Genomic DNA, 57671 nt, shown 5'->3' on the forward strand with positions numbered 1-57671 from the left:
GGAGGTCGACAAGTCGCTCGTCGAACTCCATGCGGCACGGGAGATCGAGCTGATCCCCGAGTCCAACCGGGGGATGCTGACCGACGAGGACCGTGACGCCGCGATCTGGCTCGGAGGCGAGCACCGGCACCTGATAAGGATCGGGGAGCGATGAGCAGCGCCATCGACGCTTTGCGGATGGCTCCGAGCGACTTCGCGGTCACTCCGGACGACATCTGGGACGAGGACTCCCGCCCGCATGTGCAGGGGATCAACGAACCTGCGATGCGGGCGATCGCGACGCAGATCGAACTCGCCGAACGCAGTGCGAGAGCCAGCGTGTACGGACTGCCGATCATCGGCGAGGGCGGTCGCGGCAAGAGCCACCTTCTCGGCCAGGCGCGCATCATGGTCCAGCGGCGCGGCGGCTTCTTCGTGCGGTTCAACCTGCTCCATCTGGACCAGTTCTGGTCGAATCTGGCTGGCAGCTACCTGTACGCCCTGAACATGCCCCACCGGCGAGCCGAGACCGGTCTCGCCCACCTGCTCGAGACCTTGGCCGACCGTGCCGAGGTTCCGGACAAGGTCCGCCGCCAGATCCTCGGAGACCGCCAGCCCGAGAACGAGTCGATCTCGAGGTTCATCGAGTCGGTGCGCGGGCTCGACCCGACGCTCGCGGGCACCCGTAAGACACTGCGCGCGTTGATCATGCTCCACTCCCGCGATGAGATCACCGCGAACGCGGGAGAGGACTACCTGAACGGCGGCGAGGTGGATTTCGATCCGGAGATCGGGATGACCCGGTCCACTCCGAAGCCGCCCAGAGAGGTCGTGCGCGACCTCTCCCAGCTGATGTCGATCTGCGGTGCGACGGTGGTCGCCGTCGACCAGGTCGACGACATCGTGAGAGCCTCGATGAGCGGTGCGGTCGAGAAGCACCGGGAGAGCGCGGGCCAGCTCCTCGACATGCTCGGGATCAACCTCATCGACGTGCGGGACGAGACTCGAAGGACGACGGTGTTCCTCGCGTGCCTCTCGAACACCTGGCGGGAGTTCGGAAGGCACACGACCGCGACGATCGTGCAGCGGTTCGAGGCGCCCATCCATCTCGACGACTCGCTCCCGAGCGGGGAGGTCGCGGCCGCACTCCTCGCCGAAGTGCTCAAGCCGGTTTACCGGGACTCCGGGTACGAACCGCCGTATCCGAGCTACCCGTTCCCCGTGGAGCGACTCGAACAAGCGGTGAGCTTCAGCCCGCGCCACCTGCTCCGGGCGGCCAGCCTGCACCTTCGGACGTGTGTCGCCGCAGGAGTCGTGACCGAGATCGAGCGGCTCGACATCATCGACGTGCCCCTGCTCCCGCCACCGGTTGCGGCGGCGACCGAGGAGTTCGGCGAGATCGATGAGCGGTTCGCGAGGTATCGGGCGGCGGAGACGGTCGAAAGCGGCGCCGGAGTCGAGGCGGAGTACCGGGTGCTGCGCCCCTACCTCGGTGCGGGGCTGAACGCGTATCGGGTCGAGTCCGGTCGCGATGCGGAGCAGTTCGTCGTACAGCAGTCGGTGGGACCCAAGCAGGGCTACCACGTCGAAGTCCGGGACAAGAGCGGTGCCAGGGCACGGCGGTGGGTGTTCCGAGCGATCGGCACCGACCAGGGTGCGGCGGTGCTGCACCGGGTGCGCCAACTCTACAACTGGGCGAAACTCGGCGAGGACAACCCGATCGAGGAGGACCACGGTGTGCTCTGGGTGACGGCCCGACGCGACCGGTGGCGGAACTGGACCCCTGGGACCCAGGTATGGGAGTGGGTCGAACGGTTCGGCGGCGCCGGCATGGAGATCCTGACCTCCGAAGAGGACTTCAAGACCTTCGGAGCCCTGCACCGGATGGAGACCGAGCGAGTGCCGGGCTACGAGCCCTGGCTGCGCAGTCGACGCCCCGCCTCCCGGACCAACCTGATGCAGGCGGTCTTCGGTCCGCCGCCCGAGACGACGGCCGGACCCCGTGGGCCGGTGACGCCGTCCCAGACCGGTCCGGTCGTGCAGGGGAAGCACGACAGCGCCTTCAGCTCGGCGAGCGACCCCAGGTTCCTCGACATCCCACTGCCGCACGCCGTCGCGAAGGCGACCGCTCGCGGCGGGAACGTCAATGTCGGGGCCGTCGGCGACGGGGCCGTCAGCCATGTCGGCTCGATCGGGGAGTCGGCCAAAGGCCAGGTGAGCATGGCGGAGGTGATGTCCCACCACCCCGAGCCGCACGCCCCGGCGATCGGCCGGCGCGAGGACGAGCGGTCCGTCCACGCCGACCTCGCGGCGATGGCCAAGCACACCGTGGTCTTCGCAGGTTCGGGATCGGGCAAGACCGTGCTGCTGCGGCGGATCATCGAGGCCGCTGCGCTGCAAGGCGTCTCGGCTATCGTGCTCGACCCGAACAACGACCTGTCCCGGCTGGGCCAGGCATGGCCGACCCCGCCGGAGCACTGGCTCGACGGGGACGGCGCCTGGGCCGACGCGTACGCCGACGCGGTCGAGGTCGTCGTCTGGACCCCCGGCCGCAGCCGCGGCAGGCCGTTGAGCTTCCAGCCGCTGCCCGACTTCTCCGCCGTCGCGAGCGATCCCGACGAGTTCGAGATCGCCGTCGACACCGCCGTCAATTCACTGGTCCCGCGGGCGCGCATCGGGAAGGCCACCCCGAAGGACGACCATTCGAAGGCCGTCCTGAAGCAGGCGCTGGCCGCCTACGCCCGCGACGGCAGCTCCGACTTCGAGGGCTTCCTGCTGTACCTGGAGGACCTCCCCGACGAGGTCAGCTCCATCGGGAAGGCCGCCGACATCGCCGCGAAGATCGCCTCCACGCTCCGCGCGGCCGTCATCAACGACCGCGTGTTCGCCGGTGCGGGGAGTCCGCTCGACCCGAGCGTGCTGCTGACGCCCTCCTCCGGCAGGAAGGCCCGCGTGTCGGTCGTCAACTTCATCGGCCTGCCTACCGAGGAGCAGCGGCAGGGCTTCGTGAACCAGCTCGAACTGGCGCTGTTCTCCTGGGCCAAAAGGCATCCGGCGGTCGACCGGCCGCTGTCGGGGCTGCTGGTGCTCGACGAGGCGCAGACGCTGGCGCCGTCGAGCGGCCCGTCGCTGTGCCTGGACTCGACGCTCGCGCTGGCGTCGCAGGCTCGGAAGTACGGGCTGGGGATGCTGTTCGCGACCCAGGCGCCGAAGGGCGTCCACAACCGGATCGTGGGCAACTGCGCGACGCACTGGTACGGGCGCATCAACGCGCCGTCGCAGATCGCGGCGGCGAACGAGGTGGCGCAGAGCAGGGGCGGGACCTCGGTGGACCTGGCGCGGCTGTCCGCCGGCCAGTTCTACCTGGCCGCCGACGGCAGGCCGACCGAGCGGGTCGACGTGCCGATGTGCCTGACGTACCACCCGCCGACCGCGCCCACGGTGGAGGAGATCCTGGCCGCCGTGGGGTCGACCGGTGAGGAGCCGGGCGAGTGAACGAGATCATCCGCGAGCGGATCGCGGCGTTCCGGGAGAAGGCGGAGCTGCCCGAGCTGGACGACGCGAAGCTGTTCGAGGCGTTTGCCGCGCACTGCGTGCTGCACCAGTTCCACGAGGACGAGTTCAACGCCGGGCAGCACCGCACCGGCGGCGGCAACGACCTGGGTGTGGACGCGTGGGGGATCGTGGTCAACGGCGACCTCTACTCCGACCTCGACGGCGTCAAGGGCGCGGTCGAGTCGAGCCGCGAGATGAACGTGGTCGTGATCGTGGTGCAGGCCAAGCAGAGCGCGAACTACGAGGGCAAGGTCGTGGCCGACCTGGCCGACAACCTGCGCCAGATCTGCGGCCGCGCGCCGATCGCGTACACGGCGTCGCCGGAGATCCGCGAGCTGCACGAGGCGCTCGGCCTGGTCTACGACCACCACCAGAAGCTCACCGAGAACAGCCCGCGGCTGGAGGCCCGCTACGTCCACTGCGGCGAGGAGGCCAACGCCGACCTGGAGCGGAAGTGCCGGTCGGCCGAGGACGCGCTGGACGAGCTCGGGCGGTTCCACTCGATCCGGTTCGAGGCGGTCGGGTGGCGGCGGCTGAGCCAGCTCTACCAGCGGTCGCAGCGGAAGATCAACGTCGCGTTCGAGTGGCCGAGCAAGGTCGCCATCCCCGCGATCGCGGGGGTGAAGGAGGCGTGGATGGGGACGATCCCGGCGTCGGTGTTCGTCGAGCGGCTGCTGGTGGACGAGGGCGGCAGCATCCGCAAGTTCCTGTTCGAGGACAACATCAGGGACTTCCAGGGCGAGTCGAACGAGGTCAACAGCGGGATCGCGGAGACGCTCGCCGACCCCGCCAGGCGCAAGCGCTTCGTGGTGCTCAACAACGGGATCACGGTCCTGGCCCGGAGCTTCGACATCTCCGGTTCCGAGTGCCACATGAGCGACTTCCAGATCGTGAACGGCTGCCAGACCGGGCACGTGCTGTTCGCGCACCGGGAGCAGCTCGCCGACGTCCACCTGAAGCTGACGGTGATCGAGACCGAGGACGAGGTGATGTCGGACGCCATCACCGTGGCCACGAACCGCCAGACGCAGATCCCGGCCGAGGACCTGCGGTCCAACCGGCAGATCCATCGCGAGATCGAGGAGTTCTTCCAGACCGGGCACGCTCCCCGCGACCTGTACTACGAGCGCCGCAGCGGCCAGTACGACGCGCGCTCGGTGACGATGACGCGGGTGGTGAAGCAGAACCAGCTCGTCCAGGCGTACGCGTCGGTGTTCCGCGGGCAGGCGCACGAGGCGACGCGCCCCGCGAAGCTGCGGCGGGACCCGGCGGTGCGGATCTTCCACCCCGAGGGCCACGCCGTCGCGTACTACACCGCCGCTTCGATCTGGTACCAGGTGGAGTGGCTGTTCCGCAACAACCGGGTCGAGGGCCGGTGGCGCCCGGCGCGGTTCATGCTCATGGCCGCGGTGGTGGCTCGGTTCTCGGGCGGCGCGGCGCTCCCGGCGGGGCGCGCGAAGGCCGAGCGGTTCTGCGAGGGGCTGCTGGCCCAAATCTGGAACCGCGACGAGGTGGAGCGGCTGGTCAGCCTGATGGTCGGGCGCCTGGAGGCGATGGCCGAGGCGGACCCGTCGACGCAGCGGCTCAGCGACCTGGTGCGGACCAAGGGGTTCACCGAGCGGTTCCTGAAGGAGGCCGCGGGGGTCGAATAGTCCATGTTGCGGCGACGGTTCGGGTTGCTTAGGGTGGAGGTTCGCCTGAACGGGGGAGCCGCGGCACCGCGGCGACCGCTACATTGGGTCCCTGCTCCGTGACCCACCGGGAGGCGCGATGTACGCGGTCATCGACGTGGAGACGACCGGCCTGTTCAACCGGGACCGGATCGTCGAGATCGCGATCGCCCAGCTCGACGAGGACGGCCGCGTGACCGCCTCCTGGGAGACGCTCGTCAACCCCCGGCGCGACCTCGGACCCCAAGAGCTGCACGGGGTCCGCGCGGCCGACGTGCGCAAGGCGCCCACGTTCGACCGGATCGCCGGAGACGTGGTTGAACTGCTCCGCGGCCGCGTACCGGTCGCCCACAACCTCGCGTTCGACAGCCGCCTCCTCGCACACGAGTACCGCCGCATGGGATGCGAGATCCCCGACCTCGGGCACTTCGGCGTCTGCACGATGCAGTGGGCCGACCACTTCCTGCCCGAGGCCGGGCGCTCCCTCGCCGACTGCTGCCTGGCCGGCGGCATCGCCAACGACCGGCCGCACGAGGCCATGTCCGATGTGCTCGCCACCGCCGAACTGCTCGCCCTGTACCTCAACAGCATGGGGCCGGTGCCGCTGTGGCACGACCGCGGCCTGCCCCCGGCCCTGGCGGTGTGGCCCGCGATCCCGGCGTGGGCGACGCCGCCGGTGCGCCGCGGCGCGGGCGCCGCGGACGGCGGCGAGTTCCTGGCGCGGCTGGTCGCCCACCTCCCGCGCGTCCCCGACCCGCCCCAGGCCGACCTGTACCTCGCCCTCCTCGACCGGGCCCTGGTCGACCGGCACATCTCCGCCACCGAGGCCGACGAACTCGTGGCGCTCGCGGCCGGCCTCGGCATCGACCGCGCTGCGGCGCTCGCACTCCACCGCGGCTACCTGCGGTCATTGGCGGGCGCCGCGCTGGCCGACGGCGTGCTCTCCGGCGCCGAACGCGACGACCTCGCACGGGTCGCCGACCTGCTCTCGCTGCCTCCGGAGGCGGTCGCCGAAGCGCTCTCCGGCGACGCCGCGCCCGTCCCGGCCGGGGGCGGCTTCCGCCTGAAGCGCGGCGACATCGCGGTCCTCACCGGCGCCTTCGCGGAGTCGAAGTCCTTCTGGGCCGCCCGCCTCGAGTCCGCGGGCCTGGAGGTGGCGGCGACGGTCACGAAGAAGACGTCCCTCGTGGTCGCCGCCGACCCGGACTCCATGTCGGGCAAGGCGTCCAAGGCCCGCCAGTACGGCATCCCGGTCATCGGCGCCGACTCGGTCGACGCGGTCCTGGCGCGCATGGCCCCGAGATCGCGGGTCTAGATCCGGACCGGCCGCCTCACTTCACATACAGGCCCGCGAACTCCTCGTGGACCCAGCGGACCCGGTCGCGGTCGAGGACCCGGACCAATCCCGCGAAATCGGGGTCCTGCTGCTTCAGCATCGTGTGCAGGAGGTGGATCTGGCGGCGAGTCCGATGGTCGAATCCGGTCGCTTCGAAGGCCGGATCGGTACCGGTGCCGTCGGCCAGTTCGGTGGCGCTCGAGGCGAGCTCCTTGGCGCCGAGCGCGGCCAGCGCGGCCTCGTTCTCGATGCCCTGCCAAACCGTCGCCTCAAGTCCTTCCTTCGCACCGACGGGTACGAAGTCGGCTCCCAGCCGAAGCAGTCTCGCCGTGAGGTTGATCCACGGTCGGGCTCGGACCAGCCAGTCCCTGTCGATGTCGAGCGTGTAGACGCCTTTGCCCGGGTCGTCGCAGAGCCGGTGCACCGGCCGCTTCGAATGCTCGCAGTAGAGGACCACCCGGATGCGGTGCTGCACCAGACCTCTGACCCGCGGACCCGACCCGATCCGCTCCACCGTGAACAGCCGGGGACCTTCCATGCCCTCGTCGGCGAGCAGCCTGAACCCCTGCTCGAACTGCTCTTCGAGCCGGGTCGTCACCTCCGTGACCACGCGGTTCATCGCAGCGCTGACGTGCGACCGCGTCGCCGAACCCTGCTCCTGGACCCCATGCCGGAACGAGTCGACGTCGGACTCGAAGGATTCGAGCAGTGCCTGGATGCGGTCGAGCTGGGTCTGGATGCCCGCCTCGATCTCACCGTCGGACTGCGGTCGGGAGGCGGTGATCGCTCCCAGTTCGCCGATCAGCGCGTCGAGGGACACCATCCGGTTGCATCGGCTGCAGGCGGCGCCGGCATGGCCCTCGGCCTTGAACGACTGGAGCCGTTCGAGCTCGAACCACATCGATCCCGTCGCCGCGGGATCCGGAGCGGAGCAGACGGAGCCGCACGGGATCAGCGTCGTTCGCGAGAGGCCCTTCCAGGCGCTCAGGTAGTTGCAGACGTCGTCTGCGATCAGTTTGCACAGGTACGTGGGATAGGCCGCTTTGACGGTCACCTTCAGCCGCTCGTCCTCGATCCGCATCAGCGCCCTGCCGTGGTTGCCGTTGTCGAGGACCATCCCCGCGGCCCAGTGGACGCCGGGGCCGGAGTCCCCGCGGCGGAGGGCGAACCGATGGAACCAGGAGATCAATCGGAACATGAGTCCCTCGGGTATCACCGGGCGGTCGTTCGCGTCGCGGAACTCGATGACGTACGACTGCTCCGGAAGCGCCGTGCCGTATCGCTCCCAGTCCCGCAGATCGGGTTCCGCCGTGGGCACGAGCCGGGTGATGAGGCTGGACGGGCCGCTCCGGGAGTCGTTGACGGAGTACGCGATGTGGAACCTGTGCATGAGCCGGATCAACGCGGGGTGGAGATGCGCCGGATAGCGCTCGTCCTCGGGCCGCCCCGGGTCGTTCCACAGATGCGTGAGCCGGTCGTGGGAGACCAGGCCGTTCCGGTCCCGGGTCTGAGGGTCGTTCAAGGCCAGGCTGACCGCGCGGCTGAGCCAGTCCCCCTTGAGGACCACGAGGTCTTCGAGCCCTGCGACATCGGGGAAGTGGCACCAGTGCCCGAGTTGCGTGGCCACCAACGCGAGTGACCGCGCCGACGCGTCGTCGAGCCCGTGGGCGGAGGCGCGGCTGAGGTAGTCGGCGATCTCAAGGTGGGTCCTGCCTTCCGCGTTGAGCCGGTCCAGGAGCGTCCGCCAGCGCGTCGGCAGGCGCCGCTCCACATGGGGGAGGCGGGAAGCGGTGTCGGTGAGAGCCGAGCGCAGGCCCGCGACACCGCGGCCGGTTCGGCTGTCGATGCGGTGGAACCCTTCGATGCTGACACCGGAATCGCGTTCCAGGCGCGCCGTGTCGAGGTCGCCGAGGTGATCGTGCGCGTCGGCGTGCGTGGCGACGATGAGGAGGCGCGCGTCGCCGCCCACGCGCTGGCGGACCAGGTTCACCCAGTACTCGACGGCCCCCTGCGCGGCCCCGCGGCGCGGGTTCCACGCGATGACGTAGATCGCCGGCGAGGTGAAGAACAGGTGGTGGAAGGGGCGGTTGGTCGACTGGCCCCCGAAGTCCCAGGCATTGAGCGTCAGGGACCTTCCGGCACTGTCGGTGAGGCGGAGCGGCTTGACTTCGAGCCCGTGTGTGAGCGGGCGCTTCTCGACGAAGGGCTCTCCGCGCATGGCCGCGAGGAGCGAGGACTTGCCGACCTCGCCCTCGCCGAGGACGACGAGTTTCGCCTCGCGGACGGCGACGGTGTCGATCTCCCGCTCACGGAGGTAGGCCATGACCGACTCGATGCCCTGCGCGCTCGCGGCCTGTATCTCGGGCGGCAGGTCGTTGCCCTCGAGGTTGAGCGCCAGCAGCGCGGTGGCATGGGACAGGCTCGGCGGAATGTCGGTGAGGCGGTTGCCGTGGAGGTTGAGCGCGACGAGGTTCTTCAACTGGCCCAGGCTGTCGGGGAGTCGAACCAGGTGGTTGTCGCTGAGGTCGAGGTGGGCCAGGCGGTGGAACCGACGGACGTCGGCGGGAATCTCCTTGAGGAGGTTGTCATAGAGGTCGAGGCGGGTGAGGTGCTCGAGGTCGAACAGGGTCGCCCGGAGCCGCTGGATCAGATTGTGGCTGAGGTCGAGATGTGTCAGCCGCTGCAGCGCGCCGAGCGTCCGGGGGATCTCCCGGAGGAGGTTGCCGCTGGCGCTCAACCTCGTCAGCCCGGTGCATTCGCCGATGGGGTCGGGAAGGGCTGCCAGTCGGTTGCTCCCGAGGTCGAGGTCGGTCAGGCACTTCAGCCGTGCGATCCCGGCAGGGAGTTCGGCGAGTTCGTTCCCGAAGACGTCGAGGAAGCTGAGCGCGGTGAGACCGAAGAGGAACTCGGGGAGCTCCTTGATGCGGTTGCCGCCGAGAACGAGCCGTTCCAGCCTGGTGAGGCGACCGATCGGTTCGGGGAGAGCGGTGAGGTGGTTGCTGTGGAGCTGCAGTCTGACGAGGCTTCGCAACTCGCCGAGTTCGCGGGGGAGATCCGTGAGCTCGTTGCTCTGGAGATTGAGGCTTCGCAGATCGCGGAACACGCCGATGAACGCCGGGAGTTCGGCGATCCGATTGAAACTGAGATCGAGTTCGACGAGGCCCGGGAGTTCTCGAAGCCGCTCGGGAATTCCGGTGAGTTCGAGCCTGGACAGGTCGAGCCTCGTGGCACCGGTTCGCATGGCCTGATCGATCAGGAAGCGCGCTCGTTCGTCCGACACGGCAAGGCTCCTTCGACGCAGAGCGGGATGAATGTGAGTCTAAGTTCGAACCGCCACTCATCCCGCCCCGGAGTGTGCCTTCGCTCAAGCGCTCCAGCGAGGGTCGCGGCCGGTGAGGGCGATGAGGCGGTCTTGTGCGGTGGCGTCGGAGGAGGGCTCGACGGGCGGGGCGTAGATGCCTTCGCGGGCGGACTGGTCGTCGGCGTCCTGGCCGACGAAGGCGGTGAGGAGGTCGACGGTGGCGGGGTCGAGTTCGTAGGGCTGGCCGGTGGCCGTGGCGAGGTCCCAGCCGTGGACGGCGACCTCGTTGAGGGCGACGAGGCCCATGATCGCGGCGGGGAAGGTCACGCCGCCGGCGGTGGCGTCGCCCTCCCAGGCTTCGGGGGCGGTCCAGGCGTCGGCGAGGACCTGGAAGCGGGCTTCGAGGAGCGGGCGCCAGTCGTGCGGGGGCGTGGGGGAGGGGGCCGCGGGCGGGGCGTCGTTGTGCGGGCCGTGCTCGCCGCGGGCAGCGGCGGTGAAGGCCAGGGCGAGGCCGAGCATGTGGTCGAGCAGGTGGCCCACGGTGTAGTGCTCGCAGGGGGTGGGCGCGGCGAGCTGCCCGTCGTCCACCCCCGCGATCAGGCCGATCACCAGGTCGGTCACGGTCTTGAAGTCGGCTTCGGTCCCGGTCATGCGCGTTCGCTCCTCGTCTCGATGTGGCTGTGGATGTCGAGACGACGCGGGCGGTGCCGATTCATCGGTGCGACGCGAAGTGCCGGGGCCGGAACGCGAGCGTTCCGGCCCCGGCTTCTGGGGAGGAGGGTCTTCCGAGGAAGAACGAGTTCAGGGACGATTCGCAGACATTGAATTGAATCGATATAACCTGTGTCAGCATATCCGGTGCGCGGTGGCATCGCAATGCCTCGTTCGGATTCGGGGCCGGGTGGCCCGGTCAGCGCTGGAACTGCGCGCGCTCGTCCTTGAGCCACTGAGCCAGCGTGCGGGGCGGGCGGCCCAGGACCCGTTCGACGTTGTTGTTGATCGTGGCGGGGGTGGTGCCGAGGTTGGCGGCCACACCGAGGAGGGAGTCGAACATGGCCTCGGGGAACCAGTCGGGGCGGGCGGCGAGGGCCTGTTCGCGGGTGAGTTCGACGAGGTCGATCGGCGTGCCCAGCTCGGCGGACACGGCGGCGACCACTTCGCGCTGGCTCAGCGATTCGGGACCGGTGATGACGAGGCTGCGGCCCCGGAAGCGGTCGCGGGTCAGGAGGTCGGCGGCCACCTCGGCGACGTCATCGAGGTGGATCGGGTTGATCCTCCACTCGGGGAAGGCGACCGACACGGCGCCGGCGCGGATCTGTTCGCCCCAGTCGCGGAAGACGTTGCTGCCCAGCCAGGACGGGTACAGGACCGTGTGGGACAGCCCCGAGTCGCGCACCGCTCCCTCGATCGCCCGGTGCGCCTCGCCGATCGGCCCGGCGTGCTCGACCGGGTCGTACGCGGCGGGGGAGGAGAGCAGCACCGCGTGCCCGACTCCGGCCTTCACTGCGGCGTTGAGGAAGCCGCTGATGTCGCCGAAGGTCGGGTAGAGGAACACCGCGCTGACGCCGTCGAGCGCGGCCTCCGCACCGGACGGGTCGGTGAGGTCGAGTGGAACCGCTTCGGCCCCTTCGGGAACGGTGACGCCGGCGAGATCGCGGCCGGAGACGCGCACCGCGTGCCCGGCGGCGGCGAGGACCGCCGCCACGCGTGAACCGATGTTGCCGCGTGCGCCGGTGACGAGGATTCGATCACGGGGGTTGCCGGTCGGGTCGTCGAGGTCAGACATGGGTGTCGCTCCTGGTTTCGGTGAACGGTTTCGGATGAACGGTTTCGGGTGCGCGAGGGCCGGGCGCGGGGTGCGCCCTCGGGTAGCATGGCGTTGGAACCTATTTGCTTTGAAAGCAAAGAATATTTGTCTGCAAAGATAACTCGGAGGCGTGCCCGTGTCAACCCGTGACGGCGTCGACGACTCGATCCGCGAGCTCCTGCTGCTCATGCCCCGCATGGTCGGCCGCGCCAAGCGCCTCCCGGTGCCCGAGCGCGTCCGCTCGCTCGAACTGAGTCCGCGCCACCTCTCGCTCCTCGCGCTCCTGCTCTTCGACGGCCCCGCCACCGTCAACGACCTGGCCGCGCGCCTGGAGGTCGCCCCCACCACGGTCAGCCTCATGGTCGGCGACCTCAGCCGCAAGCAGGTCCTGGAACGCCGCGAGGACGACACCGACCGGCGCCGCCGCATCGTCTCCATCACCGCCGAGATGCGGCCCGAGATCGAGGAGTGGCTGGCAGGGAGCGCCTCCGCCTGGCGGACTGCCCTGGCGCCCTTGAGCAGTGCGGAGCGGCGCGTCTTCGTCGACACGCTCCTGGCCTACGAGCGCGCACTGGACGCCGAGGCCGCCGCCAACTGAGGCCGGTCCACCAGCCGGTGCGTGGTCAGGTCCGGGACTGTCGTCGGCCCCCAGAGCCCGTCAGTGCCTCGGCGGGACCGCCGAGTCGCGGACGACGAGCGTCGTCGCCAACTGCACGTGGTGGGAGTCCGGGACCTTGCCCGCCGCCAGGTCGATGACCGTGCGCGCGGCGACCCGGCCCATCTGGCGCAGCGGCTGCTTCACGGTGGTGAGCGGCGGCTCCATCCACATCGCGTTGTACGTGTCGTCGAAGCCGACCACGCTGAGGTCGCCGGGGACCTCCAGGCCGCGGCGCCGAGCGGCGCGGATGACGCCCACCGCGATGCTGTCGCTGGCGGCGAACACCGCCGTCGGCGGCTCGTCGAGGTCGAGCATCCGGTCGGTGAGCACCGCGCCCGTCTCGGCCTCGAACTTGCCCGAGCCCATGAGCGCCGAATCGAGTTCGAGCCCGGCGGATTCGAGGGCCTCGCGGTAGCCGTGCAGGCGCTCGCGCGCGGGCACCGACTGCACGGGTCCGCCCGCGAAGCCGATCCGGCGGTGGCCCAAGTCGAGCAGGTGGCGCGTGGCCTGCACACCCCCGGCCCAGTTGGTGGCGCCGAGGCTGGTCACGCGCTCGTCGAGCGGGTTGGCGGGGTCGATGACGACCAGCGGCAGGTCGGCCTGCTCGCACGCGGCCATCTCCTCGCCCGTCAGCTCGGCGGTCACCACGACCAGGCCCGCCGCGCCCTGCGCGGCGATCTCCTTGATCCGCGCCGTCCCGAGCGGCACCCCCTGGCCCGGCCCGCCCTCCTCAAGGGAGCTGGTGACCACTTCCACGCCGAGGTCCCTTGCACCGCTGATGATCCCGTCGAGGACGTACACCGCGTACATGTTCAGGATGGTGTCGAACACGACGTGGATCGACTGCGGCCCCGGCACTTCGCGCGGTCCGGTGGTCGGGACGTAGCCGAGGTCGGCGATCGCCTCGCGGACCAGCCGCCGGGTCTCCTCGGCCACCCCGGGGCGGCCGTTGAGCACCTTCGAGGCGGTGGCCTTCGAGACGCCGGCGCGCTCGGCCACCTCGGAAAGCGTCGCGCGGGGGCGGGCCGTCTCGCTCATGTGCTGCACCTCGTCGCTGTCGGGACCGTTCGGGTACCGACATTCTATCCATGCCGGAAACAGTTTCCCGCGTTCCCAGTCCCGGTTCGCCCGCACCCGGGAGATGACGTGGTGATATGAGGTCGGCGTTCGGTGCTGTCGGCCGGAGGTCGAAACCGCGCCGGAACTGCGCCGAAAACATTTTCTACGCTCCGGGCGGGCATCCACACGGTTCTATCGCCTCCTCCGGAAAGCACTGTCACACACCGTTCCTATTGCGACACAATGGACTTCGTTGCCTATAATGACGCGTCCCTCCGGTGGGGCCGTCCGAACGACGCCCCGCCGGTCCTCTCGACCACAAGGAGACCCTGTGTCCTCCAGTGAAGGCAAGACCTCCCGCGTGCTCGCCCGCGCGGCGGCCGTCGCGGCCGCCGCCGGCCTCGCCGTCGCCGGGCTCGCGGGCCCGGCCTCGGCCGACGTCACGATCCAGCAGTACGTCGCCCTCGGCGACTCGTTCGCCTCCGGTGTCGGCGCCGGCGACTACCTCGCCGACGACGGCTGCTACCGCTCCGCGAACGCCTACCCCAGCCAGGCCGCGACCGCCCTCGGCGAGCGCCTCTGGTTCGAGGCGTGCTCCGGCGCCAAGATCGAGGACGTGGTGGCGAACCAGCTCGGCCACCTCTACCGGGTCAACACCGAGCACGTCACGATCGGCGTGGGCGGCAACGACGCCGGGTTCTCCTCGGTCCTCGGCGCCTGCGCCGGGACCGACACCGCCCTGTGCCAGGCCGCGATCACCAACGCGCGCAGCATCATCACCGACTCGCTCCCGGCCGAACTCGACGACCTGTACACCATGGTCGAGAACCGGGCCTTCTCCGCCGAGATCGTCGTCGTGGGCAACCCGCGCCTGTTCGCCGAGACCGCCTGCGCCGGCGCGCTCGCGATCACGCCCGAGGAGCAGGCGCTCCTCAACGACACCGCGGACCTCCTCGCCGAGACCACCGCGGCCGTCGCCGCCGACCACGGCTTCGACTTCGCCGACCCGCGCGCGGCCTTCGACGGCCACGGCGTCTGCTCCGCCGACCCCTGGATCCTCGGCTACACCGGGAACCTGGAGTCCTTCCACCCCAACGCCGCCGGCCAGGACGCCTACACCGACGTCGTCCTGCCCCTGCTCGACTACTAGGCACGCATGAGGGCGGCCCGCGGAAGACCTCCGCGGGCCGCCCTCGCGCCTGCGGGTGTACCCGCATTCTGGACGAAGGCCCATAGAATGACGGCACCAGCGGCGGGGGACCCCACCCGACAGTGCAACTCGACAGTGCTACGTGCCAGTTGACAACCGCCGCGCGGCAACCGAAGGAGACCCATGTCCAAAGCACCCCGCAAGGGCCGCATCCTCATCCGCCTCGCCGCCGCGGTCGCGGCCGCCGGCATCGGCGCCGCGGCGCTCGCCAGTCCCGCCTCGGCCGACTGGTGGAGCCCCAGGTACGTCGCGCTCGGCGACTCGTACGTCTCCGGCGTCGGCGCCGGAGACTACGAGGACACCACCTGCTACCGCTCCGCGAACGCCTACCCGGTCCTCGCGGCCGAGGCGACCGGCGCGAAGCTCTCGTTCGACGCCTGCTCCGGCGCCCGCGTCGAGGACGTCGTGGCGAACCAGCTCGGCAACCTGACCCGGCGCACCAGCGAGGTCACGATCGGCGTGGGCGGCAACGACGCCGGGTTCTCCTCGGTCCTGGGCGCCTGCGCCGGGACCGACACCGCCCTGTGTCAGGCCGCGATCGCCAACGCGCAGACCGTCATCACCACCACGCTCCCCGCCGAGCTCGACGACCTGTACACCCAGGTCGAGGACCTCGCCCCGCGCGCCGACGTCACCGTCGTCGGCAATCCGCGCCTCTTCAGCGGCGCCACCTGCGCCGGCTCGCTCGCCATCACCCCCGACGAGCAGGCCCTGCTGAACGAGACCGCCGACCTCCTCGCCGAGACCACCGCCGAGGCCGCCGACGACCACGGCTTCGCCTTCGCCGACGTCCGCGACGCCTTCGCCGGCCACGAGATCTGCACCGCCGACCCGTGGATCCTCGGCTACACCGGCACCGTCGAGTCCTTCCACGCGAACGCCGCCGGCCAGGCCGCGTACGCCGAGGTCGTCACCCCGTACCTCGAAGGCTGCTAGCGGCCGTCCGAGCGAACGGGCCGGACGACGGCCCGATCCGCGACCCCTCGGCCCGGCCCGCGCACCCCGCGCGGGCCGGCCCGGGGGAGAATCCCCGGATGCCGCGACGTTCCCGCAAGCCCGCCCGCCCCGCCGCCTGCCCCTGCGGCTCCGGCGAGACCTACGCCGCCTGCTGCGGGCGCCTCCACTCCGGCGCCGCCAAGGCCCCGAGCGCCGAGGCCCTCATGCGCTCGCGCTACAGCGCCTTCGCCGTCGGCGACGAGGCGTACCTCCTGCGCACCTGGCACCCCGACACCCGCCCCGAACGACTCGACCTCGCCGCCGACGACCGCACCTGGACCGGCCTCGACGTCCTGGATGCCACCGGCGGCACCGCGCTCCACACCACCGGCACCGTCCGCTTCCGCGCCCACTACACCGACGCCGACGGCCCCGGCTCCCAGACCGAGCACAGCACCTTCCGGCGCCTCGGCGCCGACTGGCTCTACGTGGACGCCCTCGCCTTCGAATGACCGGCCCGCGGCCCTGCCAAATCATCGAATACTTGTCGATTCGTTAACAGGTGTCTAACCTCGTTTGGTGAGTTTCGACCCTCCGTCACCCGCCAAAGACCGCCGGGTGCGACGAACCCGCGCCGCACTCCTCGGCGCCGCCGTGGCGCTGGTGAGCGAGCGCGGCACCGCGAACGTGCCCGTCTCGGACATCGCCGACGCGGCCGGCGTCAGCCGCCAGCTCGTGTACCTCCACTACGGCGACCGCGACCGGCTGCTCCTGGAGGCGGCGCTCGACCTGGCCCGCCGCGAGCTCGCCGAGCCCTGGCAGGCCGCCCCCGAGACCGCGATCGGCCGCGGCCGGGCGCTGGCGATCTCCCGGCACTTCGCCGCGCACCGGGCGTTCTACGGCGCGATGTTCAACAGCGCCAGCGCGTTCGCGCTGAACCGCGAGGTCAGCGGCCTGCTGTCGCCCATGCGGAGCGAGTCGATGCGGGCCCGCTTCGGGGACGTGCTGCCCGCTCAGCTCGACGCCGACCTCGCCGCGTTCATCACCGGCGGGATCGGCGCCGTCATCTACCTGTGGGTGACCGAGGGCGAGGGCCCGCTGGACGCGGAGGCGATGGCCGACCGCCTGGTGGCGGTCGGCGACCTGCTCAACGCCGCGCTGGAGCACCTGCCCGGGGTCGCGCGGGCCGCCGAGTAGCTACTCCTTGGCGGTCTTGGCGAGGTCGGCGACGACCTCGCTGAGGACGACGGGATCGATCCCTTCAGGGAACGTGACCTCCTCGACGACCTGGACGGCCTCGGCGTCGAAGTAGGGGCCGCCGCCGAACCCGGGCGCCAGCGTCATGCGGACCGCGCCGCCGCCGGGGAGGCGCCGTTCGAGGGCGTTCGTCCAGTTGTCGGTGCGGACGGCGGTCCAGGACCCGCGGGTGAGCCCGTGGAGGGGCCCGGTGCGGGCCTTGCGGCCCGCGAACCGGGTGAGGCGGCCCGCCGCGGTCTCGGCGGGGGTCGCGGTGTGCGCGGGCCGCGCGAGCTGGTCGAAGGGCTGGAGCACTTCGTAGTCGGCGAGGTGCCGCACCCAGGCGGGGAGCGCGTCGCCGAGGAGGACGGGGTGCGAGAGGCGGACCGGGGCGTCGTCGGGGAGGTCGATCGCGTCGTCGGCGAGGTCGGCGAACGTGCGGTCCTCGGCGATCCGGAACGCGACGGGACCGGACTGCCAGACGAGCCGCCGCGCGATCTCGCCGAGCAGCGGGTGCGCGACGAGGCGGGTGCGGAACTCGCCCGCACGCCACGTGCGGCCGTCGACCATGGCCCGTTCGAGGCGCTTGACCTGCTCGGCGGTGAGCGAGGCCGGGCCCGTCTCGGGGACGAGGCGGTCGGCCAACTGCTCGGCGTCGAGGCCGAGTCCGGCGGCGACGAGTTCGACCTGGTGCACCGCGGCGGCCTTGACGGCCTTGGAGCCGCGGAAGCGGGTGAGGCGGTGGACGGCGCGCAGGGCCTCCTCGGACTCGATCGCGCCGAGCACTTCGAGGCCGTTGAGGGCCCGCTTGGAGTGGTTCTGGTCGGGCCAGGCGCGCACGAGCGCTTCGAGGCGCGCCACGGCCTCGTCGTCGGCGAACCGGGCGAGCTGGGTGAGCGCCCACGCGTCCTTGGCGGGCGCGTCGTTGATCTCCCAGGATTCGAGGACGGCCCACGCGAACGCGCTCAGGCTCGCGGGGTCGCAGTGCTCCTTGACGATGTCGACGCCGGCGTAGGGGATCGCGGGCGAGTCGAGGGCCATGGCGCCGACGACGTGCGCGACCGCCTCGCGTGGCAGGCGCTCGCGGCCGCCGCGCAGGAGCACGGGCATGCGCAGGACGGGCTCGGCCCACTCGGGGACCTTGGGGGCCTTGCGGCCGTCGAGGTCGAGGGGGTCGACGGCGAGGATCTCGGCGACCGACGCGACCGCGGCCTCCCCGTGCGGGGCGACGGCGGCGAGGACCGCGTCGCCGCCGAGGCGCCGGGCGACGTCGCGGAGCACGGCCTCGGCGGCCTTGCGGGGCTTGGCGGCCCTGCCGACCGCGTCGGGGGCGAGCCAGCGGGCGGCGTCGGCGCCGTGGCGGTCGAGCCAGTCGCCGACGCTGAGGCGGGTCGAGCGCAGGCGCACGAGCCAGTCGGCGGCGATCCGGGCGGCCGCGGGCCCGGCGAGCGGCGGGAGGACCCGGTGCTCTTTGGCGGACTTCGCTAGGGACGCAAGGGCTTCGGCGGGGTCGCCGGTCTCGGCGAGCTGCCGCTGCGCGCCGTCGGGGCTGTCGCGCCACCGGTCCCGCTCGCCTTCGCGCCAGCGCAGACCGTCCTCACTGAGCGGCTCGATGTCCACCACGAGCTTCTTCCGCTTGGCGGCCTTGCGCGTCCACGGCGGGCCCGCCAGGAACGCGGGGAGCGCAGCGGCCTCGGGCGGCGCGTCCGCGAGGGTCACGAGCCGGTCGATCGCGTCCGCGACGTCGGGTTCGGCGACCGCCCGCGCGGCTTCGAGCAGGGGCACCGTCGCGACGAGGTGCGCGTACCGCGACCGCATCGACGGGTCGGCGTCCGCGGCGAGTCGCGCGATCAGGCGGAGGGTGCGGCGCGGGAAGCGCTCGGCGGCGGCGCGCACGAGCGGCCCGGTGCGCTCGGTGACGAGGTTCGCGAGCAGGTACGACACGGCCGCGTCGTGCGGGAGCCCGGCGATCACCTGGTGGATCGACCGCTTCCCCTGGTACTCCCTGGTGCCGGCCTCGACCGAGGCGACGAGCATCGGCGCGCACGCGGCCCCGAACGACTCCACCATGGTCGCGACGGCCGGGGAGTGCCCGCCGATGTTGCGGTGCACCGCGAGCCCGGCCTCGTGCAGCTCCTCCATCGAGTCGACCACGCCGGCGAGCCGGTTCTGGTCGGCCCACGTCGTCGCGTCGCGCTCGCGCCAGTCGGCGCGCGCCTCCGCGGCCCAGTCGCGCTCGGTCGGCATGACGTAGGCGCGGACCAGGCGCTGGCGGTGGTTGCGGCCGTAGGGCTCCAGCAGCGGGCGGAACCCCCGGTACTCCTCCTCCGGCAGTGCCGACAGCCAGGTCCTGAGCTGGCGGCACTCGGTGCCGCGGCCCCACTCCGCGCCGACGGGCGCCGCGGGCGCCCACTGCACGGCCGGCACGTCCTGGCGCCACGCCGACCGCGAGTACGCCTTCCCGTGCTGGTTCACGATCCGCAGCTCGCACTGCCGCATGAGCGCGTGCGCCGCGAACCCGATCCCGTGCTCGTCGGTCCAGGCGTCGAGCTGGACGTACCGCCGCGACACGTCCCACAGGCTCGTGACGGCCGCCGCGGTCTCGAAGACGGCCGCCGCCCCGAGCGGGTCGGCCTCCCCGTCCAGGTACGCCCGCATCGCCGCCGCGATGCCGGTCTCGGTCTCGGCTGACGCCACCGCGTCGCCGATCGCCTCCGCCGCGAGGTCCCGCACGGTCCGCCAGTGCGCGGGCATGTCGGGGTCCGGTTCGTACGCGCGCGCGGACGGGAACCCGCGCCGGGGCGCGGGGTCGAGCGCGAACGAGCCCCGGTAGTCCAGCCAGGGCTTCGCGGGGTCGGGGTCCTCGTGCGGCAGTGCGTCGGTCATGGGGGACATTCTGGGCCGGGCGTGCTCACGCCGCGCTCACGGCCCGCGCTCACTCCTCCGCGAGGGGTTCGAGGACCCGGTCGTGGTCGCGGCCGAACACCATCGAGGTCTGGAACCGCGCGACCTCGGGCCTGGTGGCGAGGCGGTCGACCAGGAACGCGTGCAGCTGCTCGGCGTCGCGCACCGCCACGTGCAGGACCACGTCGCTGCCGCCGGAGACCACGAACAGCGTCACCACCTCGGGCCAGGACCCGACGGTCGCGCGGAACCCCTCGTAGATCGAGCGCTGGTGGCGGGAGAGCTGCACCGACACCAGCGCTTCGGCGTTGCGGCCCAGCGCCTTCAGGTCCACGTCGGCGCCGTAGCCGCGGATCACGCCGCGGCGGGTGAGCGCGCGGACCCGCTCCAGGGCCGTGGAGGGCGCGACGCCGAGGCGCCGCGCCAGCTCCCGGTTCGACAGCCGCGCATCCGACTGGAGGAGGCGCACGATCGACGCGTCGAGTTCGTCCATCCACGGATTATCGCCCCGATTCCGGCCGTGCGTTCGGCCGGACCCCGAGACCGCCGGACACTCGACTAGCTTTGGACCACATGACCGCCCGCCCCACCGGGTCCCTCGGCACCGCCCGCGGGACCGCCCTCTACCTCGGGGCCATCCTCGGCCCCGGCGTGCTCGCCCTCCCCGGCCTCGCCGCCGCCGCGGCCGGCCCCGCCGCGATCGTCGCCTGGGTCGCGCTCCTGCTCCTGTCGGTCCCCGTGGCCGCCACGTTCGCCGAACTCGCCGCCCGCCGCCCCGACGCCGGCGGGGTCGCCACCTTCACGCGGGCCGCGTTCGGCGACCGCGCCGCCGCCGTCTGCGGCTGGTGGTTCTTCAGCGTCATCCCCGTCGGCTCCAGCTCCGCGGCCCTCGTCGGCGCCGCCTACATCGCCGACGCCGCGGGGCTCGGCCCCGGCGCCGTGATCGCCATCGCCGCCGTCCTCCTCGCGACCGCGTTCGGCGCCAACCACATCGGGCTGCGCCTCTCCGGCGGCGCGCAGCTCGTCCTCATGGGCCTCCTCGCGGCGCTGCTCGCCGCCGCGTGCGCCGCGGCGCTGCCGCACTTCGACCCCGCGAACCTGACCCCGTTCGCGCCCATGGGCCTCCCCGGGATCCTCTCGGCCGCCGCGGTCCTGTTCTACGCCTTCTCCGGCTGGGAGGCCGCCAGCCACCTCTCGGGGGAGTTCCGCGATCCCGCGCGCCAGCTCCGGCGCGTCACCGCCGCCGCCCTCGCCGTGGTCGCGGCGATCTACCTCGCGCTGGCCGCCGCCACCGCCGGGGTCCTCGGCGCCGCGGCCGGCGCCACGGCCACACCGCTGACGGACCTGCTCGCGTACGCGTTCGGCCCGGCCGCCGCGCCCCTGACGGCCGTGTGCGCCGCGCTGCTCAGCCTGGGCGCCATGAACACGTTCATCGCCGGGGCCTCCCGCCTCGGCGCGGCCCTCGCCCGCGACGGCGCGCTGCCCGCGCCCCTCGCGAAGGGTCACGAGCCGGGACGCACCCCGCACCGCAGCCTCCTGCTCCTGGCCGCCCTCACCGGCACCGCGTTCGCCGGGTCCACCGCGCTCGGCCTCGGCCTGGACCAGCAGATGCGCGCCACCTCCGCCGTGCTCGCGGCCGTCACCGTCCTCGCGTGCGCCGCGGCCGTGCGGCTCCTGACCGGCCGCGCCCGCCGCCGGGCCCTGTTCGCCACCGCCTGCACGGCCCTCATCGCCACGGTCCTGGGCTGGTACCTGCTGCTGCCCCTGCTGATCGCGGGCCTCGCCCTCGGCTACCTCCGGCTGCGCCGCCGCCCCCGCGTCGCGCCGCCCGGGCCCGTGGACCCCGTCCCCGTCGAAGCCTGAGGCCGCGGACGGTCTCGTACCTCACCTCTACCAGGCGGAATGCGGTGCATCGCGTTAGCGTTAAGTCAGTTGATTGACTGATACGGAACCCAGTGAATCACCGGCCCCGGGCCCCGCCCGGGGGAATACTGCGACACGGGCCGCCGCACCGGCGGCCGGGATCCGAGGGGGAACCACATGGCTTCGCAAGACCGCTTCGCCGGCAGGACCGTCATCGTCACCGGCGCCGGATCGGGCATCGGCCGCGCCACCGCGCTGCGCCTCGCCGAGGAGGGCGCCACCGTCGTGGCCGCCGACGTCAACCAGGACAGCCTCGACAAGCTCGCCGCCGAGATCGAGATCCGCCCCGTCTCGGGCGACCTCACCTCCGGACCCGTCATCGACCAGGTCGTGGCCGCCGCCGGAGGCCGCATCGACGGCCTCGCCAACGTCGCCGGCATCATGGACGGCTTCCTGCCCGCCGCCGAGGTCGACGACGCCACCTGGGACCGCGTCTTCAGCGTCAACCTCACCGCCCCGCTGCGCCTCATCCGCGCCGCGCTCCCGGTCATGACCGCGAACGGCGGCGGCGCCATCGTCAACGTCTCCTCCGAGGCCGGCATCCGCGGCTCCGCCGCCGGCGCCGCCTACACCGCCTCGAAGCACGCCGTCGTCGGTCTCACCCGCCACGTCGCGGTCGTCTACGGCAAGGACGGCGTCCGCTCCAACGCCGTCGCGCCCGGCGGGGTCGCCACCAACATCGAGGCCAGCCCGAAGTCCCAGCTCGGCATCGAACGGCTCCAGCCGTACTTCGTCAACGCCGGCCAGCCCGCCCAGCCAGAGCAGCTCGCCGCCGCCATCACCTGGCTCCTCAGCGACGACTCCAGCAACACCAACGGGGTCGTGCTCGCCAGCGACGGCGGCTGGAACGCGGTCTGACCCGCAGGCCCGATGCGCCCGCTCCGGTCCGGAGTGGGCGCGCCGCGTCTCACCGGGCCGTCAGCAGGTGCCGCCGCGCCGTCATGAGCGCGAAGCCCAGCAGGTTCTGGCCCTGCCAGGTCCGCGGGTCCGCCGCGAGCGGGTCGTCCGCCGAGAGGCCGATGCCCCACACCGCGTCGTCCGGGCTCGCCTCCACCAACACTCGGTCCCCAGTGGACAGCAGGAAGTTCCGCAGCTCCCCGCGCTGGCCGAACTTCGCGATGCTGCCGCGCACCACGATCTGGAACCGGTGCCGCTCCCACACCGACAGGTCGAAGTCGGTCACCGTGCGCCCGATGGCCCGCGCCCGCTCGGGGTCGTCGTCGGCGAGGATCGCCGACGCGGCGAGGTCGTCCTCGAACAGCATCGCCTTCGACCACATCATGTAGTGCTCGGCCGTCGCGAAGCGCCGCCCGCCGACCCTGATCGGGGCCGGCCACCACTGGTCCAGGCAGCCCGGCGCGAGCCGCCCGCCGTGGGTCTTCACGTGGTCCCAGAAGAACAGGAACCCCGGGTCCGGCTCCGCTTCCGCCTCGGGCGCAACGGGGACCACGACCGCCGACTCGGCGTCGGGCCGCCGCTGGAACGGGCTCCACGGCACCGGCGCGGGCGGCCCTTCCTCCTCCTCAGTGGACTCCGGGGCCGGGTGCGGGGCGAACGGCAGGTCGATCTCCGGCGGCTCGTCGGGCGTGAAGGCGTCGATGAGCGCGTCGAGCTGCCCGTCGTCGTACCGCCGCTGGAGCACCCGCAGCGACTCGCACTCGTCGAGCAGCCCGCGGGTGGCGCAACTGAGCGCGTCGGCCACGTGCAGCGACTCCACGAACGCCGCGACCGCGGTGGCGCGCATGGTCTCCGCGTCCGTCGCCACCGCCTCCGCGAGGGACTCCGCGGTCCGGTACGTGCAGTACCCCGCGAGCTGCGGGAACGGCTGCGGCGCCCCGGCGGCCATGAACCCGGCCGTGACGATCCACCGCACGGTCCCCGCGACCAGGTTCGGGTTCCCGGCCACGTTCGCGGCCTCCTCGGCGGCTTTCGCGAAGTGCCCGAGGTGGCCGTGGCCGTCCATCGGCTCGGCCCCGGCCGTCAAGAGCCCCTTGAGCTCGTCGGCCAGCCGGTCGATGCCGACGACCGGCGGCTCGGGCTCGGCCGGGCCGAGATCGAGCCCTTCCAGGTCGGTCATGTAGTACAGCGTCCAGGCCCGGTCGGCCGGGCCCGGCGGGGGTTCCGCCTCGGGGAGCGGATCGGGGGCCGGCGGTGTCGCACCGCCGGATTCACTCGGGGGCATCGCTACAGCTTGTCAGGGTCGGGGCGCCGAGGCAATCGGGCCGGGGGCGCGTTCTTCCCGCGGCCGCCGCGCGTCGGTACGATGAGGACAGGTCCCAAGGAGCACTGATGTCCTCAGCCGAACTCAAAGCGATCGCGATGCTGCTCAGAGCCCGCAACGCGATCGACGAGCGCATCGCCGACGTCGTCGGGCGGCCCGTCGTCCACGGGCACCTCTCCGACTGGATCGCGGCCCAGATCTTCGACATCGAGCTCGAACCCGCGCCCAACAAGGCCATCGACGGGTTCTTCCGGTCCGGGCCCCTCGCCGGGCGCACCGTCAACATCAAGCACTACACCCGCAACCAGGGCATGCTCGACATGACCGACGCCGAGGAGCTCGATACCTACCTGGTGATGACCGGCCCGCGCAGCGCCGGTTCCAAAGGCGTGCACCGGCCCTGGGCCATCGAGCACGTGTTCCTGTTCGACGCGCAGGGCCTCTACGACGTGCTGCACGCCGAGATGCGCCGCATCGGCGACTCCACGAGCGTCCCCACCCGCTACTGGCAGCAGGCCGAGATCCACCCCGTCTCGCGCAACGCCAACTTCCCGCTCTCGGCCGAGCAGACCGCGGCCCTGGAGGAGTTCCGCTCCGGCCCCGGGGTCTGACTCGTGCCCGCTTCCTGACCGGACGTCCTGTTTCCATGCTGACCAGGGGATCGAGCCTCACCGGATGAGGGGTGCTCTTGGTCGTTGCCGCCGTTTGCCGTTAGGATTCGGGGCACTGACGGGTGATGTCAGCCCGCAGTCGTGATGATGGCAATCTGACGGAGGAGAAGCGTGCTGGAAATCAGCCCGATCACATGGGCCGTGACGATCGGACTCATCGTCGTTCTGCTGGCAGTGGACCTGCTGCTGGCGGCACTACGCCCGCACCACGTCGGATTCAAGGAGGCCACGGCCTGGTCGGTGTTCTACATCGCCGTCGCCATCCTGTTCGGCGTCTGGTTCGGCATGCAGTACGGCAACGCCGCCGGCACGGAGTACTTCGCCGGCTACATCATCGAGAAGAGCCTCTCGGTCGACAACCTGTTCGTGTTCGTCATCATCATGACGACGTTCGCGGTCCCCGACCACCACCAGCACAAGGTCCTCACGTTCGGGATCGTGCTCGCGCTCATCATGCGCGCCATCTTCATCGCGCTCGGCTCCGCGCTCATCAACTCGTGGTCGTTCATGTTCCTGCTCTTCGGCCTGCTGCTGGTCTACACCGCCATCCAGCTGTTCCGGCACCGGGACGAGGATCCGGACGTCGAGTCGAACCTCATGGTGCGCGGCGCCCGCCGGTTCCTGCCGGTCAGCGCCGACTACATCGGCGGGAAGCTCTTCGCGAAGGAGGCCGGCCGCCGGGTCGTCACCCCGCTGTTCATCGTGCTCATCGCGATCGGCTCGGTGGACCTGCTGTTCGCGCTCGACTCGATCCCCGCGGTCTTCGGCGTCACGCAGGAGGCGTACATCGTCTTCACCGCGAACGCCTTCGCGCTCCTGGGCCTGCGCGCCCTGTTCTTCCTGGTGAAGGGCCTGCTCGACCGCCTCGTCTACCTCTCGACGGGCCTGTCGCTCATCCTGCTCTTCATCGGCGTCAAGCTGGTCCTGCACTGGGCGCACGTGGACATCAACGAGGACATCCCCGAGATCGGGACCCCGCTCAGCCTCGGCGTGGTCATCGGCGTCCTCATCGTCGTGACCGTCGCGAGCCTCGTCAAGACCCGCGGCAACCCCGACGAGAAGGCGCACGCCGGATCGCTCTCGGCGACCAAGAAGAAGGAACCCGAGCAGTAGCGAGGATTCGAAGGGCCCCGGGGTTCACCCGGGGCCCTTCGGCGCGTCTCAGGCCCGGCGCCGCGCCAGGAGCAGCAGCACCAGCATGAGCGGGATCGGCAGCAGGAACGCCTCCCGCAGCCCGATCCGCCCGTCGAGCCAGCCCAGGGCCGCGGGGGCGGCCAGGATCGCCGTGCCCGAGGCGAGGGACGCGATCGACGCGGAGTGGCGCGCGGTCAGGCCCGGGACGCTCACCATGGCGCCCAGCATGATCGGGTACAGCGGCGCGATCCCCAGGCTCGCGACCGCGATGCCGGCCGTGACGGTCACCGGGTCCTGCCCGAGGTAGACGATCACCGTCCCCGCGATCGTGACGCCGACCGCGGCGCCGACGGCCCACGACCGGTCCACGAACCGCGGCCCGACCAGCCGGCCCGCGGCCATGCCGATCCCGAAGCTCGCCCCGAGCGCCGAGGCCGTCCCGAGCGCGACCCCGGTGTCCACCAGCCGCGCCACGCCCCACACCACGAAGCAGAACTCGGACGCGACGCTGAGGACGATCCGCAGCCACCCCAGCGAGGCCGGGCCGACCGGCAGCCGCACCCGCGCGACCGCCGCGTCGGCGCTGCCGTGGACCGTCCGGTGCACGACCGCCGCGAGCAGCACCGGGACCGCGGCGAGGATCGCCCACCGGCCCGCGATCCCCGCGGTCTCCAAGGCGCCGAACGCGAGCGGCGCGAGCACCCCCGCGGCGCTGGAGACCCCGACGGCGACCGCGATGCGCTTCGCCGCCCCCGGGCCGCGCAGCAGCGGCGGGGTCGCCAGCGCGATCGCCGCGCACCCGACGCCGACCAGGACCGACCCCGGCCCGGCCACGTACAGGTTCGGCGTCACCGCCATCGCGACCGCGCCCACGGTGATCCCGCCGCACGCGACCCGCATGACCAGGCCCGCGCCCGCGTGCAGCGCGGCCGGGCCGAGCGCGGCGGCGAGGACCAGGCCCGCGCCGAACATCATGGTGAGCCACACCAGCTCGCCGCGCGGGCGGTCCAGCTCGGACGCGATCCCGGCCAGGTACGGGCCGAAGGAGGAGACGAGGAAGCCGAGGCCGATCTGCGCGAACGCGACCACCCGGCCCACTTCGCGGTCGGGCGCCGCGACGAGGTCAGTCGCCATCGAGGGCCCGCGGCTCCAGCAGGTCGGCCAGCTCGCCGAGGTCGGCGATCGACACGTCGCCGTCGAGGCCGCGCAGCGCCGCGGTCATCGCGCCGGCGGCACGGCCCGCGGCCAGGCCCGGCTCGGAGTCCTCGACCACGAGGCAGTCGGCGATGTCGCGCCCGATCGCCTTCGCGGCCTTGAGGTACCCCTCGGGGTGGGGCTTGCCGTGCACGACGTCCTCGACGGTGACCAGCAGCGGCGCGACGATCCCGGCGGCGCCGAGCCGGGCCCGCGCGAGCCGGTCGTCGGCGCTGGTGACCACCGCCCACGGGGTGCTGGAGCGCTCTAGTACCTCGAGCAGGCACGCGGCCCCGGCCGCCGCCACGACTCCGTCCAGGTCCTCGTACTGGAGCGCCAACTGCCGTGCGGCCGAGGCCAGGACGCCCTCGGCGTCGAGGTCGGGGCGCAGCCGGGCCACGGTGGTCGGGGCGGGGCTGCCGTGCATGCCGTCGAGCGCGACGAGCGGGTCGACGCCGTGCTCGCCGGCCCAGGCCGTCCAGGCGCGCTCGACGGCGCCGTCGGAATCGACCAGGGTGCCGTCCATGTCGAACAGGACAGCCGCGGGGTTGCTGTAGCTTCGCATGAAGCCCTCCGGGGATCATTTAAACTCGTATCGCGAGGATAATCGCTGGAGGCGGTATGGCGCAAGCCAGGGGATCGGATGCGGACTCCGGGCCGATCAAGGTCGGCCGGGCCGAGGCCGCCCGCTGGAGCGGCGCGCTCGACCTGCTGCGGCTGGTGCGGGCGCGGCCCGGCGTCACGCGCGCCGAGGCCGCGCGGGTCCTTGGCGTCGGCAGCGGCACCGCGACCGAGATCTGCTCGCGCCTGCGCGCCCTCGACCTGCTGTCGGAGCATCCGGCGCCCCCTTCGGGGCGCGGGCGCCCCACGACCACGCTCCACGCCCACCCGGACGGCCCGCTCGTCGCCGTCGTCGACATCCGCCAGGCCGAGTGGCGCGTCGCGGTGGCCGATCTCGAAGGCGCCCTGAGCGAACCGGCCACCGGCCGGCACGGTTCCAAGCGGCCCGAGCAGGTCCTGGCCGCGGTCGGCGAGGCCGTCGCGGCCATCGGCGAGCGGCACGGCACCCGCGTCCGGGCGGTCGCGGTCTCGGCGGCGGCCACGGTGCGGCGCGAGCGCTTCGTGCAGTCGAGCGTCCTGGGCTGGCGCGACGTGGAGGTCGCGCCGCTGCTTCCCGGTGTGCCGCAAGTACTCGGGAACGACGCCACGCTCGCCGGGCTCGCGGAGGCCCGCCTCGCGCACCCGGGCCGGAGCGTCCTGTACCTGACGATCGAGGTCGGCATCGGCGGCGTGTACGTCGACGGCGACCGCGCGGTCACCGGCGCGACCGGCGCGGGCGGCGAGTTCGGGCACGTGCCGTTCGGCGAGCCGGGGCTGGCGTGCCCGTGCGGGGCGACGGGGTGCTGGGACGTGGCCGTCGACGGCCGCGCCGTCGCGCGCCGCCTCGGCGAACCCGAGCCCGACGACCCGCGTGCCTATCTCATCGAGGCCCTGGTCGACCCGCGTGCGCGCGCCGCGGTGGCGGCCTGCTCGACCTCGCTCGGCCGCGGGGCGGCCGGGCTCGCGAACGTGCTCGACCCCGAGGTGGTCTGCTTCGGCGGCCTCGCGCCCGAGGTGCGGCGCGCGGCGCCCGACGCGTTCGCGGCCGCGTTCGAGGCGGGCCTCATGGGCTTCCGCCGCGACGACCCGCCCGAGCTCATCGCCTCGGCGCTCGGGCCGGACGCGTTCCTGCTCGGCGCGGCCGAGGCCGCGTTCGACGCGGTGCTCACCGAGCAGTCCATCGGCGACTGGACCGCGGCGCGCTTCGCTTAAGGCAGGACCTGATCCCGCCGTGTGAACCACGCCCTGGTCTGCGGGTGGCACAGCAGCACGACGAGTGCGGCCGACACGACCCCGGCGGCCAGGGCGGCGGTGCGGAACCCGCCGGCCGGCCCCGCGGAGATGAGATCGCCCCCGCTGTCCTCGACCCGGGCGAGGAACGCCGCGACCCACAGCGCGACGGCGAGCACTTCGACCGCGATCGCCGCGATCCGCGCCCCCGGGCGGCCCTTGGCGACGCCGACCATGAGCGCGATGCGGGCGGCGAGCCAGGGGACGGTGTGCCAGAACGCGATCGCGAGCACCGCGGCGGTGGAGGCCGGGAAGACGAGGACCGGCTCGCCGTCCCCGTTCACCGCGTCCACGGCGGCGACGAGGTAGGCGGCGGCCAGGCCGGCGAGGACGTTCACGGCGATCACCAGCGGGTAGGCGCCGAGCGCGACCCGGACGGCCGCGGGTCTGCGGGCACGGTCGGTGGCGCTGGGAGCGGCAGTGGAAAGCATGCCCCACAACGTATTCGGTGGACGCGTGCCTTGGCTAGACCTTCGCGGGGACGGTGTCGCGCGAGCGGTCGTAGACCGGGACCCACTTCGCGAGCCAGCCGACGCCGATCCAGCTGATGAGGCCGAGCGCGACGGCCGCGACCCCCAGCGGGAACGCGAGCGAGACGAGGCTGATGAGGCCGGGGCCGGCCACGTTCCCGAGGTCGGCGCACAGGCGCCAGCCGCCGAGGAACTGGCGGCGGCCCTCCGGCGGGGCCACGTCCGAGCCGAGGGTGAGGACGATGCCCGAGGAGATGCCGTTGCCCAGGCCCATGAAGCAGGCGACGAGGCCGATGAGCACCGCGGTGTCGGTGAGCGGCAGGAGCACGAAGCCGGCGCCGAGGACGGCCATCGCGGGGAGGGCGACCCACATGCGGCCGAAGCGGTCCATGATCGCGCCGCCGGGGTAGAACAGCAGCATGTCGACGCCCGCGGAGAGGCCGACGATGACGCTCGTGGTGGTCGCGTCCAGGCCCTGGGAGGCGGCCCAGAGCGGGATGATCGCCTGGCGGGAGGCGCGGGCGATCATGATGAGGAAGACCCCGGAGCCGAGGGTCGCGAGGACCTTCCGGTGGTCGCGCAGGACCTGCCAGAGGCTCAGGCGCGCTTGGGGTTCGGCCTCGACGGGGGCCTTGCGGGCGCCGTCGCCGGGCAGCTCGGGGAGGAAGAGGCTGAGGAGGCCGCCCGCGAGGCTGGTGCAGGCGGCGAACGCGAAGGCCGCGCCCATCGAGTGCTGCTCGATGAGGAGCGCGCCGACGAACGGGCCGATGAACGAGCCGATGCGGAAGGTGCCGCCGAGGGTCGAGAGGGCGCGGGCGCGGTAGCCGATCGCGACGGCCTCGGAGAGGTAGGCGTGGCGGGCGAGGCCGAACACGGCCGAGGCGAGGCCGATCGCGAACACGCACGCGGAGAGCACCAGGAGCGAGGAGGTCTGCGAGGCGGTGACCAGCGCCGCGGCCTCCACCACGCAGGCGGCGAGGAGGACGCGCTTCTCGCCGAACCGCTGGGCGAGCGAGCCGGCGGGGAGGTCGCCGGTGAGCTGGCCGAAGCCGATGAGGCCGACGATGATGGCGGCCTGGGTGACGGAGGCGCCGAGGTCGAGGGCGTAGAGGGCGATGAGGGGTACGACGGCGCCCATGCCGACGGAGATCAGGACGGTCGGGCCGTAGATCGGCACCCAGAGCCGCCGCATGCTGATCGATCGGTCGGGGAATGCGGTTGCACGATCGGGCACGATTCGGAACGTACCAAGGGGTGGTGACCTGGGCTCGCATCGCGGGAGCGGGATGTGACGGATTCGAGCCGGTCGGCCGGTAAGTCGGGCGTCGCGAAGGGGCGTCCGCGAGAGGGCATGCGGCATCGGGAGGCGCCGCGAGGCGCCCCCGGATCAACAGTGCCCGGTGGGTGTGACAGCGGGTCGGCGGGTGCGGCGGTGGCGCGGGGTTCCGGGTCGAACGAGCGGCGGGCCCGGGCGAGCATCGCCCGGGCCCACCACCCTCCTCGTCGGTCCGGGCTAGTCAGGCGCGCAGGTCACCGTCGGGACCGCGGTCGATCCGCTGGCGACGAAGCCCCATGCCGTGGTCCTGGTCTGGCCCGCCGCGACCGAGCCGTTCCAGCCCACGTCGGTGGCCGTCACCGCAGACCCTGAACTGGTCACCGTCGCGTTCCACGAGCTCGCCATCGACTGGCCCGACGCCCATGTCCACGTCAGGCGCCAGCCGCTCAGCGCGGTGCTCCCTGCCGTCACGTGCACGTTGCCCTGCCAGCCGCCGTTCCAGGTGCTCACCACCTCGATCCGCGCCGTGCAGCCCCCGCCGCCGGGCGGCGGGGTGGTCGTGGTGCCCGGGTCGCCCGGCGTGGTGGTCTCCTCGTCCGGCGGCGGCGTGGTGGGGCCCGAGCCCAGGGTCGGGGTCGTCCAGTTGCGCCACTGGGCGAGGTTCGCCGACTTGTTCGGGTGCATGGAGATCACGCCCGGCGGGGTGCCGCTGCCCTTGAGGAACGCGTTGATGCTCTGCTGGAGCGGCGTCCGCCACTCCGAGCGCACCGCGCAGTGCGTCCCGTTCGCGGTGTTGGAGTGGTAGGAGATATTCGACCCCGCCCCGAGCGCCTTGTACACCTCGGCGCCGCCGAGGGCCGCGACCGCGCCCGAGCGGGCGCCGAGCCATTCGACGTGCGGGTTGTCCATGATGAACAGCCCGCGCGGCGCGATCATGCCGACCATCTCGTGGGTGTCGACCGGGAGCCCGGCCGGGTTGCCCGTGTAGGCGCTGAAGGCGTCGCCGAGCCACGGCTGCTCGCCGTAGGCGCTGCTCAGCGGCTGTGAACCGCTTTCCTGGGCGATCGAACGCATCGCTCCGACGCCGCCCGAGCCGGACTCGATCGGCATCGTCAGGTCCACGCGCTGGTCGAACGCCCCTGCCACGAACGCGCCCTTGCCGTACCGGGAGCACCCGGTGACACCGGTGGAGTTGTTGAGGATGCTCCCGCCGGACTGCTCGATGACGTCGATGATGCGGCTGACGCCCCACGCCTGCGCCATGAGCACGCCGGTGGTGCTGGTCGCGCCGTACAGCGTGTAGAACGCGCCCTGCTTGTTGTTCCGCGGCGTGCCCTCGGCGCCGACCGCGCCCGGGTCGTAGTTGACGACCGCGGCGCCCGCCGCCAGGATCGTGCTCGTGTCGGCGCCGAAGCCGCCGTAGACGATCACGGCCGGGAAGGGCCCGCTGCCGCTCGGGAGCTGCACCGAGGCCGAGAAGCTGGTGCTGCGGCCGTTGTCGCTGACGTTGACGGTGATCCGCGAGGAGGTCACCGTGCCCGTGGTGCTGTCGGGCTGCGGCTTGTCGCCGTAGACGGTCCGCTCGGCCAGTTCCTTGATCTCGGACCGGCGGCACTCCCACTGGCTCCGGGTGGTCACCCTGGAGCCGTCGATCCTGGTGAACGGGTCGGGGAGCAGCGAGCTGGACGCCCAGCTCCCGGGGATCTGGACGCTGCAGTCCGCGCCGTCCCATTCGGACATTGCCTGTACCTGCGCTTCCGCACTGAACCGGGTCGAGAGCGCGAGCGCCGAGGCGAGCGCGACCGACGCGAGGGCGACGAGCGCGAACCGCAGCCTGCGGCGGTGCCGGGCGCGCCCGGGACCGGGTCCGGGCACGATCGATGATGCCATTGGCAGATTCCTTGTCTGACCAGGGGCGAGTCCATCATCGACGGTGTGGGGCGGCGCGCGGGAGCGCGCCGGCGTCAACGCTGAAACCACTCGTTTCGAAAAGTTTCGTGAGGGTGCCAACAGAATACATAGACCACTATCGATACGCAATGCCGCGCCGCCCCTACGCGGGGTAGGATCGGCACCCCGTGCGGGGGCCCCTGCGCGGGAGGCAGGCCCACCAGCGCGAGGTGCATCGATGGCGTTCCCCGAAGCCGACCACGACCTCCCGATCGGCACCGGCGCCACCGGCGTCCGCATCGAGACCGACGCCATGGGCGAGATCGAGGTCCCGGCCGACCGCTACTGGGGCGCCCAGACCCAGCGCGCGCTCCAGCACTTCGCCATCGGCGACGACCGCATGCCCGCCGGCCTCTACCGCGCCTACGGGATCGTCAAGCAGGCCGCCGCCCACGTCAACGCCGAGGCCGGCCGCCTCGACCCGAACCTCGCCGCCGCGATCGTCCACGCCTGCGAGGAGGTCGCCGAAGGATCCCTCGACGACGAGTTCCCCCTCTACGTCTGGCAGTCCGGCTCCGGCACCCAGTCGAACATGAACGTCAACGAGGTCGTCGCCAACCGCGCCAGCCAGCTCCTCGCGGGCGGCCTCGGCCGGGACCGGATCGTCCACCCCAACGACCACGTGAACATGGCGCAGTCCACGAACGACACGTTCCCGACCGCGATGCACGTCGCCACCCTCATGGAGGTCCGCGACACCACCCTCCCGCAGCTCCTCGCCCTCGCCGCCGCGATCGGCGACCGCGCCCGCCGCTGGCACGACGTGGTCAAGATCGGCCGCACCCACCTCCAGGACGCCACCCCGCTCACCGTCGGCCAGGAGTGGTCCGGCTGGGAGGCCCAGCTCACCGCCGCCGCGGCCCGCCTGGAGCAGTCGCTCGAAGCGGTCTGCGAACTCGCCGCGGGCGGCACCGCGGTCGGCACCGGCATCAACGCCCCCGACGGCTTCGGCGAGGCGGTCGCCGCCAAGCTCGCCGAGCTCACCGGCCTGCCGCTGGTCACCGCCCCCAACAAGTTCGCGGCCCTGGGCTCGCTCGACGGCATGGTGGCCGTCAGCGCCGGGCTCCGCGGCGGGGCGATCGCGCTCATGAAGGTCGCCAACGACATGCGCTGGCTCTCCTCGGGACCCCGCGCGGGCCTGCACGAACTCCGCCTGCCCGAGAACGAGCCCGGCTCCTCGATCATGCCCGGCAAGGTGAACCCGACCCAGCAGGAGGCCGCCGTCATGGTCGCCCTCCAGGTCATCGGCGAGGACTCGGTCGTCGCCGCCGCGGGCGCCCAGGGGAACTTCGAGCTGAACACCATGCGGCCCATCGTCATCGACAACGTGCTGCATTCGGCGCGCATCCTCGGCGACGCCTGCAACCAGCTCCGCGTCCACTCCGTCGAGGGCATCGAGCTCGACCGCGAGGCCGTCGCCGCCTACGTCGACCGCTCGCTCATGCTCGTCACCGCGCTCACCCCGCTCATCGGCTACGACAAGGCCGCCGCCATCGCCCACAAGGCCGACCACGAGGGCTCCACGCTCCGCGAGGCCGCCCTCGCGCTCGGCGTCGACCCCGCCGACTTCGACCGCATCGTGGACCCCTCGACCATGGTCGGGGACCCCAAGCGCGACCTCGGTCTCTGAACCGCCGCTGCGAACCCGTTCGCGGCGTAGGGTGTGCCCCATGATCGCGATCGACCTCGACGGCAGGACCGCACTCGTCACCGGCTCGACCCAGGGCATCGGGGAGGCGATCGCGAAGGCCCTCGCCGCCGCCGGCGCCCGCGTCGGCGTCAACGGCCGCAGCCCCGAGAAGACCGACGAGGCCGTGGTGCGCCTCTCGGCCACCGGCGGCGCGTACTTCGCGGCCCCCGGCGACCTCGCCACCGAGGAGGGCGCGGCGGCCGTCGCCGAGGCCGCCCCCGAGGTCGACGTGCTCGTCAACAACCTCGGCATCTTCGGCGCCCAGCCCGCCCTGGAGATCACCGACGACGACTGGCGGCGCTACTGGGAGGTCAACGTCCTCTCCGCGGTCCGCCTCATCCGCACCTACCTGCCGGGCATGACCGGCCGCGGCTGGGGCCGCGTCCTCAACATCGCCAGCGACTCCGCGGTGGTCATCCCCGAGGAGATGATCCACTACGGCACCAGCAAGACCGCGCTCCTGGCCGTCTCGCGCGGCTTCGCGAAGGCCGCCGCCGGGACCGGCGTCACCGTCAACTCCGTGATCGCCGGGCCCACCCACACCGGCGGGGTGGAGGACTTCGTGTACCAGCTCGTGGACGAGGACCTGCCCTGGGACGAGGCCCAGCGCGAGTTCATGCGCCTGCACCGGCCCCAGTCGCTCCTGCACCGGCTCATCGAACCCGAGGAGATCGCGAACCTCGTCGCCTACCTCAGCTCGCCGCTCGCCTCGGCCACCACGGGCGCGGCCGTGCGCGTGGACGGCGGCTACGTGGACTCGATCATCCCCTGACACCAGTCCTCCGAGGCCCGGCTCCACAGCAGCAGCACCACCGCGATCGACACCGCGATCCCGGCGGTGGCCCCGAACCAGGACGCGGCGTCGGCGGTCGCGGTGAAGCCGCCCGCGCCAGGGCCCGTGAACCCGGGCCCGCCGTACCAGGAGAGCAGGCCGAGCGCGATCGCGGCGGCCTCCAGGAGCCCCGCGAGCTTCCGCGCGGTGTTGCTGCGCCGCATGATCATCGCCGCGAGGGCGCCCCGGCAGACCGCGAACGCGGCCGTCCCGGCGGCGAACCGGTAGAGCGCCGGCCCCGTGCCCGCGGGCACCGGGGTCCCGCCCGAGCGCGCCTGAGCGAGCCCGACGATCGCGACCGCGAGCACGCACGCGCACACCAGCCCGACCCCGCACATCCCCGCGAGCGCGAGCACGGCCGCCCGGGTCGATCCGGGCAGGTCGGCGAGGGCGGGCTCGTCCATGAGCGTCCTTGGGGGAGCGTCGGGCTGCGGGTGCCCTTCAAGGTATAGCGCGCGCGAGCCCCCGGCCGCGCGTCGGCGGGCCGGACGTTCGGCGCGGAGGCGCCCCGCGCCGTCCCGCTCTCAGCCCCGTCGACCCTCAGCGCCGCGGTCCGCTCAGCGCCGCCGCCCCAGCGGGAGCACCAGCGGCGTCCCCGAGACCGGGTCCGGGACCACCTTGCACGGCAGGTCGAACACGGCCTCCACGGTCGCCTCCGTGATGACGTCGGCGGGCGCGCCCTCGGCGAACACGGCGCCCTCGCGCATCGCCACGATGTGCGAGGCGTACCGCGCCGCCTGGTTGAGGTCGTGCAGGACCGCGACGATCGTGCGGCCCTCGTCGTTCAGCCCGGCGAAGATGTCGAGCAGCTCGATCTGGTGGGCGATGTCGAGGAACGTCGTCGGCTCGTCGAGCAGCAGCAGCTCGGTCTCCTGCGCGAGGACCATCGCCACCCACACGCGCTGGCGCTGGCCGCCGGAGAGCTCGTCCACGAGCCGGTCGGCGAGGTCCTCGATCCCGGTGGCGGCCATGGCCTCCCGGACGGCGGCCTCGTCGGCGCGGCTCCACTGCCGCAGCGCCGACTGGTGCGGGAAGCGCCCGCGCGCCACCAGGTCGGCGGCCGTGATCCCGTCGGGGGCGATGGAGGTCTGGGGGAGCAGCCCCAGCCGCTTGGCGACCTGCTTCGACGGCTGGTGCGCGATGGCCTTGCCGTCCAGGAGGACCGCGCCCTCGGTGGGTTTGAGGAGCCGCGAGAGGACCCGCAGGAGCGTGGACTTGCCGCACGCGTTGGGGCCCACGATCGCGGTGAACGAGCCGGGCGCGATCGCCAGGTCGAGGCCGGTCCCCACGGGCCGGTCGCGGTAGCCGAAGGTCACGTTCGACGCTTCGAGGGTCATCGGAGTTCCTTCCTTGACTGCGCGACGAGCAGCCAGACGAGGTAGGCGCCGCCGAGGATGATCGTCATGAGCCCCACCGGCAGCGCGATCGGCGGGACGTTGAGCGCGACCATGTCGCAGGTGACGAGCAGGAACGCGCCCATGACGGCGGCGGGCACGAGCTGCACGCCCGGCGCGCGGGTGATCCGCCGCACCAGCTGCGGGGCCACGAGCGCCACGAACGGGACCGGCCCGGCCAGCGCCGTCACGACCGCCGAGAGCGAGACGCCGACGACGATGAGCGCCAGGCGGACCGGTTCGACCGCGACCCCCATCGCGGCCGCGGCGTCGTCGCCGAGTTCGAGCATCCGCAGGCGCCGCCCGAGCCACAGCAGCGGCACCAGCAGCACCAGGACCACGGCGGCGCCGGCGCGCGCGTCGGACCAGTCGAGGCCGTTGAGGCTGCCCGCGCCCCAGACCGCGGCCATCTGCGCCTGCCACAGACTCGCCTTGAGCAGCAGGTACGTGTTGACCGAGCCGAGGAGCGCGGTGAGGGCGATGCCGACGACGATGAGCCGGAAGCCGTGGACGCCGCGCCGGTACGCGAGCAGGTAGACCGCGAGGGCGGTCGCGATCCCGCCCGCGAGCGCGGAGGGGATGACGAGCGCGGTGCTCCCGACGGCGATGATCGACACGACCGCGCCGGTGTAGGCGCCGGAGTCGAAGCCGATGACGTCGGGGCTGCCGAGCGGGTTCCTGGTGAGCGACTGGAAGATCGCGCCGCTGAGGCCGAGTGCGGCGCCGAAGACGACGCCGAGGAGGACCCGCGGGAGCCGCCACTGGACCACGACGGTCTCGATCGCGGTCCCGGCGTCGCCGACCAGGGCCCGGACGACGTCGACCGCGGAGATCCGCATCTCGCCGAGGCCGAGCGCGACCACGGCCGCGAGGACCGTGACCGCGGCGAGGGCGGCGGTGAGCGCGAAGGCCCGCAGGAGGGTCCGGGACGAGGCCCGCTCGCCCGCCCTGAGCACCAGGTAGCGCCTCACAGGCCGCTCGCTTTCTTCCTGCGCACCATGAAGATGAGCACGGGTGCGCCGATGACGGCGGTGACGACGCCGGCGGGGATCTCGTCGGGGATGACCACGACGCGGCCGACCACGTCGGCGGCGACCATGAGCGCGGGCCCGAGCAGGAGGCTGTAGGCGAGGATCCACCGCTGGTCGGGCCCGGTGATCCACCGCGCGATGTGGGGGACCATCATGCCGAGGAACCACACGACGCCGACCGCGGCGGTCGCGGAGCCGCACAGGAGCGTGACGGCGCCGACGACGGCGATCCGCGTGAGCCACTGGTTGCCGCCCAACGCGGTCGCGAGGTCCTCGCCGAGCGCGGTGGCGTTGAGGCCCCGCGCCGCGTACGCGGCCAGGACCAGGCCGCCGCCGACGAACGGGGCGATGGTCGCGACCGCGGGCCAGCCGAGGTCGGCGACGGACCCGGCCTGCCAGCTGCGCATCGTCAGGAACGCCGACTGGTTCAGAAGGACCACTGTGGACGCGATGCCCTGGAGGACCGCGCCGATCGCGACCCCGCCGAGGACGAGCGTCACCGGCGAGCGCCCGCGCCCGCCCATGGAGCCGATCAGGAACACCGCGCACGCGGTGGCCACGGCCCCGAGGAACGCGGCCCACACCTGGAGCAGGTCGCCCGCGGCCGGCACCGCCCGCACGGCGAGGACCACGCCGAGTGCGGCGCCCGCGGAGACCCCGAGGAGCCCGGGGTCGGCGAGCGGGTTCCTGGTGAGCCCCTGCATGAGCGCCCCGGCCACGGCCAGCGCCAGCCCGACGACGATCGCGAGGACCGTGCGCGGGATGCGCTGCTCCACGACGATGACGCGCGGGTCGCCGTTGTCGCGGCCCAGCGCCTCGATCACCTCGCCCAGCGGCAGCGGCTTGGACCCGAACACGAGGCTGAGCACGACCAGGACGGCGAGGGCCGCCGCGGCGGCGGCGAGGCCGAGGAGCCGGCGCCGCCGCCGGTCGGCGCGGTCGCCGATCCCGGCGGCGCCGGCTTCGGGCGCAGTGGTCCCGGTCGTCATAGCCCCAGCGCCGTGAGGCGGTCTTCGTACGCGTCGGCGATCGCCTCGGGGTCCTTGTCCTCCTCGGCCCACATGGCCTCCAACTCGGCCTTGGTGGCCTCGTCGAGGGCCGCGAACCGCTCGCGCCAGCGCTCGGCGTCGACGGTCCAGTAGCCGAGGGCCTTGTAGGCGCTCGCGGGGAGCCCGAGTTCGCGGCGCAGGTGCTTGCGGGCGCCGCGGAGCGCCTTGGTCTCCCCGGCGACCCACACGTACCCGGTGCCTCCGGGGCGCGGGAGACCGCGCACGACCTCGTCGAGGCAGCTCGGAGCGTGCCCGTTGCCGCCGACGACCCAGGTGGTCTCCAGGCGCGGGTGGTCGGGGACGGGGACCTTGTGGTCCTCGGCGGCGACCTCGAGCACGAGCCGCGTGGCGACCTCAGGGGGCGTCAGCTCCACGATCCGCAGGGCCGCCGGGAGTCCGGCGTTGTCGGCCGCGAGGACCTGCCACTCCAGGCCCGCGGGCGGGTCGTACAGCGGCTTGGGCGTGTTCAGGCCGATGACGTCGCCGACCGCGGCACCGCGGGCCCAGCCCGCGGCGAGCCCGCCTTCGTGGACGACGAAGTCGATGGTGACGGTGCCGGCCTCGTGGTCGACGGCGCGGATCGTGTAGGTGCGCATCCGGTCGCCGGTGACGCTCGCGTAGTCGAGGTCGTCCCCGTCGATCCCGGGGAGCGGGGGCCGCTCCTCGCCGTCGATCGGGAACAGGACCCTGACGTACTCGTCGCCGACGCCGGTGGTCGGGTAGTCCGCGAGGGCCGGGCCGCCGAAGACGATGCGGCGCAGGGCGGGTGTGAGGTCCTCGACGGCGACGACCTCGGCGTGCATGACCCGCATCATGAGGCGAGCGCCTGTTCCACGACGTCGAGGAACGCGAGCTGGCCGCTCGGGGACCCGAAGGTCATCTCGAACTCGTAGCCGACGATGCCGTCGTTCCGGACGAAGTCGAGGTCGCCCCACAGGGGGTTCTGGGCGGCGTCGTCGAGGAGCTGCTGGAAGACCGCGTCCTCCTCCTCGCCGAGGCCGCGGATCATGAACGCGTAGTCGATCCCGTCCATCTTCCCGAGCTGCTCGCCGCTCAGGGCCTCGCCCTCCCGGTCGTTCAGCAGGGAGGTCGGGGCGATGGTGAGGCCGAGGTCGGCGAAGACCTGGCATTCGACGCCGGCGTAGCAGCCGGTCTGGAACTGGTCCTCCCAGTAGCCGACGGGGGCCACGGTGATCGACGCCGGGTCCTCGATCGCGGCGGCCACCTCGGCCACGCGGGCGTCGTAGATCGCCTTCCACTCCTCGTAGTACTCGGTGCGGCCGAGCGCGGCGGCGGTCTCCTCGAAGTGCTCCATCCACGAGCGGCCGTCGAAGGCGTCGACGCTGTAGGTCGGGGCGATCTCGGGGAGGCGCGCGACCACGTCGGGGTCGTAGCCGAGGCCGTTGAGGATGAAGTCGGGCTCGGCGAGCAGCACCGACTCGTAGTCGTACTCGGGGTAGTTCGCGAACGTGGAGACGTCGGCGAGGGCGTCCTGGGGGAAGAAGCACGGGAACGTGGTGTAGCCGCCGTCGCCGCGGATCGGCTGGCTGCTGGCGAGGGGGTACCGCAGCCAGGCGAGGATGTCGACGTCGGTGGTGTACATGCCGAGCGCGGCCTGGGGGGCGACGGGCACGTCGACCTCGCCGTCGACGCCGGTCACGGTCTGCGTGCCGGAGCCCTCGGCCACGGGCGGGAGCTCGGGCAGGTCGGGGACGACGGCCTCCTGGCACTGCTCGCTGAGCTGGTCCTCGCGCTCGGCGGTGTCGTCGGCGGCCTCGGTCGGGGCGTCGGTGGTGCAGGAGGCGGCCATCATCAGCCCGGCCGCCGCGGCCAGCATCGCGGTCGCCCTGGGGCGCAAGGTGGTGCGGGGGGTCAACGTCTTCCTCCTCGATTAGGTAAGGCTTACCTTAGAGGAAGTCGAGTATCACTCGCAACAGCGGTCCCGTCCTGTGACCGGCGCGCGCCCGTCCCGCGACCCGCCCTTGCGCTGCCGCATCCCGGTTATGTAAATTGATGAAAGTAAATACTCACGACCTTCGATTCCCGGCATGGCGGGGGCCGTGAGCCCACTCCGGCACCACTCTCCGAGAAGGAGCGGCACTCCCATGACAGCTACCTCGGCGCGCCCGCGCCGACCCCTCCTGGCGCTCACCGTGCTCCTCGCCGCGGTCCTGGCCGCCACGTCCATCAGCCTCTGGCAGTCCTCCCGCGCCGACGCCTTCGAGGTCGGCACCTGGTACAACATCGAGTCCCGCCACTCCGGCCTGGTCCTCGGCATCCGCGCTGCCGCCACCGCCGACGGCGCCGAACTCGTCCACTGGGACTCCAACGGCTCCTACGACCAGCAGTTCCGCTTCGTCGACGCCGGCGGCGGCTACTACAAGATCCAGGCCCGCCACTCCGGCAAGGTCCTCGACGTCGAAGGCGGGTCCACCGCCGACGGCGCCAAGGTCCAGCAGTGGGGCGACGCCGGGAGCGCGGGCCAGCAGTGGCGCATCACCGAGAGCGGCGGCTACGCCACCTTCGTCAATCGCGCCTCCGGGAAGGCCCTCGATGTGTGGGAGTGGTCGACCACCAAGGGCGGCAGGATCTCCCAGTACACCGCCACCGGCGGCACCAACCAGCAGTGGGAACTGATCCCCGTCACCGGCACCGGCCGGCCCGCGAACGTCGACCGGCTCGAAGGCTTCGCGCAGGGCGTCACCGGCGGCCAGGGCGGCACCACCGTCACCGTCACCAACCAGGCCGACCTCGAGCGCTACGCCTCCGCCTCCGGCGCCTACACCGTGCGGGTCGCGGCCACGATCAACATCAGCCCCAAGGGCAAGGAGATCAGCGTCGGGTCGAACAAGACCATCATCGGCGTCGGCACCTCCGGGCAGATCGTCGGCGGCGGGTTCTTCCTCGGCACGGGCACCAACAACGTCATCATCCGCAACCTGACGATCCGCGACACGCTCATGTCCGACGACGACCCCGGCGACGACGCGTACGACTACGACGGCATCCAGATGGACACCGCCTCCAACGTGTGGATCGACCACAACCGCATCTACAACATGAACGACGGCCTCATCGACTCCCGCAAGGACACCACCAACCTCACCGTGTCCTGGAACGAGCTCGGCCCCGGCAACAAGTCGTTCGGCATCGGCTGGACCACCAACGTGACCTCGCGGATCACCATCCACCACAACTGGATCCACGGCACCAACAGCCGCAACCCCAGCACCGACAACGTCGCGCTGGCGCACCTGTACAACAACTACCTCCAGGACGTCTCCGGCTACGGCAACTACTCACGCGGCCAGACCAGGATGGTCATCGAGAACTCCTACTACGACGACGTGAACGACCCGTACTACCCCGACTCGGGCGCGCAGCTGCGCCAGAGCGGCAGCATCTGCGTCTCGTGCACCGGCGACCGCATCACCAGCGGCTCGGCGTTCACCCCCTCCCAGTACTACTCGTACACACTGGACTCGGCGAGCTCCCTGCCGACCCTGCTCGACACCTACGCCGGACCCCAGTCCTGGCTCGGCGTCTAGCCGGATGAGAACGCCCCCGGAGGCTTCGGTCTCCGGGGGCGGTGTCGTTGAGGGTGGAGTCGTTGAGGGTGGGGTCGTCGAGGGTGGGGTCGTCGGGCCCGGCCGGGCCTGGTGCGGGCACGACATCGGGTCCGGTTGCGGCCCTTCGGTAGTCGGCTCGGCCGGCGGATCGTTCGCTCCCCGCTCCAGGATTGCCGGTCCGATCCTCAGCCCACCGGGCCGCGCTCGCGGAACGCCGTCGGAGTGAGGGCGTGGTGCCTCGCGAACTGGCGCGAGAAGTACATCGGGTCGTCGTAGCCTGCCTCGCGGGCGACGGCCGCCACCGGCAGCGCCGTGCCGTCCAGCAGCTCTCGCGCCCGCGCCATCCGCAGCTGCACCTGGAACTTCAACGGCGACAGGCCCAGCCGCTCCCGGAACAGCGCGCTCAACTGCGAGGCGCTGAGCCCCACCATCGCGGCCAGCGCCGTCACCGAGGTCCGGCGCGGCGCGGTCTCCCGCAGGTGCTCCACCGCGCGCTCCAGCGGACTCAGGCTCGGGCCCGGCGCGCGCCGGCCGGTCGCTGCGACCTGCGCGAGCGCGTGCCACGCGGCACCGGTGGCGCGCATGAGGCCCGCGGTCGTCAGGCCCCCGTCCAAGGCGTCGATCACCTGCGAGACCAGGCTCGCTACCGGCGCGGGGTCGCGCAGGTGCGTGACAGGGCCGCCCGCCGCAGCGTGCGCGGCCCGCACCAGGTCCGCGGCGTCGGCGCCCGTGAAGTGGAACCACCACAGGGTCCACGGGTCGTCCTCCGCGGCGCCGTACACGTGCGCGCGGTCCGCCGGGAGCAGCACCGTGCCGCCTCGCGCCACCGCGGCCTCCTCGCCGCCGACCCGGCACCAGCCCGCGCCGTCGGTGCACACCAGCAGCACGTGCTCGCGGGCCCCCGTCGGGCGCGAGCGACGGTGCCCGGCCGCGCGCGGATAGCAGCCCGCGTCGGTCACCAGGAGCTTGCCCGCGACCGGGTGCCGCAGGGCCTTCGCCACGGTCGACCGCGGCACCACGAGCATCCGCTGCCCGGCGAAGCCGTCCCGGAGCCCGACCGTCGTTTCGTCCATACGACCCATTGAATCGGCCATGGACTGCGACGTCAAGGGCTACTACGGTCGGATCCATGTCCGCAGAAGAGTCGAGGATCGTCCTACCCGAGGCCCCCGCGGCCCTCGCCGGCCGGCCGGTGAAGGCGTGGCGCGAGGCGGTCGCGATCGACACGTACGCGCCCGCCGCGCCCGACCGCTACCCCGCCTACCTGGACCAGCGCGTCTACCAGGGCTCCTCGGGGGCGGTCTACCCGCTGCCGTTCATCGACGCCGTCGCCCGCGAGAAGGCCCCCCGGGACTGGGACGCGGTGCATCTGGAGAACGAGTACGTGCGCCTCATGGTGCTCCCCGAACTCGGCGGCCGAATCCACATCGGACTCGACAAGACCCGCGGCTACGACTTCTTCTACCGCAACGGCGTCATCAAGCCCGCCCTCGTCGGCCTCGCCGGGCCCTGGGTCTCCGGCGGCGTCGAGTTCAACTGGCCCCAGCACCACCGCCCCGCCACCCACCTGCCCGTCGAGGCCCGGATCGAGACCGAGCCCGACGGCGCGGTCACCGTCTGGTGCTCCGACCACGACCCGTTCGCGCGCATGCAGGGCATGCACGGCATCCGGCTGCGGCCCGGCAGCGCGCTGGTCGAACTCCGCGGGCACCTGGTGAACCGCACCGACGACGTGCAGACCTTCCTGTGGTGGGCCAACGTGGCCGCGAAGGCGGGGGAGGACTACCAGTCCTTCTTCCCCACCGATGTGCGCGTGGTCGCCGACCACGCCAAGCGCGCGACGACGACGTTCCCCGCGGCCGAGGGCCGCTACTACGGCGTCGACTACCCCGGCCGCCGCACGCCCGAGACCCCGGACGGCGACCGGCTCGACTGGTACCGCAACATCCCCGTGCCGACCTCGTACATGTGCCTGGGGACCGAGGACGACTTCTTCGGCGGCTACGACCACGGCGCCGGTGCTGGGTTCGTCCACTGGGCCGACCACCGCACCGCGCCCGGCAAGAAGCAGTGGACCTGGGGCAACGCCCCCTTCGGCTGGGCCTGGGACGACCACCTCACCGACGACGGCGGGCCCTATGTGGAGCTCATGGCCGGGGTCTTCACCGACAACCAACCCGACTTCGCCTTCCTGCGGCCCGGCGAGACCAAGACCTTCTCCCAGTACTGGTACCCGATCCAGGACACCGGCCCGGTCCACCAGGCCACATTGGACGCCGCGGTGCGGCTCGACGTGGAGGGCGCTCGGGTGCGGATCGCGGCGGCGGTGACCGCCCCGCGCGAGGGCGCGAGGGTCGTGCTCCGTGCGGGCGACCGGGTCCTGTACGACGCCGAGGTGGACCTGGCGCCGGGAGCGCCGCACCTCGCCGAGATCGAGCTCGACGGCGAAGCGCTGTCGGGGGCGTCCGGAGAGCGGCCGGGCGAAGCGGTCGAGGACCGGGCCGCAGCGGCGCCCGGAATCGACCCGACCGAGTTCGAGCTGGTCGTGGAGCACGGCGGCGAGATCCTGGTGTCGTGGCGGCCCAGACCGGTGCCTCTGGAGAGCGCCGCGGCGGACGCGGCGACCGAACCGCCCGCCCCCGGCGACATCGCATCGCTCGACGAGCTGTACCTCACCGGCCTCCACCTCGACCAGTACCGGCACGCCACCCGCTCGCCCGAGCCCTACTGGGAAGAGGCCCTGCGCCGCGACCCCGACGACGCCCGCTGCAACACCTCGCTGGCGGCCCGCCTCGCCCGCGCCGGGCGCCTCGCCGAAGCCGAGGCGCACCTGCGCACCGCCACCGCCCGCCTGACCCGCCGCAACCCCAACCCCCGCGACGGTGAGGCCCACTACCGACTCGGCCTCGTCCTCGCCCGCCAAGGCCGCGGTGCGGAAGCCAAGGAAGCCTTCGGGAAAGCGGCCTGGGACCGGACCTGGACCGACCCCGCCGAACTCGCCACCGCGCGCCTGGACCTGGCGACCGACACCGCTGCCGTGGACCAGGCTGCATCGGCGCTCACCGAACTGGTCGCCCGGAGTCCTCGCCATGCCCAGGCGCGCAACCTGCTCGCCGTGGCGATGCTCCGCAGAGGCGACCGGGCCGGTGCCGCGGCGATCGTCGCCGAGACCCTGCGCGACAACCCGCTCGACGCCTGGGCCCGCGACCTCGCCCAACGGACCGAGGCGGGGCCCGCCACTTCGCCTTCGGCCTTGCCCACCTCAGATCCGACCATCGCGCTCGATGTCGCCCTTGAATACCGGGCGATCCGGGAAGATGCGCTCGCGATCGAACTCCTTGAACTTGCGGCCACGCTCGCTCCGGCCGCCGGGCAGGTGAACGTCGCTCCGATCGCGTGGCTGCACCGCGCCGACCTCGAATTCGAGCGCGGTGACATCGAGGCCGCCGACCGGGCACTGCAACAGGTCCGCGAACTCGACCGCACCTGGTGCTTCCCCGCCGCCACCGAGGACGACGCCCTCGCGCGCCTGCGCGAGCGCCGCCCCGACGACCCGGTCGTCGCCGCGCTGGCCGGACACCGGCTCTACGCCGCTGGGCGCCGCACCGAAGCGGTCGCCGCCTGGGAGGTCGCCGCCCCCACCGGGGACCCGGTGGTCCTGCGGAACCTCGGGGTCGCCGCCCACAACGTCGCGGGCGACGCCGAGCGCGCCGCGCACTGGTACGAGCGCGCCCGCGCCGCGGCCCCCGACGACGCCAGGCTCCTGTACGAGGCCGACCAACTCGACGCCCGCCGCGGCGTCGACCCCGCCAAACGGCTTGCGGCCCTTCAAGACCGCCGCGATCTGGTCGAGCAGCGCGACGACTTCGCGGTCCAGCTCGCCGAACTCCTCACCGCATCGGGTCGCCCCGAGGAGGCCGTCGCAGTCCTCGCGAGCCGCGCCTTCCAGCCCTGGGAAGGCGGGGAAGGCACCGTGCTCGCGGCCTGGGAGGACGCCCACCTCGCCCTGGCCCGCCACCACCTCGGCACCGATCCGCAGCGGGCCCAGGGCACGGTGATCGGCAGTGCATCAGAGGCTGAGGGCGGCGGCGTCGCGACGATCGGCGACACGACTTCGGCCCTCGGTGTGGCGACCCTTGACGTGACCACGGCGGTCGACGCTCCGGTGGGCCATCGCGATGCAGCGACCGTGGTCGAATCTCAAGCAGGCGGTCGCAATGCGGCAACGGCGGTGACTCCCGCTGTGCGCCATGCGGAAGCGGCGCTGCACCCGCCTCGGAGCCTCGGAGAGGCCCGGCACCCGCTCGCGAACACCGCCGACCTGCACCTGGTCCTCGGCGACGCGCTGGCCGCCGCCGGCGACACCGAAGGCGCACGGGCGGCGTGGCGCACGGCCGCGGAGGCCGAGGGTGACTTCCAGTCGATGAGCGTTCAGGCGTACTCGGAGCACACCGCCGCATCGGTCACCGCGCTCCGGCGCCTCGGTGAGGCCGAAGCAGCCAGATCCCTCCGTGACGCGCTGGCCCGCTACATCGAGGAGCAGGCCGACACGAAGGCCACAGTGGACTACTTTGCGACCTCGCTCCCCGCGATGCTCCTGTTCACCGCCGATCTCCAGGCCCTCCACGACACCCGGGTCCTCGCCCTCCGCGCTCAGCTCGCGATCCTCGACGGCCGTGACGCGGAGGCCGCCGCGCTCGCCGCCGAAACGCTCGGCCGCGAGCCCCTCCACCCGGCCGCACGCGTCGCTGCGGCCGAGGCCGCGCAACGCCGCGGCGAGTCGATGCGTTCGGCACCGGGCATCGGCCTGTCCGAGGAGGTGCAAGACGGCGGCGAGCTGGTGCCTCCAACCGCGCGCATCGCCGCTCCCGAAGCCGAACCGCACCGGGGGCCGAGTGAATAGGGGACCCGCAGGTACGGGGCACGCTGGATCCGCTGATTCCGCTCAACGGGTCACCGGAGCGGCCCACAGGGAGGGATCGAGATGAGCGCTCGCGACATTCAGGTGCCTGCTCCACCGTCACCACGGCGCGGGCACCTGCCATTCGACGGCGGGGACATCGAGGTGACCAGCCGGTGGATCGAGCGCGGCGGCCGGCCCTGGATTCCGGTGACCGGCGAGATCCACTACTCGCGGCTGCCGCGTGAGCGCTGGAGCGAAGTGCTGGGACATGCCCGTGCGGGCGGGCTGGACTCGGTCGCCACCTACGTCTTCTGGGCCGCCCACGAGCCCGAGCCCGGACGCTTCGACTGGTCCGGGAACCTCGACCTGCGGGCCTTCATCGAACTCGCCGCCGCCCACGGCCTCGACGTCGTGGTGCGGCTCGGGCCCTGGGCGCACGGGGAGTACCGCAACGGCGGCTTCCCCGACTGGCTGCTCGCGCGGGACCTCGAACCCCGCACCAACGACCCCGCGTACCTGGCACTGGTGCGGACGCTCTACGGCGAGACGATCGCGCAGCTTCGCGGCCTCGCCCACGCCGAGGGCGGACCGATCATCGCCGCCCAGGTCGACAACGAGCTGTACGACCGGCCCGAGCACCTGGCCGCGCTTCGCGAGATCGCCGAGGAGCTGGGCCTGCGGGTGCCGGTCTGGACCGCCACCGGCTGGGGCGGCGCCCAAGTGCCCGAGTCGATCCTGCCCGTCTTCGGCGCCTACGCCGACGGGTTCTGGGAGGAGACCACCACCGAGTGGCCCGCGTTCGCACCCGTCCACTTCCGCTACAGCGCAGTCCGAGACGACGTCTCGGTCGGCGCCGACCTCCGCGAAGCCCTCGACGGCATCACCGAACTCCCGGCTGCCGAGCACGGAAACTCCGAGGAGCCAGGGGCCGCCTCCGCCCACGAAGTCCTCGACTCGGGCACGACCGCCCAGCGGACGGCGCCTGACAGCGCCACCGCTCCGGCCGCCTCCCGTAAGGAAGTCCCCTTTGTGACCTGCGAACTCGGGGGCGGCATGCACGTCGCGTACCACCGTCGGCCGCTGGTCACGCCGGACGACGTCGCGGCCGTCGCCCTCGCGAAGCTCGGCTCCGGGTCGGTCTGGCAGGGGTACTACATGTACGCGGGCGGCACCCAGCGCACCGGACCCCATGGGACCGAACAGGAGTCGCAGGCCACCGGCTACCCCAACGACGTACCGGCCCTGTCCTACGACTTCGGCGCCCCCATCGGCGAGCACGGCCAGATCCGGCCCCACCATCACCTACTGCGCCGCCAGCACCTGTGGCTCCGCGCCGACGGGCACCGGCTCGCCCGCATGGCCTCCCACGTGGGCGGCGGCAGCGACGACCCGGCCGAACTGCGCTGGGCCGTTCGTTCCGACGGCACGAGCGGCTACCTCTTCGCCACCACCTACCAACCGCCCAAGCGGCCCTTGGAACCCCAGGCCGGGGTCCAGTTCACCGTGCAGTTCGGCGATGGTCAGAGCGTCACCGCGCCGAGCAGCCCCGTGGACGTACCCGCAGGGACCTCATTCGTCTGGCCTCTTCGCTACCCCCTCACTCCTACGCTTGAACTCCGCACGGCCACCGCGCAGATCCTCACCCGGATTCCAGCGCCGGGCGCTGACTCGGACCTGAGCGTTACTCCAGACCCGGTCCGCCTCCCGGGATCGGCTTCGGCGCCGCATTCCCTGCCGGACCCGGGATCTGGCCGCGGCTTGGATGCCGGCCCTGAGTCCGAGCGCGGTGTCGACCTCGTGGTGCTCGCCGCCGTTCCCGGCGTTCCCGTCGAGCTCGTGTTGAGCGACGGGTCTTCTGTAGAACTGCCTTCACCTCCTGGTCCGGACTGCTTCATCGATCTCGATCTCGACCGCGATCTCGATCCTGACCGCGACCGCGACCGCGACCGCGACCTCGACCTTGACCTCGGCCGTGACCGCGACCGCGACCTTGACCTCGGCCGTGACCACGACCGCGACCGCGACCGCAACCTTGACCTCGGCCGTGACCACGTGCGCCTGCTCGTGCTCGACGAACTGAGCGCGAACCGGCTCTACCGCCTCGAACTCGCCGGGTGCGACCGGCTCGTTCTCGCAGATGTGCCCGTGTACGCCGAGGGCGGTCGCCTCGTCGCACGGATGGACACCCCCGAAGCCGACGTGTCAGTGCTCATCGGCGGTCGCTGGCGGACTTGGACCCTCACCGAACCCGATGCCGGCCCCACCGAACTCGCCGCGGACCTGCTGCCCGAGCACGGCCTTGCTCCCGCGCCCCGCTTCGGCGGGCCGATGGGCCGGCTCAGTGCACCCGACGACTACTCAGGCGCCGCCGTGGTCGACGTCGCGCTGCCCGTGTCCGGGGCCGACCGGACGCTGCTGCGCGTCGAGTGGACCGGAGATGCGGGGCGCGCGTACGACGGGGACCGGCTCATCGGCGACCACTTCTGGCACGGCCGCCCATGGGACCTCGATGTGACCTCCCTCCGCTCAGTACGACTCGAACTCCTGCCGTGGCGCCGCGCCACCGGGGTGTGGGTCGATCCGGAAGTGCGGCGAATAGAGGACGGGATAGCAGTGCAACGTGTGACAGCGATCGGGGTCAAAGAGACCCGACTCACCATTGAGGAGGATTCGCGATGACCGCGATCCCTGACCACCTGCCCGAACGCCTCGCGATGACGCTCTGGGACTTCTCCTGGTACGTGCGCACCGGCCCCGGCGAACCCTTCGAAGACCTCGACGCCGCGTTCGCGAAGGCCGTGGACCTCGGCTACAACGCGGTGCGCATCTGCGCGATGCCGTTCCTGCTCTTCCGGTCCGGCATCGACACCAGCGCGCTCCGCCTCGAACCGCTCGGCGGCGAGTACGGCTCCCGCGTCCGCTGGTACGACGTGCGGGAGCCCACCGTCATCGACGCGAAGGCCCACCTGCTCGACTTCTTCCGCGCCGCCGACCGCCACGGCGTCGCGGTGATCTCCTCCTCCTGGGAGTACCAGCAGAGCCCGGCCTTCGCCGACGACCCCGCCTGGTACGAGGCCCTGCACGCCGTCGACCCCGAGGACCGCCTCACCGTCCTCGGCGAGGCCCAGGCCGACCTCGTGGACTTCCTCGCCGAACACGGACTCGCCCATGTGATCGCGTGCGTCGAACCCCACAACGAGGTCCAGATCGGACACCTGACGGCCGGGCTCCCCGGGGTCGAGGACGCCGTGGTCGAGCTCCAGGACCGCCTCGAAGCGGGGATCGCCGCGTTCCAGGCCCGCCACCCCCAGGTCCTGTGCGCCCCCAACTACGGCGGCGTCCCTCTCGCGTCCCTCAGGGGCCTGCCGCGCAACGCGACCGCGCTGGCGTTCCACCCGTACGTCTACGGGGTCCTCGACGACCTCGTGGACGGGTTCGGGCTGCGCCGCGACGCCGCCGCCTTCCCGCAGGACGCCGCCGACGCCGCACTCCTGCGCGAGGACGCGCCCCGGATCCCCGAGTGGGCGCTGCCCGAGGCGAACGCGTGGAAGCTCAAGGCGTCGATCATGCAGCCCGCCGAGATCTACGTCCACGACTGGTGCGACCCCGAGAAGTTCGACCGCTGGCTGTACGACCACTACGGCGCCCACCGGATCGCGATGGCGAACCGCCTCCGCGACTGGATCGACGCCGCCGCCGACCACGCGAAGCGCCTCGGCGTGCCGGTCTACTTCGGGGAGGGCTGGGTCGGCTACACGCCCCGCGACGCCCGCTTCGAGGAGGGCCCGGTCGGCGCGCAATTGTGCCGCGACGCGGTCGCGCACTCCGCCCGGGTCGGCGCCTGGGGCACCATCGTGTGCTCCAACGCCGCCCCGCAGCACGCCATGTGGAACGACGAAGCGCTGCAACGCGAGTGCAACGCCGCCTTCCTCGATCGCTAGCGGAACGCCCCGGGCCGTTCCTCACAATGCGGGGGGCGGTGCGGGAGTGTGCCGTCTGACCCGTAGTGGAGCCGGTGCTGCGAGATCTCCGGGCACGGGGAAAATCGGGACGGGCAGTGCGAAAGGCGCGAGTCCGGAACAGGCGCGAGTCCGGAACAGCGGAAATGCCCGCTCGCAGAGCGGGCATTCAAGTGGGGGAGTACTGGAGCGGGTGACGGGAATCGAACCCGCGCAATCAGTTTGGAAGACTGAGACTCTACCATTGAGCTACACCCGCGCGTCCGCATGAGCGGATCGGGAGCAAGTGTAGCGCATGCCCTCACTCCGCGCGGAGGACCGCCCGGAGCGGTGCGGCGCCGGTGAACGTGTGCGAGCGCCATCCGCGCGCCGCCGCCCGGGCCGTGTTCGCGGCGCTGTCGTCCACCAGCAGCAGGTCCCGCGGTTCGGCCCCGAACGCCGCCGCCAGGCCCTGTTCCACCTGCTCATAGGCCGCGTCGTCGGGCTTGCGGGCCTTGAGCCGGCACGCGAAGAAGCGGTGCCGGAACCACTGCGCGGCCTCGGGGAACCGGGCGCCGAACGCGTCGGCGAACAGCGGCCCGTTGTTGGAGAACACCGCGAGCACCGCGCCCGCGTTCGCGAAGCAGTCCAGGACGTCCCGGTCGAGGGTGAACGCCGAGGTCCACAGGCCCATCAGCTCGTCCGCGCTCCCGTCGAACCCGGTCAGCGCCGCGACCTCGTCGCGGATCTCGCCGGCGGTCAGCTCGCCCGCCTCGCAGCGGGTCTCGAACCCGGAGGCGAACAGCCGCGCGTGCAGCTCCGCTTCGGGAAGCCCGGTGCGGGCCGCCAGCAGCTCCAGGCGCCGGCCGGGGTCGAAGGCGAACAGGACCGAGCCGATGTCGGCTACCAGGACGCGGACGGGATCGCTCATGGGGCCACCTGCCGGGAGGACGAGAGGAACGCTCGCGGCCAGTCTACGTGGCCCAGATCACCTGGCGGGCAGGACGCTCCGCAGGCCGCCCGCGAGGTGGCCCAGGAAGTCCTCGTCCTCGTACGCGCCCGCGTCGTGCCCGAGCGCGGTGTAGAAGCACTGCCCGGCCTCCAGCCGCCGGTGCCACGCGAGCGGGTGCGGCGCGCCCATCGCCAGCTCGCCCGCCTCGTACGTGGTCTCGTCGGCCTCCAGCAGGACCTCGACGTGCTGGGGGCGCTCGTCGAAGCTGTACCACTCGTCGGTCCACGCCCACCGCTTCGGCAGGTGCGCCGTCGCCGGGTGGTCGGCCACCACGACGTCGACCTCGCCGGGCGTGCACCCGGGCGGGTGGCCGATGAACCGGGCGCCCACGAGCTCCGTGAAGAACGGCCACGACGGCTCGGCGGTCGCGGCGCCGTGGACCCCGGCCCAGCCGCCGCCCCCGGTCACGTAGTCCGCGAGCGCGGCCCGCTCCAGCTCGCCGAGCACGTCCCCGGAGGGCGAGAGCCACACGACGGCTGCGAAGCGGGCGAGCTCGACCGGGTCGTGGACGGCGGCGTCCTCGGTGTGCTCGACCTCGGCGCCCAGGTCAGCGGCGATGCGCCGCACCGCCTCGACGCCGGCGGGGATGGAGTCGTGCCGGAATCCGGTCGTCTTGGTGAAGACCAGCAGTGTCTGAGCGGCCACAGCGTTTACTCCGGTTCGGGGTGAGGCGTCGCGCGGCGGCGCCGGTGGGAGGGCCGACGGGTGCGGGTCGGGTCGACGCCTCGGGAGAACGATCGCACGGCGTAGTCTAGGTGATCTCGGCTACCACCGGTCGCACCGGCCGCGTCCCAGCTCAACAGTGACGCGTCGCGATATCGCCCACACCCGGCGGGGCGGTGGCCCCCCGGCGGCCTAGACTCGATCGGAGCGGGGGTTCGCGCTGCGCTGTCGGCGACCCACCGGTCCGGATCAGGCATCCGGCCGACGCGAAAGCAATTGAGCGAAATCTGATCGAGGAGTACGTCTGTGAAGAGCACTGTCGAGACCCTGAGCCCGACCAGGGTGCGGCTGTCGGTCGAGGTGCCGTTCGAAGAGCTGGCGCCGTACATCAACGAGGCGTACAAGACGGTCGGGCAGCAGATCCGCGTCCCCGGCTTCCGCCCCGGCAAGGCCCCCCGCCAGGTGATCGACCAGCGCATCGGCAAGGACTCCGTCTACGCGCAGGCCATGGACCCGGCCGTGCAGGCGAACCTCACCAAGGCCGTCACCGAGAACGAGGTGAACGCGCTGGGCCGCCCCGAGCTGACCGAGGTCAAGCCGATCGAGGACGGCAAGCCGTTCGAGTTCATCGTCGAGACCGACGTGACCCCGGCCTTCGAGCTCCCCGACTTCTCGTCGCTCAAGGTGACCGTCGAGGCCGGCGACGTCTCCGAGGAGGACGTGGACGCGGACATCGAGTCCCAGCGCCTGCGCTTCTCGTCCCTGAAGACCGTCGAGCGCGCCGCCGCCGAGGGCGACTTCGTGCAGATCGACCTGCGCGCCACCCAGAACGGCGAAGAGGTCGAGGGCGGCTCCGTCACCGGCATGAGCCACGAGGTCGGCTCCGGCAACCTCCTCGACGGCCTGGACGAGGCCCTGGTGGGCATGTCCGCGGGCGACGAGAAGACCATCGAGTCGACCCTCGCCGGCGAGCAGGAGGGCGAGAACGCCCAGGTCGAGGTCAAGGTCACCCAGGTCAAGGAGCGCGAGCTCCCCGACCTCGACGACGACTTCGCCGAGATGGCCAGCCCGTTCGACACCCTCGAGGAGCTGCGCGGCGCGACCCGCGAGCGCCTGGAGACCGCGGGCAAGACCGCGAAGGCCAACGAGGCCCGCGCCAAGACCCTCGAGGCCCTGCTCGAGGCCGTCGAGCTGCCGCTGCCGGAGAAGACCGTCACCGACGAGGTCGACCACACTCGCGGCCACATGCAGGAGCAGGTCCAGCAGATCGCGGGCGGCTTCGAGGAGTACCTCCAGATGGTCGGCAAGTCCGCCGAGGAGTTCGACGCGGAGCTGCGCGACGACGTCGAGTCGAACCTGCGCCAGTCGATCGTCCTGGGCCAGATCGCCCGCGACCGCGAGCTGGAGGTCTCCGGCGAGCTCATGACCGCCGAGGTCGTGCGCCAGGCCCAGCAGCGCGGCGTCCCGCAGGACCAGTTCCAGCGCTTCGTGGACGAGCTGCGCACCAACGGCGGCCTCCAGCAGATCGCCGCCTCGCTGCGCCAGCAGCTGGCCCTCGAAGAGGTCGTCAAGGAGGCGTCGGTCGTCGACGCCGCCGGCAACGAGCTGACCGAAGAGGACCTGTTCCCGGGCCGCCAGAAGGCCGGCGAGACCGACGCGGTCGACACCGAGGACGAGGACAAGACCGAGGAGTAAGCCTCCCACCGGTTTTCCGAGGGGCCCGACGCATATCGCGTCGGGCCCTTTGTCGTTGCGGCGGAGCGGATCCCGCCCGCGCCAAGTGCACCGCGGATGCGCGCGGAAGCACCTCCGCACCCGCCGCGTCCAGGGGCGTCAGCGCCGTGTCAGGGCCGTGTCAGCGCGGTCGCCGAGCATTCTCCCCATGAACGACCTCCACACCGCGGACGCCGCGACCACCGCTCGGCCGAAGGGCCTCGTAGCGAAACTGCTCGCCGACAAGCACTCGATCCCCCTGTCCATCGCCCTCCACCTCGTCCCCGGCGCCCTCATCGTCGCCGCCTACGCGTGGATCGGCGCGCCCATCAGCCGGGCCGCCGGCCTCCCGATCTTCGCGGCCTGGGCCATCGGCCTCATGGTCGTGCTCTTCCCGCTCTGGTTCGGCCTGTTCTGGCTCGGCAAGCGGCAGACCGGCCGCTACACGATGCGCGGCGGCGTCGTCCGCTACCGCGACAAGCCGTTCTCCCGCGGGAAGATCGCCCTCATCGGCATCGGGTTCCTCATCTACATGACCGTCGTGTCGCTCTCGCTCGCGCCGCTCGACGCCTGGACCTACGACCACTTCTTCACCTGGGTGACCTTCGAGGGCTCCGGCAGCTCCGGCACCACCTACCTCGACGCCTACTCCAAGGAGGCCGTCCTCACCACCCTGCTCATCTTCGGCCCGTTCACCGGGTTCCTCCTGCCGCTCATCGAGGAGTACTACTTCCGCGGCTTCCTGCTGCCGCGCCTCCCGCAGCTCGGCCGCTGGGCGCCCCTGTTCAACACGGCCCTGTTCTCGATCTACCACTTCTGGGCGATCTGGACGGTCCCCTCGAAGATCCTGTTCCTGCTCCCGGGCGTCTGGTTCGTCTGGGGCAAGCACGACATCCGCGCCACCATCTGGATGCACCCCGGCTCGGCGCTGCTGATGACCGTCGTCGGCGCCACCGCCTACGCGCTCGGCTGAGACCCGCCGCGCCAAGCGGCGCCCCCGGACCCCCGGGGGCGCCGCTCCGCTGCGAGCGAACACGGAGCCCAGGCGCGTCCGATCGTCGCCGGGACGGGCTAAGGTCTGGATTGGCAGCCGCAACGCTGAGCCCATATCGCCGAGACAGAATGAAGGTGCAAAGACATGGAGCATTCGATTCCATTCTCCTCGCAGCTGGAGAAGGACGTCGTCAACGCGGTGGCCCGACGCGGCGGCGGTGACGCCTCCTCGGTCGGCCTCGACAGCATGGTCTTCGACCGGCTGCTCAAGGAGCACATCCTGTTCCTGGGCTCCGACGTCAACTCGGAGATCGCCAACCGCCTCTGCGCCCAGCTGCTCCTGCTCGAGGCCGAGGACGACCAGCGCGACATCAAGCTCTACATCAACTCGCCCGGCGGCTCGGTGTACGACGGCATGGCCATCTACGACACCATGCAGTTCATCAAGAACGACGTGCAGACCGTCGGCATGGGCATGGCCGCCTCCATGGGCCAGCTGCTCCTGTGCGCCGGCACCGCGGGCAAGCGCTACGCGCTCCCGCACGCGCGCATCATGATGCACCAGCCCTCCGGCGGCATCGGCGGCACCGCCTCCGACGTCGCCATCCTCGCCGAGCAGATGCTCTACACCAAGCAGATGTTCCAGGAGCGCGTCGCCGAGCACACCGGCCGCACGATCGAGGAGATCGAGCGCGACTCCGACCGCGACCGCTGGTTCACCGCCGCCGAGGCGAAGGACTACGGCTTCATCGACCACGTGGTCAAGCGGGTGGCCGACGTCCCCGCCGGAAACTAGGAACCAGGAGGCGAACCCGATGATGGACATCCACGCCCAGGCCGGGGGCTTCGACCCGCGCGCCCGCTACATCGTCCCGTCGTTCACCGAGAAGACCTCGTACGGGATCAAGGAGATGAACCCGTACAACAAGATGTTCGAGGACCGGATCATCTTCCTCGGGTCCCCCGTGGACGACACCTCGGCCAACGACATCATGAGCCAGCTGATCGTCCTCGAGGGCAACGACCCCGACCGGGACATCATCATGTACATCAACTCGCCCGGCGGCTCGCTCACCGCGCTCATGGCCATCTACGACACCATGCAGTACGTGCGCCCGGACATCCAGACCGTGTGCATGGGCCAGGCCGCCTCGGCCGCCGCCGTGCTCCTCGCCGCCGGGACCCCCGGCAAGCGCACCGCGCTGCCGAACTCCCGCGTGATCATCCACCAGCCCGCCACCGAAGGCACCTTCGGCCAGGCGTCCGACATGGAGATCCAGGCCCGCGAGATCATGCGCATGCGCGACCAGCTGGAGAAGATCCTCGCCCGCCACACCGGTCAGGACGTCACGAAGGTCCGCCGCGACATCGAGCGCGACAAGATCTTCACCGCCGACGAGGCCGTCGCCTACGGCCTGGTCGACAACGTCCTCACCTACCGCAAGAAGAACGCCCTGCCGGCCGAAGCGGCCGCGTAGGACGCCCCGCGCGAGCGCGGCGGCCGCCCGGCCGCCGCGCTCCCCGCACACCCGAATCCTCCGTCGATCGCCCCCGAACGTCGCCCGTCCGCGATACCGTGGCGCTGGCACCGGCGCCGCCCGGAACCGGACCCGGCATCACGGTCTGCGACCGCCCCTGGCGCAGTGGCCGCAAATGCGAAATACTGGATCGAGACACCGGTTCGTCCTGAATCAACGGAGCAAGCACGCACGCTCGGCGGCCCTGGATCGCACGCCGCCGAGGGAGGGAGTTACCGCGATGGCCCCACGCCTGGGTGACAGCGAGATCTTGAAGTGCTCGTTCTGCTCGAAGTCGCAGCGGCAGGTCCGGAAGCTCATCGCCGGCCCGAACAACGTGTACATCTGCGACGAGTGCATCGACCTCTGCAACGAGATCATCGAAGAGGAGTTCGCCGAGGACGCCGAGGTGGCCTGGGAGGACCTGCCCAAGCCCAAGGAGGTCGTGGAGTTCCTCGACCAGTGGGTGATCGGCCAGGACAACGCCAAGCGCGCGCTGGCGGTCGCGGTCTACAACCACTACAAGCGGGTGCAGCTCGACGAGCTCGGCTCGATCCGCGGCGGCGACCACGTCGAGCTCCAGAAGTCGAACATCCTCATGGTCGGGCCCACCGGCTCGGGCAAGACCCACCTCGCGCAGACGCTCGCCCGGATGCTCGACGTCCCGTTCGCGATCGCGGACGCCACGGCCCTCACCGAGGCCGGCTACGTCGGCGACGACGTGGAGAACATCCTCCTCAAGCTCATCCAGGCCGCCGACTTCGACGTCAAGCGGGCCGAGACCGGCATCATCTACATCGACGAGATCGACAAGGCCGGGCGGAAGGCCGACAACCCCTCGATCACCCGCGACGTCTCCGGCGAGGGCGTGCAGCAGGCGCTCCTGAAGATCCTCGAAGGCACCGTGTCGTCGGTGCCCCCGCAGGGCGGGCGCAAGCACCCGCACCAGGAGCACATCCAGATCGACACCACGAACATCCTCTTCAT

The 57671-nt window shown here is 72.1% G+C and carries 46 protein-coding genes and 1 tRNA gene (2 of these 47 only partly in view); 25 read left to right on the forward strand and 22 right to left on the reverse strand.

The window, feature by feature from the left end; all coding sequences use genetic code 11:
- The 4 genes from BLS99_RS23380 to BLS99_RS23395 all read left to right on the forward strand — a co-directional run.
- Positions 1–154, forward strand: the 3' end of a protein-coding gene (locus BLS99_RS23380) for a hypothetical protein (protein WP_091054151.1). 485 nt of this gene lie to the left of the window's left edge; only the last 154 of its 639 coding nucleotides appear in the window; its start codon lies beyond the left edge, outside the window; it ends in the stop codon at positions 152–154.
- Positions 151–3474, forward strand: a complete 3324-nt coding sequence (locus BLS99_RS23385; protein ID WP_091054152.1) for a helicase HerA domain-containing protein — start codon at positions 151–153, stop codon at positions 3472–3474. Before BLS99_RS23380 ends, BLS99_RS23385 begins: the two co-directional genes overlap by 4 nt.
- Positions 3471–5186: an AIPR family protein gene (locus tag BLS99_RS23390; protein ID WP_091054153.1), complete on the forward strand. Its 1716-nt coding sequence runs from the start codon at positions 3471–3473 to the stop codon at positions 5184–5186. Before BLS99_RS23385 ends, BLS99_RS23390 begins: the two co-directional genes overlap by 4 nt.
- A 118-nt stretch (positions 5187–5304) precedes the next feature.
- Positions 5305–6519 (forward strand): exonuclease domain-containing protein, encoded by a 1215-nt coding sequence (locus BLS99_RS23395; protein WP_091054154.1) that lies wholly within the window; start codon positions 5305–5307, stop codon positions 6517–6519.
- A 16-nt stretch (positions 6520–6535) separates the two neighbouring features.
- On the opposite strand, the gene BLS99_RS23400 is transcribed toward BLS99_RS23395, so the two are convergent.
- The 3 genes from BLS99_RS23400 to BLS99_RS23410 all read right to left on the reverse strand — a co-directional run bounded on the left by BLS99_RS23400 (position 6536) and on the right by BLS99_RS23410 (position 11627).
- Positions 6536–9820, reverse strand: a complete 3285-nt coding sequence (locus BLS99_RS23400; RefSeq protein WP_091054155.1) for a leucine-rich repeat domain-containing protein — start codon at positions 9818–9820, stop codon at positions 6536–6538.
- Positions 9821–9904: 84 nt separating this feature from the next.
- Positions 9905–10492: a TIGR03086 family metal-binding protein gene (locus BLS99_RS23405; RefSeq protein ID WP_091054156.1), complete on the reverse strand. Its 588-nt coding sequence runs from the start codon at positions 10490–10492 to the stop codon at positions 9905–9907.
- A 259-nt stretch (positions 10493–10751) separates the two neighbouring features.
- The gene (locus tag BLS99_RS23410; protein ID WP_091054157.1) at positions 10752–11627 is read right to left on the reverse strand and encodes an NAD(P)H-binding protein; all 876 of its coding nucleotides are present in this window, start codon (positions 11625–11627) and stop codon (positions 10752–10754) included.
- 157 nt (positions 11628–11784) lie between these two features.
- Here BLS99_RS23410 and BLS99_RS23415 point away from each other — a divergent pair, with 157 nt between their 5' ends.
- Positions 11785–12246, forward strand: coding sequence for a MarR family transcriptional regulator (locus BLS99_RS23415; protein WP_091054158.1), 462 nt, complete (start codon positions 11785–11787; stop codon positions 12244–12246).
- A 60-nt stretch (positions 12247–12306) separates the two neighbouring features.
- Here BLS99_RS23415 and BLS99_RS23420 read toward each other — a convergent pair whose 3' ends face one another.
- Complete coding sequence (locus BLS99_RS23420; protein WP_091054159.1) at positions 12307–13344, reverse strand: LacI family DNA-binding transcriptional regulator; 1038 nt, start codon at positions 13342–13344, stop codon at positions 12307–12309.
- 352 nt (positions 13345–13696) lie between these two features.
- Between BLS99_RS23420 and BLS99_RS23425 the strand changes: the two genes are divergently transcribed.
- From BLS99_RS23425 to BLS99_RS23440, 4 genes are all read left to right on the forward strand, one after another.
- Entirely contained in the window at positions 13697–14515 is an 819-nt protein-coding gene (locus tag BLS99_RS23425) for an SGNH/GDSL hydrolase family protein (protein WP_176953503.1), read from the forward strand.
- Between the two features lie 183 nt (positions 14516–14698).
- On the forward strand, positions 14699–15511 hold the full coding sequence (locus BLS99_RS23430) for an SGNH/GDSL hydrolase family protein (protein ID WP_091054161.1): 813 nt from the start codon (positions 14699–14701) through the stop codon (positions 15509–15511).
- Between the two features lie 98 nt (positions 15512–15609).
- Positions 15610–16023, forward strand: coding sequence for a YchJ family protein (locus BLS99_RS23435; protein WP_091054162.1), 414 nt, complete (start codon positions 15610–15612; stop codon positions 16021–16023).
- Positions 16024–16129: 106 nt separating this feature from the next.
- Positions 16130–16708, forward strand: coding sequence for a TetR/AcrR family transcriptional regulator (locus BLS99_RS23440; RefSeq protein ID WP_218126820.1), 579 nt, complete (start codon positions 16130–16132; stop codon positions 16706–16708).
- On the opposite strand, the gene BLS99_RS23445 is transcribed toward BLS99_RS23440, so the two are convergent.
- Both BLS99_RS23445 and BLS99_RS23450 read right to left on the reverse strand, forming a co-directional pair.
- Positions 16709–19633: a DUF4132 domain-containing protein gene (locus tag BLS99_RS23445; RefSeq protein WP_091054164.1), complete on the reverse strand. Its 2925-nt coding sequence runs from the start codon at positions 19631–19633 to the stop codon at positions 16709–16711.
- A 49-nt stretch (positions 19634–19682) separates the two neighbouring features.
- Positions 19683–20144, reverse strand: coding sequence for an Lrp/AsnC family transcriptional regulator (locus BLS99_RS23450; protein ID WP_091054165.1), 462 nt, complete (start codon positions 20142–20144; stop codon positions 19683–19685).
- A gap of 80 nt (positions 20145–20224) precedes the next feature.
- On the opposite strand from BLS99_RS23450, the gene BLS99_RS23455 reads away from it, so the two are divergent.
- Complete coding sequence (locus tag BLS99_RS23455; RefSeq protein WP_091054166.1) at positions 20225–21514, forward strand: APC family permease; 1290 nt, start codon at positions 20225–20227, stop codon at positions 21512–21514.
- Positions 21515–21691: 177 nt separating this feature from the next.
- A complete protein-coding gene (locus BLS99_RS23460) occupies positions 21692–22432 on the forward strand; it encodes an SDR family NAD(P)-dependent oxidoreductase (RefSeq protein WP_091054167.1) in 741 nt (246 codons plus the stop codon).
- A gap of 49 nt (positions 22433–22481) precedes the next feature.
- On the opposite strand, the gene BLS99_RS23465 is transcribed toward BLS99_RS23460, so the two are convergent.
- Entirely contained in the window at positions 22482–23756 is a 1275-nt protein-coding gene (locus tag BLS99_RS23465) for a riboflavin biosynthesis intermediates N-glycosidase (RefSeq protein ID WP_218126821.1), read from the reverse strand.
- Positions 23757–23863: 107 nt separating this feature from the next.
- On the opposite strand from BLS99_RS23465, the gene BLS99_RS23470 reads away from it, so the two are divergent.
- Entirely contained in the window at positions 23864–24406 is a 543-nt protein-coding gene (locus tag BLS99_RS23470; protein ID WP_091054168.1) for a hypothetical protein, read from the forward strand.
- A gap of 171 nt (positions 24407–24577) precedes the next feature.
- A complete protein-coding gene (locus BLS99_RS23475; RefSeq protein WP_091054169.1) occupies positions 24578–25579 on the forward strand; it encodes a TerC/Alx family metal homeostasis membrane protein in 1002 nt (333 codons plus the stop codon).
- Positions 25580–25627: 48 nt separating this feature from the next.
- On the opposite strand, the gene BLS99_RS23480 is transcribed toward BLS99_RS23475, so the two are convergent.
- Complete coding sequence (locus BLS99_RS23480; protein WP_091054170.1) at positions 25628–26734, reverse strand: MFS transporter; 1107 nt, start codon at positions 26732–26734, stop codon at positions 25628–25630.
- Positions 26724–27359: an HAD-IA family hydrolase gene (locus BLS99_RS23485; RefSeq protein WP_091054171.1), complete on the reverse strand. Its 636-nt coding sequence runs from the start codon at positions 27357–27359 to the stop codon at positions 26724–26726. The genes BLS99_RS23480 and BLS99_RS23485 overlap by 11 nt, the downstream gene beginning before the upstream one ends.
- A gap of 56 nt (positions 27360–27415) precedes the next feature.
- Between BLS99_RS23485 and BLS99_RS23490 the strand changes: the two genes are divergently transcribed.
- On the forward strand, positions 27416–28606 hold the full coding sequence (locus BLS99_RS23490; protein WP_091054172.1) for an ROK family transcriptional regulator: 1191 nt from the start codon (positions 27416–27418) through the stop codon (positions 28604–28606).
- Here the strand turns inward: BLS99_RS23490 and BLS99_RS23495 are convergent.
- From BLS99_RS23495 to BLS99_RS23505, 3 genes are all read right to left on the reverse strand, one after another.
- Positions 28603–29115 carry a hypothetical protein gene (locus tag BLS99_RS23495; protein WP_091054173.1) on the reverse strand — a complete coding sequence of 171 codons (513 nt, stop codon included), beginning with the start codon at positions 29113–29115 and terminating at the stop codon, positions 28603–28605. The genes BLS99_RS23490 and BLS99_RS23495 overlap by 4 nt on opposite strands.
- Before the next feature lie 34 nt (positions 29116–29149).
- On the reverse strand, positions 29150–30388 hold the full coding sequence (locus tag BLS99_RS23500) for an MFS transporter (protein WP_218126822.1): 1239 nt from the start codon (positions 30386–30388) through the stop codon (positions 29150–29152).
- A gap of 279 nt (positions 30389–30667) precedes the next feature.
- On the reverse strand, positions 30668–32320 hold the full coding sequence (locus BLS99_RS23505) for a glucuronyl esterase domain-containing protein (RefSeq protein WP_091054175.1): 1653 nt from the start codon (positions 32318–32320) through the stop codon (positions 30668–30670).
- Positions 32321–32558: 238 nt separating this feature from the next.
- Here BLS99_RS23505 and BLS99_RS23510 point away from each other — a divergent pair, with 238 nt between their 5' ends.
- Complete coding sequence (locus tag BLS99_RS23510) at positions 32559–34010, forward strand: class II fumarate hydratase (protein WP_091054176.1); 1452 nt, start codon at positions 32559–32561, stop codon at positions 34008–34010.
- Positions 34011–34053: 43 nt separating this feature from the next.
- Positions 34054–34842: an SDR family oxidoreductase gene (locus BLS99_RS23515; RefSeq protein WP_091054317.1), complete on the forward strand. Its 789-nt coding sequence runs from the start codon at positions 34054–34056 to the stop codon at positions 34840–34842.
- On the opposite strand, the gene BLS99_RS23520 is transcribed toward BLS99_RS23515, so the two are convergent.
- The 6 genes from BLS99_RS23520 to BLS99_RS23545 all read right to left on the reverse strand — a co-directional run bounded on the left by BLS99_RS23520 (position 34818) and on the right by BLS99_RS23545 (position 40252).
- A complete protein-coding gene (locus BLS99_RS23520) occupies positions 34818–35306 on the reverse strand; it encodes a hypothetical protein (protein WP_091054177.1) in 489 nt (162 codons plus the stop codon). The genes BLS99_RS23515 and BLS99_RS23520 overlap by 25 nt on opposite strands.
- A 153-nt stretch (positions 35307–35459) precedes the next feature.
- On the reverse strand, positions 35460–36239 hold the full coding sequence (locus BLS99_RS23525) for an ABC transporter ATP-binding protein (protein WP_091054178.1): 780 nt from the start codon (positions 36237–36239) through the stop codon (positions 35460–35462).
- On the reverse strand, positions 36236–37267 hold the full coding sequence (locus tag BLS99_RS23530) for a FecCD family ABC transporter permease (protein ID WP_091054179.1): 1032 nt from the start codon (positions 37265–37267) through the stop codon (positions 36236–36238). Before BLS99_RS23530 ends, BLS99_RS23525 begins: the two co-directional genes overlap by 4 nt.
- Positions 37264–38316: a FecCD family ABC transporter permease gene (locus tag BLS99_RS23535; protein WP_091054180.1), complete on the reverse strand. Its 1053-nt coding sequence runs from the start codon at positions 38314–38316 to the stop codon at positions 37264–37266. The genes BLS99_RS23530 and BLS99_RS23535 overlap by 4 nt, the downstream gene beginning before the upstream one ends.
- Entirely contained in the window at positions 38313–39179 is an 867-nt protein-coding gene (locus BLS99_RS23540; protein ID WP_218126824.1) for a siderophore-interacting protein, read from the reverse strand. Before BLS99_RS23540 ends, BLS99_RS23535 begins: the two co-directional genes overlap by 4 nt.
- Before the next feature lie 8 nt (positions 39180–39187).
- Positions 39188–40252, reverse strand: a complete 1065-nt coding sequence (locus BLS99_RS23545) for an ABC transporter substrate-binding protein (protein ID WP_091054181.1) — start codon at positions 40250–40252, stop codon at positions 39188–39190.
- A 229-nt stretch (positions 40253–40481) separates the two neighbouring features.
- On the opposite strand from BLS99_RS23545, the gene BLS99_RS23550 reads away from it, so the two are divergent.
- Positions 40482–41924 carry an RICIN domain-containing protein gene (locus tag BLS99_RS23550; protein WP_218126825.1) on the forward strand — a complete coding sequence of 481 codons (1443 nt, stop codon included), beginning with the start codon at positions 40482–40484 and terminating at the stop codon, positions 41922–41924.
- 206 nt (positions 41925–42130) lie between these two features.
- On the opposite strand, the gene BLS99_RS23555 is transcribed toward BLS99_RS23550, so the two are convergent.
- Positions 42131–43018 carry an AraC family transcriptional regulator gene (locus BLS99_RS23555; protein WP_091054183.1) on the reverse strand — a complete coding sequence of 296 codons (888 nt, stop codon included), beginning with the start codon at positions 43016–43018 and terminating at the stop codon, positions 42131–42133.
- A 56-nt stretch (positions 43019–43074) separates the two neighbouring features.
- On the opposite strand from BLS99_RS23555, the gene BLS99_RS23560 reads away from it, so the two are divergent.
- From BLS99_RS23560 to BLS99_RS23570, 3 genes are all read left to right on the forward strand, one after another.
- Positions 43075–46848, forward strand: coding sequence for a DUF5107 domain-containing protein (locus tag BLS99_RS23560; protein WP_091054184.1), 3774 nt, complete (start codon positions 43075–43077; stop codon positions 46846–46848).
- A 162-nt stretch (positions 46849–47010) separates the two neighbouring features.
- Positions 47011–49527, forward strand: a complete 2517-nt coding sequence (locus BLS99_RS23565; protein WP_176953505.1) for a beta-galactosidase — start codon at positions 47011–47013, stop codon at positions 49525–49527.
- Positions 49524–50789, forward strand: coding sequence for a cellulase-like family protein (locus BLS99_RS23570; RefSeq protein WP_091054186.1), 1266 nt, complete (start codon positions 49524–49526; stop codon positions 50787–50789). The genes BLS99_RS23565 and BLS99_RS23570 overlap by 4 nt, the downstream gene beginning before the upstream one ends.
- Before the next feature lie 203 nt (positions 50790–50992).
- On the opposite strand, the gene BLS99_RS23575 is transcribed toward BLS99_RS23570, so the two are convergent.
- The 3 genes from BLS99_RS23575 to BLS99_RS23585 form a co-directional block, all read right to left on the reverse strand.
- Positions 50993–51066 (reverse strand) — tRNA-Gly (locus tag BLS99_RS23575).
- A 42-nt stretch (positions 51067–51108) separates the two neighbouring features.
- Positions 51109–51717, reverse strand: coding sequence for an HAD family hydrolase (locus BLS99_RS23580; protein ID WP_091054187.1), 609 nt, complete (start codon positions 51715–51717; stop codon positions 51109–51111).
- Positions 51718–51774: 57 nt separating this feature from the next.
- Positions 51775–52443 carry a ThuA domain-containing protein gene (locus BLS99_RS23585; RefSeq protein WP_091054188.1) on the reverse strand — a complete coding sequence of 223 codons (669 nt, stop codon included), beginning with the start codon at positions 52441–52443 and terminating at the stop codon, positions 51775–51777.
- A gap of 324 nt (positions 52444–52767) precedes the next feature.
- On the opposite strand from BLS99_RS23585, the gene tig reads away from it, so the two are divergent.
- The 5 genes from tig to clpX form a co-directional block, all read left to right on the forward strand.
- On the forward strand, positions 52768–54156 hold the full coding sequence (tig, locus tag BLS99_RS23590) for a trigger factor (RefSeq protein WP_091054189.1): 1389 nt from the start codon (positions 52768–52770) through the stop codon (positions 54154–54156).
- 187 nt (positions 54157–54343) lie between these two features.
- Entirely contained in the window at positions 54344–55147 is an 804-nt protein-coding gene (locus BLS99_RS23595; RefSeq protein ID WP_091054190.1) for a CPBP family intramembrane glutamic endopeptidase, read from the forward strand.
- Between the two features lie 165 nt (positions 55148–55312).
- On the forward strand, positions 55313–55963 hold the full coding sequence (locus tag BLS99_RS23600; protein ID WP_091054191.1) for an ATP-dependent Clp protease proteolytic subunit: 651 nt from the start codon (positions 55313–55315) through the stop codon (positions 55961–55963).
- 19 nt (positions 55964–55982) lie between these two features.
- Positions 55983–56645: an ATP-dependent Clp protease proteolytic subunit gene (locus BLS99_RS23605; protein ID WP_091054192.1), complete on the forward strand. Its 663-nt coding sequence runs from the start codon at positions 55983–55985 to the stop codon at positions 56643–56645.
- Positions 56646–56925: 280 nt separating this feature from the next.
- On the forward strand, positions 56926–57671 hold the 5' portion of the coding sequence (gene clpX / locus BLS99_RS23610; protein WP_091054193.1) for an ATP-dependent Clp protease ATP-binding subunit ClpX. It continues 553 nt past the right edge of the window; 746 of the gene's 1299 nt are visible here — the first part of the coding sequence; the start codon lies at positions 56926–56928; its stop codon lies off the right edge, out of view.

Origin of the sequence: Glycomyces sambucus (assembly GCF_900102815.1) — a bacterium.
Taxonomy (GTDB): Bacteria; Actinomycetota; Actinomycetes; order Mycobacteriales; family Micromonosporaceae; genus Glycomyces; species Glycomyces sambucus.

Coding starts and splice junctions, on each gene's coding strand:
- BLS99_RS23385 (WP_091054152.1), top strand. CDS start 151: ATGAGCAGCGCCATCGACGCTTTGCGGATGGCTCCGAGCGACTTCGCG.
- BLS99_RS23395 (WP_091054154.1), top strand. CDS start 5,305: ATGTACGCGGTCATCGACGTGGAGACGACCGGCCTGTTCAACCGGGAC.
- BLS99_RS23405 (WP_091054156.1), bottom strand. CDS start 10,492: ATGACCGGGACCGAAGCCGACTTCAAGACCGTGACCGACCTGGTGATC.
- BLS99_RS23410 (WP_091054157.1), bottom strand. CDS start 11,627: ATGTCTGACCTCGACGACCCGACCGGCAACCCCCGTGATCGAATCCTC.
- BLS99_RS23420 (WP_091054159.1), bottom strand. CDS start 13,344: ATGAGCGAGACGGCCCGCCCCCGCGCGACGCTTTCCGAGGTGGCCGAG.
- BLS99_RS23430 (WP_091054161.1), top strand. CDS start 14,699: ATGTCCAAAGCACCCCGCAAGGGCCGCATCCTCATCCGCCTCGCCGCC.
- BLS99_RS23435 (WP_091054162.1), top strand. CDS start 15,610: ATGCCGCGACGTTCCCGCAAGCCCGCCCGCCCCGCCGCCTGCCCCTGC.
- BLS99_RS23445 (WP_091054164.1), bottom strand. CDS start 19,633: ATGACCGACGCACTGCCGCACGAGGACCCCGACCCCGCGAAGCCCTGG.
- BLS99_RS23450 (WP_091054165.1), bottom strand. CDS start 20,144: ATGGACGAACTCGACGCGTCGATCGTGCGCCTCCTCCAGTCGGATGCG.
- BLS99_RS23455 (WP_091054166.1), top strand. CDS start 20,225: ATGACCGCCCGCCCCACCGGGTCCCTCGGCACCGCCCGCGGGACCGCC.
- BLS99_RS23460 (WP_091054167.1), top strand. CDS start 21,692: ATGGCTTCGCAAGACCGCTTCGCCGGCAGGACCGTCATCGTCACCGGC.
- BLS99_RS23465 (WP_218126821.1), bottom strand. CDS start 23,756: ATGCCCCCGAGTGAATCCGGCGGTGCGACACCGCCGGCCCCCGATCCG.
- BLS99_RS23470 (WP_091054168.1), top strand. CDS start 23,864: ATGTCCTCAGCCGAACTCAAAGCGATCGCGATGCTGCTCAGAGCCCGC.
- BLS99_RS23480 (WP_091054170.1), bottom strand. CDS start 26,734: ATGGCGACTGACCTCGTCGCGGCGCCCGACCGCGAAGTGGGCCGGGTG.
- BLS99_RS23485 (WP_091054171.1), bottom strand. CDS start 27,359: ATGCGAAGCTACAGCAACCCCGCGGCTGTCCTGTTCGACATGGACGGC.
- BLS99_RS23490 (WP_091054172.1), top strand. CDS start 27,416: ATGGCGCAAGCCAGGGGATCGGATGCGGACTCCGGGCCGATCAAGGTC.
- BLS99_RS23495 (WP_091054173.1), bottom strand. CDS start 29,115: ATGCTTTCCACTGCCGCTCCCAGCGCCACCGACCGTGCCCGCAGACCC.
- BLS99_RS23505 (WP_091054175.1), bottom strand. CDS start 32,320: ATGGCATCATCGATCGTGCCCGGACCCGGTCCCGGGCGCGCCCGGCAC.
- BLS99_RS23510 (WP_091054176.1), top strand. CDS start 32,559: ATGGCGTTCCCCGAAGCCGACCACGACCTCCCGATCGGCACCGGCGCC.
- BLS99_RS23520 (WP_091054177.1), bottom strand. CDS start 35,306: ATGGACGAGCCCGCCCTCGCCGACCTGCCCGGATCGACCCGGGCGGCC.
- BLS99_RS23525 (WP_091054178.1), bottom strand. CDS start 36,239: ATGACCCTCGAAGCGTCGAACGTGACCTTCGGCTACCGCGACCGGCCC.
- BLS99_RS23535 (WP_091054180.1), bottom strand. CDS start 38,316: ATGACGACCGGGACCACTGCGCCCGAAGCCGGCGCCGCCGGGATCGGC.
- BLS99_RS23540 (WP_218126824.1), bottom strand. CDS start 39,179: ATGCACGCCGAGGTCGTCGCCGTCGAGGACCTCACACCCGCCCTGCGC.
- BLS99_RS23550 (WP_218126825.1), top strand. CDS start 40,482: ATGACAGCTACCTCGGCGCGCCCGCGCCGACCCCTCCTGGCGCTCACC.
- BLS99_RS23555 (WP_091054183.1), bottom strand. CDS start 43,018: ATGGACGAAACGACGGTCGGGCTCCGGGACGGCTTCGCCGGGCAGCGG.
- BLS99_RS23560 (WP_091054184.1), top strand. CDS start 43,075: ATGTCCGCAGAAGAGTCGAGGATCGTCCTACCCGAGGCCCCCGCGGCC.
- BLS99_RS23570 (WP_091054186.1), top strand. CDS start 49,524: ATGACCGCGATCCCTGACCACCTGCCCGAACGCCTCGCGATGACGCTC.
- BLS99_RS23580 (WP_091054187.1), bottom strand. CDS start 51,717: ATGAGCGATCCCGTCCGCGTCCTGGTAGCCGACATCGGCTCGGTCCTG.
- BLS99_RS23595 (WP_091054190.1), top strand. CDS start 54,344: ATGAACGACCTCCACACCGCGGACGCCGCGACCACCGCTCGGCCGAAG.
- BLS99_RS23600 (WP_091054191.1), top strand. CDS start 55,313: ATGGAGCATTCGATTCCATTCTCCTCGCAGCTGGAGAAGGACGTCGTC.
- BLS99_RS23605 (WP_091054192.1), top strand. CDS start 55,983: ATGATGGACATCCACGCCCAGGCCGGGGGCTTCGACCCGCGCGCCCGC.